Source organism: Arthrobacter sp. B0316-1-20, assembly GCF_059091865.1.
In genome coordinates this window covers 1-49,503 of record NZ_JBNHHC010000035.1, presented here as the reverse complement: position 1 = coordinate 49,503, position 49,503 = coordinate 1, and the positions used below count along the sequence as shown (strand labels likewise).

The 49,503-nt window shown below is 64.3% G+C and carries 47 protein-coding genes; 20 read left to right on the top strand and 27 right to left on the bottom strand.

The window, feature by feature from the left end; all coding sequences use genetic code 11:
- Positions 1-292: 292 nt before the first annotated feature.
- Positions 293-721 (bottom strand): hypothetical protein, encoded by a 429-nt coding sequence (locus AC5RW2_RS32870; RefSeq protein ID WP_493961858.1) that lies wholly within the window; start codon positions 719-721, stop codon positions 293-295.
- Between the two features lie 596 nt (positions 722-1,317).
- Between AC5RW2_RS32870 and AC5RW2_RS32865 the strand changes: the two genes are divergently transcribed.
- Positions 1,318-1,755 carry a hypothetical protein gene (locus tag AC5RW2_RS32865; protein ID WP_493961857.1) on the top strand — a complete coding sequence of 146 codons (438 nt, stop codon included), beginning with the start codon at positions 1,318-1,320 and terminating at the stop codon, positions 1,753-1,755.
- Between the two features lie 147 nt (positions 1,756-1,902).
- Entirely contained in the window at positions 1,903-2,118 is a 216-nt protein-coding gene (locus AC5RW2_RS32860; RefSeq protein ID WP_494074945.1) for a hypothetical protein, read from the top strand.
- 452 nt (positions 2,119-2,570) lie between these two features.
- On the opposite strand, the gene AC5RW2_RS32855 is transcribed toward AC5RW2_RS32860, so the two are convergent.
- The 4 genes from AC5RW2_RS32855 to AC5RW2_RS32840 all read right to left on the bottom strand — a co-directional run bounded on the left by AC5RW2_RS32855 (position 2,571) and on the right by AC5RW2_RS32840 (position 7,326).
- The gene (locus tag AC5RW2_RS32855; protein ID WP_493941351.1) at positions 2,571-2,723 is read right to left on the bottom strand and encodes a hypothetical protein; all 153 of its coding nucleotides are present in this window, start codon (positions 2,721-2,723) and stop codon (positions 2,571-2,573) included.
- Positions 2,724-2,926: 203 nt separating this feature from the next.
- Positions 2,927-3,931 carry a DUF4192 domain-containing protein gene (locus tag AC5RW2_RS32850; RefSeq protein ID WP_493961856.1) on the bottom strand — a complete coding sequence of 335 codons (1,005 nt, stop codon included), beginning with the start codon at positions 3,929-3,931 and terminating at the stop codon, positions 2,927-2,929.
- 349 nt (positions 3,932-4,280) lie between these two features.
- Positions 4,281-4,709: a hypothetical protein gene (locus AC5RW2_RS32845; protein ID WP_493961855.1), complete on the bottom strand. Its 429-nt coding sequence runs from the start codon at positions 4,707-4,709 to the stop codon at positions 4,281-4,283.
- A 1,408-nt stretch (positions 4,710-6,117) separates the two neighbouring features.
- Positions 6,118-7,326, bottom strand: coding sequence for an IS110 family RNA-guided transposase (locus tag AC5RW2_RS32840; RefSeq protein ID WP_493961854.1), 1,209 nt, complete (start codon positions 7,324-7,326; stop codon positions 6,118-6,120).
- Between the two features lie 814 nt (positions 7,327-8,140).
- Here AC5RW2_RS32840 and AC5RW2_RS32835 point away from each other — a divergent pair.
- From AC5RW2_RS32835 to AC5RW2_RS32825, 3 genes are all read left to right on the top strand, one after another.
- Complete coding sequence (locus AC5RW2_RS32835; RefSeq protein ID WP_493961853.1) at positions 8,141-8,596, top strand: hypothetical protein; 456 nt, start codon at positions 8,141-8,143, stop codon at positions 8,594-8,596.
- Positions 8,593-8,907, top strand: coding sequence for a winged helix-turn-helix domain-containing protein (locus tag AC5RW2_RS32830; protein ID WP_493961852.1), 315 nt, complete (start codon positions 8,593-8,595; stop codon positions 8,905-8,907). The genes AC5RW2_RS32835 and AC5RW2_RS32830 overlap by 4 nt, the downstream gene beginning before the upstream one ends.
- 1,093 nt (positions 8,908-10,000) lie before the next feature.
- Entirely contained in the window at positions 10,001-10,264 is a 264-nt protein-coding gene (locus AC5RW2_RS32825; RefSeq protein WP_493961851.1) for a hypothetical protein, read from the top strand.
- A gap of 364 nt (positions 10,265-10,628) precedes the next feature.
- Here AC5RW2_RS32825 and AC5RW2_RS32820 read toward each other — a convergent pair whose 3' ends face one another.
- The 5 genes from AC5RW2_RS32820 to AC5RW2_RS32800 all read right to left on the bottom strand — a co-directional run bounded on the left by AC5RW2_RS32820 (position 10,629) and on the right by AC5RW2_RS32800 (position 14,558).
- Positions 10,629-10,901, bottom strand: a complete 273-nt coding sequence (locus AC5RW2_RS32820) for a hypothetical protein (RefSeq protein WP_493961850.1) — start codon at positions 10,899-10,901, stop codon at positions 10,629-10,631.
- 27 nt (positions 10,902-10,928) lie between these two features.
- Positions 10,929-11,612 carry a response regulator gene (locus AC5RW2_RS32815; protein ID WP_493961849.1) on the bottom strand — a complete coding sequence of 228 codons (684 nt, stop codon included), beginning with the start codon at positions 11,610-11,612 and terminating at the stop codon, positions 10,929-10,931.
- Entirely contained in the window at positions 11,605-12,981 is a 1,377-nt protein-coding gene (locus AC5RW2_RS32810) for a sensor histidine kinase (RefSeq protein WP_493961848.1), read from the bottom strand. Before AC5RW2_RS32810 ends, AC5RW2_RS32815 begins: the two co-directional genes overlap by 8 nt.
- Positions 12,982-13,280: 299 nt before the next feature.
- On the bottom strand, positions 13,281-14,084 hold the full coding sequence (locus AC5RW2_RS32805; protein WP_494074944.1) for a hypothetical protein: 804 nt from the start codon (positions 14,082-14,084) through the stop codon (positions 13,281-13,283).
- 18 nt (positions 14,085-14,102) lie between these two features.
- Positions 14,103-14,558, bottom strand: coding sequence for a hypothetical protein (locus AC5RW2_RS32800; RefSeq protein WP_493961846.1), 456 nt, complete (start codon positions 14,556-14,558; stop codon positions 14,103-14,105).
- Between the two features lie 113 nt (positions 14,559-14,671).
- Here AC5RW2_RS32800 and AC5RW2_RS32795 point away from each other — a divergent pair, with 113 nt between their 5' ends.
- Together AC5RW2_RS32795 and AC5RW2_RS32790 are read left to right on the top strand one after the other, a co-directional pair.
- On the top strand, positions 14,672-14,980 hold the full coding sequence (locus AC5RW2_RS32795) for a PLDc N-terminal domain-containing protein (protein ID WP_493961845.1): 309 nt from the start codon (positions 14,672-14,674) through the stop codon (positions 14,978-14,980).
- A 172-nt stretch (positions 14,981-15,152) separates the two neighbouring features.
- Complete coding sequence (locus AC5RW2_RS32790; RefSeq protein WP_493961844.1) at positions 15,153-15,476, top strand: histone-like nucleoid-structuring protein Lsr2; 324 nt, start codon at positions 15,153-15,155, stop codon at positions 15,474-15,476.
- Positions 15,477-15,776: 300 nt separating this feature from the next.
- Here AC5RW2_RS32790 and AC5RW2_RS32785 read toward each other — a convergent pair whose 3' ends face one another.
- From AC5RW2_RS32785 to AC5RW2_RS32770, 4 genes are all read right to left on the bottom strand, one after another.
- Entirely contained in the window at positions 15,777-17,171 is a 1,395-nt protein-coding gene (locus AC5RW2_RS32785) for a DUF7793 family protein (RefSeq protein ID WP_494074943.1), read from the bottom strand.
- Between the two features lie 226 nt (positions 17,172-17,397).
- Positions 17,398-18,351 carry a DMT family transporter gene (locus AC5RW2_RS32780; RefSeq protein ID WP_493961843.1) on the bottom strand — a complete coding sequence of 318 codons (954 nt, stop codon included), beginning with the start codon at positions 18,349-18,351 and terminating at the stop codon, positions 17,398-17,400.
- 176 nt (positions 18,352-18,527) lie between these two features.
- A complete protein-coding gene (locus tag AC5RW2_RS32775) occupies positions 18,528-19,223 on the bottom strand; it encodes a ScbR family autoregulator-binding transcription factor (protein ID WP_493961842.1) in 696 nt (231 codons plus the stop codon).
- Positions 19,224-19,349: 126 nt separating this feature from the next.
- Positions 19,350-19,493, bottom strand: a complete 144-nt coding sequence (locus AC5RW2_RS32770; protein ID WP_493961841.1) for a hypothetical protein — start codon at positions 19,491-19,493, stop codon at positions 19,350-19,352.
- Positions 19,494-20,432: 939 nt separating this feature from the next.
- On the opposite strand from AC5RW2_RS32770, the gene AC5RW2_RS32765 reads away from it, so the two are divergent.
- Positions 20,433-21,605 carry a M23 family metallopeptidase gene (locus tag AC5RW2_RS32765; RefSeq protein ID WP_494074942.1) on the top strand — a complete coding sequence of 391 codons (1,173 nt, stop codon included), beginning with the start codon at positions 20,433-20,435 and terminating at the stop codon, positions 21,603-21,605.
- A 205-nt stretch (positions 21,606-21,810) separates the two neighbouring features.
- Positions 21,811-22,389 carry a mismatch-specific DNA-glycosylase gene (locus AC5RW2_RS32760; RefSeq protein WP_493961839.1) on the top strand — a complete coding sequence of 193 codons (579 nt, stop codon included), beginning with the start codon at positions 21,811-21,813 and terminating at the stop codon, positions 22,387-22,389.
- Positions 22,390-22,436: 47 nt separating this feature from the next.
- Here AC5RW2_RS32760 and AC5RW2_RS32755 read toward each other — a convergent pair whose 3' ends face one another.
- The 6 genes from AC5RW2_RS32755 to AC5RW2_RS32730 all read right to left on the bottom strand — a co-directional run bounded on the left by AC5RW2_RS32755 (position 22,437) and on the right by AC5RW2_RS32730 (position 32,133).
- Positions 22,437-22,997: a hypothetical protein gene (locus AC5RW2_RS32755; RefSeq protein WP_493961838.1), complete on the bottom strand. Its 561-nt coding sequence runs from the start codon at positions 22,995-22,997 to the stop codon at positions 22,437-22,439.
- Complete coding sequence (locus tag AC5RW2_RS32750) at positions 22,994-23,545, bottom strand: DUF402 domain-containing protein (RefSeq protein WP_493961837.1); 552 nt, start codon at positions 23,543-23,545, stop codon at positions 22,994-22,996. The genes AC5RW2_RS32755 and AC5RW2_RS32750 overlap by 4 nt, the downstream gene beginning before the upstream one ends.
- On the bottom strand, positions 23,542-25,518 hold the full coding sequence (gene dxs / locus AC5RW2_RS32745; RefSeq protein WP_493961836.1) for a 1-deoxy-D-xylulose-5-phosphate synthase: 1,977 nt from the start codon (positions 25,516-25,518) through the stop codon (positions 23,542-23,544). Before dxs ends, AC5RW2_RS32750 begins: the two co-directional genes overlap by 4 nt.
- Positions 25,519-25,708: 190 nt before the next feature.
- A complete protein-coding gene (locus tag AC5RW2_RS32740) occupies positions 25,709-28,570 on the bottom strand; it encodes an aconitate hydratase (RefSeq protein ID WP_493961835.1) in 2,862 nt (953 codons plus the stop codon).
- A 276-nt stretch (positions 28,571-28,846) separates the two neighbouring features.
- Positions 28,847-30,163, bottom strand: coding sequence for a class I SAM-dependent RNA methyltransferase (locus AC5RW2_RS32735; RefSeq protein WP_493961834.1), 1,317 nt, complete (start codon positions 30,161-30,163; stop codon positions 28,847-28,849).
- A complete protein-coding gene (locus AC5RW2_RS32730) occupies positions 30,160-32,133 on the bottom strand; it encodes an APC family permease (RefSeq protein WP_493961833.1) in 1,974 nt (657 codons plus the stop codon). The genes AC5RW2_RS32735 and AC5RW2_RS32730 overlap by 4 nt, the downstream gene beginning before the upstream one ends.
- 347 nt (positions 32,134-32,480) lie before the next feature.
- On the opposite strand from AC5RW2_RS32730, the gene AC5RW2_RS32725 reads away from it, so the two are divergent.
- From AC5RW2_RS32725 to AC5RW2_RS32695, 7 genes are all read left to right on the top strand, one after another.
- The gene (locus AC5RW2_RS32725) at positions 32,481-33,491 is read left to right on the top strand and encodes an NAD(P)-dependent alcohol dehydrogenase (RefSeq protein WP_493961832.1); all 1,011 of its coding nucleotides are present in this window, start codon (positions 32,481-32,483) and stop codon (positions 33,489-33,491) included.
- A 61-nt stretch (positions 33,492-33,552) separates the two neighbouring features.
- Positions 33,553-34,650 (top strand): ABC transporter substrate-binding protein, encoded by a 1,098-nt coding sequence (locus AC5RW2_RS32720; protein ID WP_493961831.1) that lies wholly within the window; start codon positions 33,553-33,555, stop codon positions 34,648-34,650.
- A gap of 73 nt (positions 34,651-34,723) precedes the next feature.
- Positions 34,724-35,662: an ATP-binding cassette domain-containing protein gene (locus tag AC5RW2_RS32715; RefSeq protein WP_493962279.1), complete on the top strand. Its 939-nt coding sequence runs from the start codon at positions 34,724-34,726 to the stop codon at positions 35,660-35,662.
- On the top strand, positions 35,659-36,936 hold the full coding sequence (locus tag AC5RW2_RS32710) for a sugar ABC transporter permease (RefSeq protein WP_493961830.1): 1,278 nt from the start codon (positions 35,659-35,661) through the stop codon (positions 36,934-36,936). The genes AC5RW2_RS32715 and AC5RW2_RS32710 overlap by 4 nt, the downstream gene beginning before the upstream one ends.
- 20 nt (positions 36,937-36,956) lie before the next feature.
- Positions 36,957-38,438: an FGGY-family carbohydrate kinase gene (locus tag AC5RW2_RS32705; RefSeq protein ID WP_493961829.1), complete on the top strand. Its 1,482-nt coding sequence runs from the start codon at positions 36,957-36,959 to the stop codon at positions 38,436-38,438.
- A gap of 14 nt (positions 38,439-38,452) precedes the next feature.
- Positions 38,453-39,175, top strand: coding sequence for an SDR family NAD(P)-dependent oxidoreductase (locus AC5RW2_RS32700; RefSeq protein ID WP_493961828.1), 723 nt, complete (start codon positions 38,453-38,455; stop codon positions 39,173-39,175).
- 149 nt (positions 39,176-39,324) lie between these two features.
- The gene (locus AC5RW2_RS32695; RefSeq protein WP_493961827.1) at positions 39,325-40,347 is read left to right on the top strand and encodes a DUF808 domain-containing protein; all 1,023 of its coding nucleotides are present in this window, start codon (positions 39,325-39,327) and stop codon (positions 40,345-40,347) included.
- Positions 40,348-41,171: 824 nt separating this feature from the next.
- On the opposite strand, the gene AC5RW2_RS32690 is transcribed toward AC5RW2_RS32695, so the two are convergent.
- On the bottom strand, positions 41,172-41,807 hold the full coding sequence (locus tag AC5RW2_RS32690; protein WP_493961826.1) for a hypothetical protein: 636 nt from the start codon (positions 41,805-41,807) through the stop codon (positions 41,172-41,174).
- 437 nt (positions 41,808-42,244) lie between these two features.
- Between AC5RW2_RS32690 and AC5RW2_RS32685 the strand changes: the two genes are divergently transcribed.
- Both AC5RW2_RS32685 and AC5RW2_RS32680 read left to right on the top strand, forming a co-directional pair.
- Positions 42,245-42,919 carry a potassium channel family protein gene (locus tag AC5RW2_RS32685; RefSeq protein WP_493950209.1) on the top strand — a complete coding sequence of 225 codons (675 nt, stop codon included), beginning with the start codon at positions 42,245-42,247 and terminating at the stop codon, positions 42,917-42,919.
- Positions 42,916-43,590 carry a potassium channel family protein gene (locus tag AC5RW2_RS32680; RefSeq protein WP_493950208.1) on the top strand — a complete coding sequence of 225 codons (675 nt, stop codon included), beginning with the start codon at positions 42,916-42,918 and terminating at the stop codon, positions 43,588-43,590. The genes AC5RW2_RS32685 and AC5RW2_RS32680 overlap by 4 nt, the downstream gene beginning before the upstream one ends.
- 1 nt (position 43,591) lies before the next feature.
- Here AC5RW2_RS32680 and AC5RW2_RS32675 read toward each other — a convergent pair whose 3' ends face one another.
- The 4 genes from AC5RW2_RS32675 to dut form a co-directional block, all read right to left on the bottom strand.
- Positions 43,592-44,377: a DUF3159 domain-containing protein gene (locus AC5RW2_RS32675; protein ID WP_493961825.1), complete on the bottom strand. Its 786-nt coding sequence runs from the start codon at positions 44,375-44,377 to the stop codon at positions 43,592-43,594.
- Between the two features lie 3 nt (positions 44,378-44,380).
- Entirely contained in the window at positions 44,381-44,683 is a 303-nt protein-coding gene (locus tag AC5RW2_RS32670) for a hypothetical protein (RefSeq protein ID WP_494074941.1), read from the bottom strand.
- A gap of 37 nt (positions 44,684-44,720) precedes the next feature.
- Positions 44,721-45,473, bottom strand: a complete 753-nt coding sequence (locus tag AC5RW2_RS32665; RefSeq protein WP_493961823.1) for a DUF3710 domain-containing protein — start codon at positions 45,471-45,473, stop codon at positions 44,721-44,723.
- A gap of 128 nt (positions 45,474-45,601) precedes the next feature.
- A complete protein-coding gene (gene dut / locus AC5RW2_RS32660; protein ID WP_493940376.1) occupies positions 45,602-46,066 on the bottom strand; it encodes a dUTP diphosphatase in 465 nt (154 codons plus the stop codon).
- Positions 46,067-46,254: 188 nt separating this feature from the next.
- Here dut and AC5RW2_RS32655 point away from each other — a divergent pair, with 188 nt between their 5' ends.
- A complete protein-coding gene (locus AC5RW2_RS32655; RefSeq protein ID WP_493961822.1) occupies positions 46,255-46,761 on the top strand; it encodes a DUF3093 domain-containing protein in 507 nt (168 codons plus the stop codon).
- A 91-nt stretch (positions 46,762-46,852) separates the two neighbouring features.
- On the opposite strand, the gene AC5RW2_RS32650 is transcribed toward AC5RW2_RS32655, so the two are convergent.
- Positions 46,853-47,155 (bottom strand): DUF4193 domain-containing protein, encoded by a 303-nt coding sequence (locus AC5RW2_RS32650; protein WP_493950203.1) that lies wholly within the window; start codon positions 47,153-47,155, stop codon positions 46,853-46,855.
- Between the two features lie 324 nt (positions 47,156-47,479).
- Here AC5RW2_RS32650 and sepH point away from each other — a divergent pair, with 324 nt between their 5' ends.
- Positions 47,480-48,910, top strand: coding sequence for a septation protein SepH (sepH, locus tag AC5RW2_RS32645; RefSeq protein ID WP_493961821.1), 1,431 nt, complete (start codon positions 47,480-47,482; stop codon positions 48,908-48,910).
- Between the two features lie 101 nt (positions 48,911-49,011).
- Here sepH and AC5RW2_RS32640 read toward each other — a convergent pair.
- On the bottom strand, positions 49,012-49,503 hold a 492-nt coding region (locus tag AC5RW2_RS32640; protein ID WP_494074940.1), incomplete at its 5' end, for an HNH endonuclease signature motif containing protein.

Below are 49,503 nucleotides of genomic sequence, written 5' to 3'. Positions count from 1 at the left end.
AGCTCTGCGGAGCCGGCACTGGACCCAACAGCCGGCCGCGCCAGCGGACGCCCGAATCAGTGCGAGCCCTGCGAGCACCCTCTTTGTCCAGCAGCCTGTTGGACTTTTCCGGTGCCGGCCAGGGACCCGGGGCGGGTCCGGGGCGGCAAGGTGATGAGCGTCGGACTTTTCGGGATTGGCGGGCCGCCGCCGGGGACCACGGCGGCAGCTGCACCGTGCGGCGGCCCGCCCGAACTGTCGCCGGGAGCAGTTGGTGGCCGAAGCTGAGCGGTCCGGCCACCATGGGTGCTGGTTAGGCGGCGTGGACGGTGCAGGGCATCCGGTACCGGCCGGGCAGTTCCGCTACCGTCTCGGGCAGGTCTGCCGGTCCGTGGGCCTGCCCGTTCTTCCAGTGGAAGAAGGCCTGCTCGGTGATGGCGTCCCACTGCCGGGCCTTGGTCCGGTAGTAGGTGGTTTCCACGTCGCCCTCGCAGTAGGTGGCGATGCCGAACAGGTTGCCGATGGCATCGGCGGTGCGGATCGCGGCGACCATGACGTAGGGCCACTGGCCAAGGTCCCAGCCCTCGCTCCCCCAGCTGGGAATCACGGTCCAGCCGTGTTCGGCGATGAGGTCCATCCACTCGTACCCGCCGTCGGCGTGGTAGTCGCGCAGGACCGGGGCGTCGGTGATGACCTCGCCGGTATCGGCGGTGGTTACCGTCTCGGTGGTGATGGCGTCCATGGTGTTGCTCCTTTTGCAGAGGAATGTGGTGGGTGGGGCGACCAATGGTGACCGGCCAGCTTCCCCGCTCCCCCGTTGTTTTTTGGTTGCTGGCAAGCTTGCTTGCTCGGCGGCCGACGGAGGCCCGTCTACCCGTAGGGCAAGGCCGGGAAAATCCTCGGAGGAAATAAGCGAGGAACGAGCGCCGGAGAGGAATTTCCGGGGCGCAGGCCCCGACGAAGGAGGGGCTAGACGGGGTGGAGCGGACGCCTAGAATCCGCAGGACAGCAACCAGAAAACGTCGTAGACACAACAGGGCCAGGGGCGGCGGAGCTCTCCGGAGCCGGCACTGGACCCAACAGCCGGCCGCGCCAGCGGACGCCCACCAGGGTGTAGCGCAGCGAAACCCCAGCGCGCCCCGCGCGCTGCTTCTGCGAAGGGTAGGCGCATGAATGACCCGGCAGCGCAGCATCCCAGCTCTCGTAGCGGCCGCCCGCGGACCGGGCCGGGCTATTCACGGATTCAGCGGATCCTGGCGCCAGCCCGTCCCCCTCTTGCGCCGTCTGCTGGCTCGCCGACCCTAGTCCGATTGGCGATCCAGCCCTTACGCTGAGCCCATGAATAGGATGCGGGCGCTTCTAGCAATTGCAGCTCTTGCAGCGCTTCTGGCCGGATGCGGAAGCTCCGCCAGCAGCGGAGCCTCAGGCAAAATCGTCACCGGGCAGAACGGCGAAATGCTGCTGGTGCACCCACGCAGCGCCCAGGCGAACTCCGTGATGGAAGCCGCTTTCGACGGAACACTTGTCATAGGCGAGGACGATTGCATTATCGGGAGGACCAGCGATGGGCGGGACTTTGGGCTGCTGTTCCCGGCAGGGGCACAGCTCGGAGCTGGTGACCCGCCGACCGTTGAAGTGGAAGGCCACTCCCTTCAGGTCGGAGATCTCGTCAGTTTCGGCGGCGGATACCTATCCCGTAGCGACATTGGAAAGATACTGGGTGGTACACCGGACCAGTGTCTCCGCGAGGAGACGTTCTACGTCCAGACTTTCTAGCATTCCGTTTCCTGAAGGCACGCGCCAGCGTGACCGACTCCAGCACCGCTTTGACCGTTGATGCGTGCCATGCCTTGCCCGTGGCTGTGGTGATGCCTTCGGCCCGGCTCCAGTCCCCTACACGATCAACCGCCTACACTTTCGGACATGAGACAGCGGCAGCAGACCCAGCCCCCACCGCTATGGGCAGTTATCTTCTGGGCAATTGCAGGAGCATGGTGGATCTTCGTTGCCGTTATTGATGCACTACCACGGTTGCGTTGGGTCGGCCTGTTGCTGGGATTGGTGTTACTCGGTGTTTTCATTGCCCAGTTTCTGGCATGGCGGAAGGCAAAACGATCCGCAGGCACTGAACACCGTTAGTCGCTCAGAGAGAGTGGTCCCGTCCCCTGGAGGGCACGCCGCAGCGTTGCCGACTCCAACACTGCCTTGCCGCTGGATGCGTGCCGCCCCTTGCCCGTCGCTGTGAACCGTACAGAGCCTCCTGCACCTGCCTCTCGTCCTACTCCAGACACAGAGAAGGGCGGGCGTCAGCCCGTTCCGTTCATGCGCGTCTAATGGGCAGGCGCTAGGCTTCCTCAATGGAGCCCGTAGCCGTATTTGGTGCCTGCTTAGTTCTCCAAGGGGCTATAGGACTGGCGGCAAGAAGATTCTTGGCTAGAGCCGGTGCAGGGATGTACTCCCTCGTATACCCCAGTAGAGACGCCAAACGATTCGAACGCCTACAGCTCCGCAACATCTTGATCTACGCAATCGCCCTGAATGGTATCGGCTTCGCCTGCATCATCTGGCCCTTAGCTGCCGGCTCTTGACCGTCACTGCTCGTCGAGTCGGTGGTCTTCGACGGGCCGGTCAACGGGTCCTACGATCGGCCCTGCGGTCAGCAGGCTCAGTTCCAGGATGTCTTCCAGCGGGCTCGCGTCCGGGGCAACGGTATCGTCTTCGGTCATGCGGAAGGGATCGACCACGTGCGGGGCTCCTTGACTGTCTGGGATGGCTCGTCCCTTCACAGTATCGGCTGTTCCTGCTGCCCGGCTGGAAGTCGCTGCGCCCGCGACAGCGTCCAACGCGGCCGGAGGAGCCCTGGCGGCGGAGGCCGCCGCGCACCTGGGAAACCCAAACAGGCAGGCCGAACCCCTGTGTGTGGGGTCCGGCCTACGGGTTTAGCGGCTCAGGTGTCGGTCATACGCCTTCTTCGGGTGCGGGTGCAGTCGGCGAGCAGGCCGCGGTTGACCAGTTCGCCAAGAAGTTCGGCGAGCCGGTAACCGGCCACGTCCTGAAGCGCGAGCTTGAAGTAGCGGGCGGCGAAGCTGGACTTTCCTTTGAGCCATTCCAGCCAGCCGATCAGGCAAAGCATCGGTGCGCGCTGACCCTCGGGGGTGGCTTTCATCAGTTCAAACGCGACTTCCTGGGCGGTGTCCACGCGGGCCCAATCAGGGCGGGCGGGGAACACCCCGAGCATGACGGAGGTGAACTGTTCGGGTGCGTGGGTGATGATGTCACCCATCATGTAGTCCCGGATGGTGCGATGCTGCAACGCTCCTGCCAGCTGGTGCGCGGTCTGGGTTGTCAGGCTCTTGGGATCAGCGAGCACCTTGGACCACGCTGCGCGGCTGGCTTCGACGTCTTCGGGCCAGCCGTCGGGCTTGTGCGCGGCGATCGTCTCGCGTGCTGCCTCGTCTCCGGTGAACGGTGCCGGTGTGGTGAACCCGGTAACGGCACTCCCCCGGTAGATCAGGGCGGCGTTGCCGTTGCTGGTGGTAATGGCATCCAGTGACTGGTTGGGGCAGCAGCCGGTGTCCGTGCAGTGGTAGTTCCGCCACAATTCGGAGGTCACCAGCCAGGCATCCTGCAAGGGCATCCCGGCGGTTGCCAGTTCGGTGCGCAGTGCCTGCACGTGCCCGGAGTAGGGGCGCGGATCCTCGGTGGCGTCCTCGTCGGTGTAGACCACCAGCAGGCTGCCGGTGGCGGCTTCGTCGGCGGTCAGGTAGCTGACGATCGTTTGGGCGTAGCCGACCGGGTCCTGCCCAAACGGGGCATCGACGCGCAAGGTCGCGCCGAGTTTGTTGCCCTGCATGGTCAGGGCGACGAAGGACTCCGTGGGGGCTTCTCCCAAGGTGTGCGGGATGAAGGCAAGGATGTCGGCAGGGCCGGTGAACTTGATGCGGTCGTTCATGGTGTTGCTCCTTTTGCAGAGGATTCCGGTGGGTGGGGCGACCAGTGGTGACCGGCCAGCTTCCCCGCTCCCCCCGTTGTTTTTTGGCTGCTGGCGGAGCTTTGCGGAGCTGTGCCTGACGCAGGCCCGTCTACCCGCAAGGGCAAAGGGGTGGGAAATTCCTGGAGGAAATAAGCGAGGCATGAGCGCCGGAAGGAAATTCCTGCCCCTGCAGGCCCCGACGAAGGAGGGGCTGGACGGGGTGGAGCGGGCACGTACGATCCGAAGGAATCTCAATGATGTTGTCAACCGCTCCGGGCCCGGGGTCGGCTGCCCGGCAGAAGAGCAGCCGGGCAGCCAAAACGAGGTCTTAGCGGGTCCAGCCGGGGTAGGGCATCCGGTAGGCGGCGGGCAGTTCGGCTGCGGTGGAGGGCAGGTCGGCGGGGCCGTCGGACTGGCCCATCTGCCAGTGGAAGAACACCTCGGTAGTGATCGCTTCGAAGCACGCGGCCTGGGAGCGGTACCAGCGGGCGCCGGTGTCGCCTTCCACGTAGGTTCCGTAGCCGAACAGTTCCCCCGTCTCGTCCCGCGTGCGGGCCACGGTCAGGATGATCAGAGGCCAGGCTCCGGCGTCCCAGCCCTCGGAGCCCCAGTTCGGCAGGGCGGCCCAGCCGCTGCCTTCGAGGGTTTCCATCCAGTCGTATCCGCCGCCGGTGCGGTCATCGGCGGGAAGTCCGGGGACGGCGATGGTCTCGCCGGTGTCGGCGGTGGTCGTGCGGGTCATCGTTGAAATGCTCATGCGTTGGCTCCTTGGTTCACAGGTGGGGCGGGAACCCGTTGGTGACCAGCAGTTCCGGTTCCCTCTCCCCCGTTGTTTTGCCTGCTGGCGGAGCTTGCGGAGCTGTGGCCGACGGAGACGGTGCAACCCGTGAGGGCAAACGGGCAGGAGTTTGGTGAGGAAATAAGCGACGCAGGAGCGCCGAGGCAAAGTCGTGGGAGTGTAGCCGGCCGAAGGCCGGTTGAACCGCCGGAGCGGGCACGTATGATCCAACGGACAGCAGCAAAAAGACAGAAGAGTTTTTTACTGTCCGAGCGGAGCGAGGTCCGCTTTCCGATGCGATCTACTGCCGAATCCCGATCCGTCATGGGACACTCAAATCCTCGCCGAAAGAAGAAACGATTGAACGCCCCAAAACTTGCAAGTCGAAATTCCAGCGCGGCGTACTCGTCTGCGTGCTTACTCTCGGAGTGCTGTCAGTTGTCTGGATCGGTGGAGTGCTCTGGGGCATCCTGGATGAGGGCAACGTTCCATCTGACTCAGCTTTTCCTCCTGTTCCTCCTCCCAGCGCAATCAAGTCAATCTCCACACAATGCGGCTCGGGCGGTTGTTGGAGGCAAATGACTATAGAAATCAGACCGCCACAATCTGCAGAATCAGTTGCTGCTGAGATGGGTGTCACGTCGGACCGCTGCGGGGCCTTGAACCTATGGACGTTGCGCAAAACCTGCGTAGGACCGACCGCTAGTAACGATGGGGAACTCAAAATCTACCTAGGCTTCTCCGAGTTGCTGTCGAAATACTAGGTTCGCTGGAGGTCTCCACTTCTGAAGCACCGGGATCCCGCAGCTGCGCTGCGGAATGAGCTCGAAGGATCGCCCTCCTGTATCGAGGTTGTGGTTGGCTGATCTTGTGACCGATTCGAGCAGGACCACACCTTCGTACCCAGCGCGTCGGCGTCTCATCATCGCTGTAGTGGTTTGGGTGCTAATCATCCGGACGCTCATCCTCGTGGCTGCCGACGCTGCGAAGGTGCCGGACGTATGGACCACGGCAGTCAGCATCGCGCTGTTACTCGCGATCCTCATCCCCATGTCGCTCGCCGCAGTGAGAGAACTCAATGAGGCTCGAATGCGAGGAGACGCGCCTCCTCCTCAAGTTCCTACGCGCCGTTCACTCGTCGCCTTCGGAATCTTCACGGTCCTTTTTTGGGCACTGGCCGTCTGGGCCGTTTCTTTCACTGGGGAGTTCGTTTTCCCTCTGCTCCCGATACTCTGCACCGTCTGGCTCGTAGTGCGCATTCGTAGGTACAACCATGCAGGAAAACCGATCGAGCCCAGAAGAGCACCCCATAACGAGTGAATGCATGATCGGCTTATGCGACGAGGCAACCGCCAGCCGAGCTGTAAAGCCGCACAACCGTGAGGTTTCAGGCAGCTTCTATCGGAGCTGGAACTCCTGGACGGGGCCCGTATGTTGTTCCGTCGCGCAGCATGGCCCATAGGACGTTGAGTCGGCGCCTGGCCAGGGACAGCATGGCCTGGATGTGGGTTTTGCCATCGGTGCGTTTGCGGTCGTAGTAGGTCCGTGAGACAGGGCAGCTTTTCAGGGCCGAGAGGCCGGAAAGGTAGAAGACGCGCAGCAGCCGCCGGTCATAGCGCCGGGGCCGGTGGTGGTTGCCGGTGATCCTGCCGGAGTCCCGCGGTGCAGGGGCGAGTCCGGCGACGCCGGCGAACCGGTCCGCGGTTTCAAAGACGGTGAGGTCCCCACCGGTGGCGCCGAGGAACTCCGCGGCGAGGACGGGTCCGAAACCGGGCATACTCAGCAGCACCTCTGTGTGCTGGTGTTGGATGACTTTCTCACTGATCAGCGCATCGAGTTCGGCCAGTTCCCGGTTCAAGGTAAGGATTTCCCCAGCGAGGGCGGCGACGATCCCCTCCCCCATGTGCTGCGCGGGAACGATGGTGTGCTGGGACTTGGCAGCCTCGGTTGCTGCTGCGGCGACGGCAGCCGAGGAGCGGGCACCGTGCTTCTTCAGCCAAGCATGGATCCTGGCTTCTCCAGCCCGGCGGATTCCGTCCGGGGTCCGGTGTTTGGTCAGCAACAACAGGGCTGCCTTGGAACGGCTGTAATCGAAGGCTCGTTCCAGCGCGGGAAAGTATTCCAGCAGCTGGGCCTGCAAGCGGTTGATCGCCCGGACCCGGTCCGCGGATTTGTCGGCGCGCCGTGCGGTGAGAATCCGCAGACCCGTGCTGATTTCGTCTCCAGCTTGCAGAGGTTGCAGGTCACGGCGCATTCTGGCCTGATCGGCGATGACGGCAGCGTCTTTGGCATCGGTCTTGCCCTCGCCCCGGTAGAGCTTGGACGCGTGGTAGACCGTCCGTCCCGGGATGTAGAGAATGTTCTGGCTGTGGGCGACGAGCAGGGCGATCAGCAGCGCCGATCCGCCGTGATTCAGGTCCGTCGCCCAGACCACCTCGTCCCCGTCGCCAAGTTTCAGGACGTTTGCGATGAGCTCGAGCAGGGCTTCTTCGTCGTTGGGGACTTTCTGCGACAGCAGCCGATTTCCGTCGGCGTCGACCACAACACAGTGATGGTTGGCTTTGCCGGCGTCAACGCCGGCCCAAAGTTTCACCAAGAACAGCCTCCAGTCTGTTGGATGGGTAGAGCCCAGCAGATAACCGCGCCGTCGTGTCCTTATCCGGCGATCGTGTCGCGTCTCTCAATCAGCGGTCGGGTCATCGCGGGGTGGCGGGCGGCCAATCCTTCGAAGCCGTCACGCGCGAGTCGTCCGGTACAGCAGCCAAAGCCATACCCGCCTCCCCTGGGTAGCCACGACCCTACAATGGCCGCGGAACTGAACCCGGTAACAACATAAGGACAGCAGCCATAAGGACAGCAGCCAAAAAACGTCGTAGACACAACAGGTTCAGGGACGGCGGAGCTCTGCGGAGCCGGCACTGGACCCAACAGCCGGCCGCGCCAGCGGACGCCCACCAGGGCGTAGCGCAGCGAAGACCCAAGGCTTTTAGGGGCCCGGGTTATGCCCATTGGCGGGTAGGTGGAGCCCTCCGCACAGCTCAAAGCTGTCCCCACTGGGTAAAACCCGGGCCTTCGTTGTCGTACCTCTCCCCCATGATGCGCCTCTGGCCGGGACACGCCCTCCCAGGTTCAGAAGCTCACGGGTAAGGCCGTGCGAGTCGAGTTCATAAAAGAAGGACTGGTCTTCACGGCCACGGCCGACTCGGCGGGCAGCCGCAACGTTCCCGCCACCCCGCCTCCGGCGGCCACAGGAATGCTGACGCGCTCACCAGTGGCGCTGGCGATCCGATTGCTTCTCGTGCAAAGCACTATTTATACACAGATCTTAGAAACAAGTAACCACTTGCCTTATGGAAAGTAGTTACTGTATCGTTGAGTTATCAGTTGCGTAGGCCAATAGAGGAGCTTCCATGACCGGCATTCCGTCCGACGAGTCACGCCACAGCCTGCATGAGCAGCTTCAGGCAGCCGAATCCGGCGGGAACGGCGGCGCACGAATCTCACGCTTCGCCGATTTGGCCGGGGGCCGCTACGCCTTCGCCATGGCGGCTCTGATTTCGCTGTACCTGCTGGTAGTTGTCTACGTCTATCCACAGGAAAATCTGTGGTTGGATATCACAACCACAGCGGCTTTCGTCGCCGGCATTGTCGGCACCTGCATCGGATACGGGCGACGGCGGCGCGCTTCCAGCCTCGGCTGGTCCAAGCGCTATTCGTCTGGCTTCGCGTTCAGCCTCGCCTTATTCGCGGTCGGCGTGGCATCGCTGGATTCTGCCGATGCACGGCCCGCCTGGCTCTGGATACCCTATGCCGCACTGACGGGGCTTCCCTTGCTGGCCGCCGGCCTTATCCGGAACAGCCGATGAGCACCGACAATGCCTCGACACATCCCAGGCTGCTGCTCGACGAATACCTGAGCCTTCCCGTCCGACTCAGTATTGCCGCTGCCCTGGCCCGGGTTGAAGATGCCGAGTTCGGAACCGTGCGCGACGCCATCGAGGTAAGTGATCCCGTCCTCAGTAAACAGGTAACAATTCTCGAGGCCGTCGGATACGTGGACGCGAGGAAGGGATACGTCGGCAAACGGCCCCGCACCTGGTTGAGCCTAACCGACACAGGGCGCGCGGCACTGCAAAGGCACCTGCAAGCCCTACACGCCCTGATCGCCGACCTGTAAACCCTCCCGCCCGACGACAGTCTTCCACCACCACTACTCCGATGAGCAGCTTCGGCCCGACACCAAAGTCAAACCGCCGATATCGGCGCTTCTGTCACTGGGCCCTCGGGCTCTGCCCTAAGCGGGCAGAGATGACGCAGACTGTTCGTGTGCCCGAGTTAAGCATCAAGCGCAGATCAAGCGTCGGCATTGTCGCCGCGGTCGCTGCGTTTCTTTCGGCAGCGTGCACACCTTACGTATGCCCGGCAATTGGCTGGTCAAGTAGCCTTTCCGTTGAATTGGAAGGTGACACGCACCTTGTCAGTGAGGTTCAGGCCTGTCATAAGGGCGAATGTTCCAGGCCGACGGATTTCCAAGCCGACCCCATCGATTCCTACAGGCCCTTTGATCCCGATAGGCCTGCCCGTTCGAGTTCCGTCCCTACTGCTACGTTCGAGCCGTCCCTTTACTACTCGACACGCATCGACGACAGCACCTGGGCCATCAGCTTCTTGTCAGCTCCCGACACCATCACGCTTCGTGCTCTCGCAGCGAACGGGACCGTTTTGGCTGAGGAACAAGTCGAGTTGAATTGGACCCGTGTCGGCGGGACGGAACGCTGCGGAGGGCCGTTGGAAGCCGACCCCATAGTGCTCGTGTTGTAGCCGCATCGGACCGCATCCTCCGTGCCTGCTCAAACGGCACAGCGTCTTACCGGCTTTGGACAGTGCCGCCTTGGACGGCTTGGAACTCTTCGCCATGTCGTTGCCTCCTTCCAGTGGTGAGCGCGGATTTGCCGCTACATGTCCCTGCAGTGACCGCACAGGGGGAAGCCCGCAGTGCCGGAGAGCCGGTTGTGTGGCGGGATCTGCTGACCGCGCATTTCCGCCTCCCTGTCTGGCATCACCGGTCGGTGATGGAGCACAAGCTATCGGCTGCCACCGACACTAAATGACGCCCGAGCCGTTCAACGTCGATTGCGACCCTAACCACGCGTTGTTCAGCTGAACATCTTCTGCCCCGCCGTCCGAGGCTCAATTTATGGACGGTCCGCACCCTGAGCCGGTGGTCAAAATGTCACGAGGATAAGAGAGCGAGACGCTACGGTGAGCTTATGGCTTCCATCGTTTCGGCCCCGGGAGACCTGATCATCGCCACGAGCGATGGCATCGACGTTCGCTTTGCCGGGATCCGGGTCGACATCGATCTTCCACCTCATGTCGACTCATCCAATGGCGGCTGCGGAATCCATATCAGTCTTGAGGGAGTTCGAGGACCTGAGACGCGGCAGCGCGACGTTCACTTTGATGCCGCCCGGCAAGCGTGGGTAGAACGACGGAAAACACACGGAGCGATGCTGCCGGCGATCCGCCAATGATGCCCGGGGTGCCCGTCTTGGATGGAGTGGGAGTTCGGGTGACAGATGACATCGGAACTGAATACCGATGGGCAGGGGGCCAAGCCGCGGGAGACGGAACCGATTGGGAAGCCTTCTCGTTCTACTCCCCTGCACCACCGCAGACAGCGCAAACCCTCCGGCTTTCGTTCACTCTCGACGGTAAGCCGACAGGTAAGGAATGCAGGGTCCGACTCCTGTGAATCAGCGCTGGACAGATTAGATGAGAGTGCCACCTCCGGTAGAGGCTTCTACACAGCACCGTACCCGCGCGCTGGAGGCAGCGGCGGTCTCCGCGATCCTGGTCATCACAGTGAACGGTTGCGGTCAAACCGCGGTCGGCGCCTCACTGGTTCGAGACAGATATTGTATTAGCCGGAGCAGGAACGCTCCTCACCGTCAGCCGGCCTTGAGGATTCTCGCCTACCTGTCGCCTACTCCAACGCGGGTAACTGAGGCGGTCCCGAAGTGCTGTGAACATCAGGGCCGCCAACCGGGCGGTGCCGGCCAGCATCAGCACGGTGGTGAAGATGAGAAGGTGGGCGAGGATAAACAGGAAACCGAGCCCGAGGGTCAGGAGAAAGGTCATGTGGAGGGCGACCGTTGAAAGGTCCATCATTTGTCCTTGAATTTTCCTTCCTTCTGTTTAGGTGCCCAGTAGACTGCGTTCGTGGGCGAAGGCGACCAACTGGAGACGGGTGCGCAGTTCGAGCTTGTCCAGCACGCTCCGCAGGTGGGTTTTGATGGTGGCCTCAGAGACGAACAGGCTCTCTGCCATCTCACCGTTGCTCAGGCCTTTGGCCGCGAGCAGGAAGACGTCCCGCTCCCGCACCGACAGCACATTTAGTACGGACAAGTCCGGACCGGTAGCGGGAACGGTGCGGGCTGCATGCTCAAAGAGCGAGTGGATGGATCCGGGGGCGATGACGGAGTAGCCGGAGTGAACGGTCCGGATCGCCGCCAGTAGAAATTCCGGTTCCGCGCTCTTGAGCAGATACCCGCTCGCCCCGGCCTGCACCGCCTGGACCACGGCCTGATCCCTGTTGAACGTGGTCAACGCAATGATCTTCGGCTTGTCGATTCCGGCCGCCGCGGCGTGCTGCACGATCCGCCGGGTGGCTTCGACGCCATCCATAACCGGCATGCGCAGGTCCATCAGCATCACGTCCGGACGCCGTTCGATGGCCAGGGCCACCGACGCTTCCCCGTCACCGGCCTCTCCCGAGAATTCCAGGTCCTCCTGGCTCTCTATCAGCATGCGAATACCTGACCGGAACAAGGGCTGGTCGTCCACCAGGGCCACGGTAATCCGCGTCGCGCCATCAGCCACGGTTGTCCGCTTCCCGTGCGGCTCCGGTCTGCCGGGGAAGGCCGGTGGCGGCGAGGGCCGGCTGGACTTCCGCAGCCGAAATTTCACCGAAAGTGTCCGTTGCTGCGTCGTCGGCTGTATCGTTCGTTGCCCTGGCTTCCCGGGCCCCGTAGGGGATAAAGGCTGTCACCCGGAAGTGTTCGCCGTCCGGTCCCGCCGTCAGCCAGCCGCCGGCCAAGTGGGCGCGTTCGCGCATGCCGGGAAGCCCCCTCCCGACACGGCTCGTGGCCGGATCCGCAGTGTCTGCTTTGCCGGTTGGGGGGACGGCCGAGGCCACGTGCAGAGTCAGGCCCGGCCCGCTCCAGTCAAAGTGGAGCTGCACATCTGTGCCGCGCCCGCCATGCTTGAGGGCGTTGGTCAGGCATTCCTGAACGATTCGGAAGACGGCCATCTCCTGCCCGGCAGAGAGTTCCACGGGCGTTCCGGACTCGGTCGGGTGGATCTTCAAACTGCCGTGCCGCATGCCTTCGATGAGTGCCGGGATGTCGCCCAGCGCCGGCTGGGGCGCCGCCATACCGTCGTCGTGGACTCCCTCGATTACCCGTTGGGCGTCCACCAGGGCGCTGCGGGCGGACCGGGCGATCGTGTCCAGGGCGTTGAGGACGGCTTGGGGCTGGTCCTTGCTCAGGTAGCGGGTTCCATCGGCCTGCGCGGCGACGACGGCCAGGGAATGAGCGAGGACGTCGTGCAGATCCCGGGCGATGCGGGTCCGTTCCTGTTCCACGATCAGGTCGATCTCGGTTTCCTGCAGACTGCTCTGCGCCAGTTCGCGGGCCCGGAACAAACCGCCCCGTTCCTGGTACAGCGCCGTCAGGCCGCCGACGGCGGCGCAGGCCCCGGCGATCAACATGAGGAGCGCAAACAGTTGCCAGCCATAGTTCTGGAGCATCCACCGGTCGCCGGCGTACGCAGGCGGGAACCAGCCGACGCCGTCGCCATATCTCCACGAGAGCATCAGGAACGCCATGACGGCGGCGGCGGCCACGTTTACGCCGGCAGCGATGTACCGCTGGCGCGGCGGGGCAACCCACATGATGAAGCCAAGAGCGACGAAGGAGCCCAGGTAAATGGCCCAGTGATTGGATTCCATCGGCGGCAGAATGTGGCTCATCTGTCCGGTGAGGAGTGCAACGGTGAACCCGAGGGAGATCAGCGGCTTCCAGGCGGCAGTGGCTACCGCCAGTGTCATCAGCACCAGCGGCCAGTTCCCTGGCCATGACTGCCAGGATCCTCCCATCCTTCCTGCCTCGGCAATGCACCACAGGGTGAAGAAAAGGACGGCCGCCACGGGGGCGCCCCAATGCCGCACGAACTTCAGAACCGGTTCCATGCCAGTCACCCTACCCACGGCAATCACACCGTTCCCGCCATTTCGCGGCAATCTCAACCAAAAAGCTGAATGATTCATTCTTTGAGCCAGCTTTTGGGTCTGCTGCCAATGATTCATCCTTTGAGCCAGCTTTTGGGTCTGCTGCCGGAGAACGGCCATCCACCGCAGGCCTTTCGTCGATAGCACGACGACAGGCAAGCATCGAGTGCCAACGTGCTTCGCCGGGTGATCTGGCCAAGAGTGAACATCATCAGGAAGTCGGTTCGCCCGCGCTACTTCGCTCCGTCGCGGCGTGCAGATCAGGGATAAACCAGCAGGTTCTTGTGCAGCTGGCGCCATCCGTCAGCCAGTTCCGTAGCGGCGTCATAGTCATCGACAACCAGCTTCGCTTTCACACCAGCGGCCTCCAGTTCAACACTGGGGAGGTCTCCGCAGGCGGCAGAAGCCGTGTCTGCTGTTAGGTTCTTCACGACCACACAGATATCGCCCTTGTCTGGATCGTTCGGCATTGCCGCGTAAAACGCGTGGGCGTCGTCCTTAGCCAGCAGCCGCGCGCTGTCTGCCTTGACGCCGAATAGATACTTGGCGTCGACGGTCAACGTGTCGACTGATTCTGCCGGAGCGTCGAGGGCAGCCAGCCGGGGTTGCGGATCAACAAGGCCGCGCACCAGCAGGTTGGGGTGCAGGTAGCGCCAGCCTTCGGCCAGGTCCTTGCCTGAGTTGTAGCCGCTGAATACCAGCTTCGCCTCCAGGAGATCGTCACTGTCACCAAATCCCAGGCCCACGTAGGGGTTGGTCTCGCCGCAGCCCATGGACTCGCTGCCTTCGTCAAACTGGATGATTACGCACAGGCGGCCGAATTCGCTTTCCGTGCTGCCTGACACTGGCACCAAAGAATAGAACTTGTAGCCGCCCTCTTCTGCCAGCAGCTGCTTGTTGGATGATTGGGCGGGCAGGTTCTTGGAACCGCCGGCAGCGGCGGCATCAGTCGAACTGGCGGGACCTTCAGGATCGGACGGCGCGGACTTCGGCCCACTCGTGCAGCCGGCCAGAGCCAGCAAAACAGCAGCACCGGCTGCCAGTTTGCTCAAAGTGCGCATCATGTTCCCTGTCTGTGAGTATTACTGCTTCACTGCGTACTTGGCGCCGAGATTCTCGGCGAGAACTTCCAGGTCCGCATTTCTTTCGGGATCCTCTACGCCAACCGCAACTTCCGCGAAATCGACGACAAACCAGTTGCGGCCTTCTACGAAATAGACAGATCCAGGGTTGCCAGCAGCAGTGGAGAAGAGTTTATGGACGTTGTCGTAGGCTTCCTGGCTGTCGAACCAGAAAACTTCAACTGTCTCAGTGCATCGGATCGCTTCCCCCGTAGGCCCAGGCGTGCCAATAAACAGTGGGTTACCAGCGTCATCCGCGCAGTTCAGCACCTCGTCGACTGCCTTATAGGCGTCCTCCAGTGTTGCGTACTCCGGCGATTCCTGGCCTGCACCACTTCCGGCACCGCAGGCGGTAATCGAGCCAAGAAGCCCGAGTACCGCCACCAAAGGCAAGTGCCGCTCCGCGCGCAGAACCACTCGTCTCCCCCATCCGTTTGTGCAACGTTTGTCCCACCCTAAGCGCGGAAGTGTGTGGAGAGCAGGGAATCGGACGTTGCGAAGCAATAACTTCCTAAAATTCGGAGCGAGGCGTGGCTGCCCCACCAGTTGCCCCGGGTAAGCGCCCTCGCTTCGTCTGGGCCACTGCAAAGAGGCCCTCCCCCCGCTCGGGTCCGACGGACTATTTCGTGCTTTCCACGACTACGTTTAGTCCGGCTCCGGCAAGTGTCGTCGCTTTCGTCATTGTGGCTCTCGCCCAGTTTGCTAAAGCCAACCAACTAAACGAAGTTGCCCGCGCTCTCTGGGTCCTGATTGTGATCGTGGCGCCGGTCGCGGGCGCGCTTGCCTGGTTCTGGATCGGCTCGCGTCAGCGGAGAAGTCCGATCAGCGGCCACAGCTAATGAGGGCCATCTGTAGAGTGTCAATGTTGAATTCGGGACCCGCGTGGGCTTGTGCCGTAGATTAGAGGTTGCAATCGTTTTAGCGGCGAGGCTGGGGACCCCGCCGGGTGGAACGATTGCAAGGAACACCTAGAGGCGTTGTTCCCTTTCCGATAACTAGAAAGTAATAAATTTGGCTCAGAAAGTCGTAGTGCAACTAATCGATGACCTGGATGGCTCTGAAGCGGATACCACGGTCAACTTTTCTTTGGACGGGGTCGCGTATGAGATCGACCTTACCGACGGAAATGCCCGTCAGCTTCGCGAAATCCTGAAGAAGTACATTGGCGGTGCCCGCAAAACCGGCAAGACCGGCAGGCCCCGCCAGCCCCAAATTACTAATGGCGGACCCGCACCCAAGGACGTACGCGACTGGGCTGCCGCGAACGGTGTTGCCGTAAACGCCCGCGGGCGGCTCAGCTCCGACGTCGTAGAGAAATATCTGGCAGCTAACTGAAATTGCACTATCAACAGCCCCGGCAGGTATTCGCCGGGGCTGTTCCAATGCTCCGCAAAATGCCACCGAGCACTTCAGCCAATGTCCACGAACAGGGGCAATCGCGGCCCCGTCAGCCGGGCCCGGCGATCATGCTGCCAGCGCAGACCTCGCCCTCCCCCGGCACGCCAACAAGTAAGGCGACGACCTGACCTCCACAACCCCTTATCCCCGGCGGCCGCGTGCATAGATACTCGACCGGAACCGAGCATCCCTGCCTTGCCTTTCCGGCCGCCTCGTCACGCTACGGAGTACAGGCAATTAGGGGTTCATCGCGCCAATCCTCCGGCCGGTTCTGTTGGCTCTTCTGGTCCTCTCCAGATACCTGAGGAACCTGGCGGATGAAGTCACCGCCCGCAGGAGCTTTTCTGGGGTGTCGTGTTTCCCGCCCTGTATGTATTCGCAGAGGAGCTCAGTTTTTTCCGGGTACTTCAAGATGAAGTCGATGATCCCGGTGCCTTCGTTAACGATGCTGTACCGGGCATCGTAGATGTCCGTATATTCGCGATAGCAGACAGCCAGCCCGTGGTGGTCGCCCTCGGTGACCAGCACCCGCGCCAGCGATGCTCCGACACTGATGATGTTCCTTTGTGCGCCGATGCCGACTTGTCCGGGCCAAGGAGAGTAAACAAGTCCGCTCACCAGGCTGATCGCGTCACGGCTTTCCTGACGGACGTTGTGTCCTGCACTGTCACGGTCGACGAGGCGCGCGGTTGTGATCTTTCCCGGGTTCAGCCGGGCACGCCGGATACCGCTGTTGGCGACGCGCAACCGTGCGTGAAAGTAGGTATGTTGGGCCGTGTTGATCCAAAGAGCCAGTTTGGCCGGAGAACGGCGGTAATGCCGGTAGAGGTGGCTTGCGATCAAGGAGCGTTCGGCGGCTGCACATCTGCCGATCAGATTTGCGAAGGCGGCAACGCCGCCGGCGTCCATGATTTCGGCGACACCGAGTGCCATGGAGAAAGCCTTGGGCTGGGTCTTGCCGCGGAAGGCCTTGGTGATGACGTCCAGCGTTTCCGCTGATACCTGCGCAGGTCGTTCCGGCGTCAACTCATCGGCGGCAGGCCTCTGGATGGGCGACGACGGCGCCTCGGGCTGTGCCTCCACGGCGTGATGGACCAGCTTGGCCAACGCTGCGCTGATGCGGAACCGTCGTGCGGGGATGATCGTCCCAACGACTGCGGCGAAGTCGGAATCGCCCTGCTGTTGAGTCTGTGGAAGTGCATCCGGGGTGCTCTTGTATCGCCCGTCTGTGAGCCAATGCCACGCTTCGGCGTCTTTGGTGAAATATGTAGCCGGGTAAGTGGGCCGGTGGAGCGTGCGGAAGAACTCCACGATCGTGTGCTCGACCGGGGAAGTTCCGACCAGCGCCATCCTGGTCGTGGGAAGGCATCGGGCAAATTTTGCCAGTGCTGCCGAACTGGCCGAATGCATTCCGTGCAGGTCGACCAGCATCGGCCTGGGCTCATCTCCGCAGAGCTCTTCGATGAGCGATATCGTCGCCAAAGCATCGGGCTCTTCGACCGTTGCGTGCGACGGCCAGCGAACGAATATGACGCCAGCAGAAAGGAACTCGACGTCGGGAATGCAAAGCCCATCGCGACCCCGCGCCGGCCGATCGTCGCTTCGGCTGATCAATGGGGATACAGAATGCATGGCGGCCTTCGGAAAGTTTTGGTAAAGGTTTCATCAAGAACCCCGCCAAATCATAAACCCGTGGAGTCGTTACTACAAGTTTCAACTATTCAGCAGACTTACCTTATTGAATGTGGTCTAGGTTCGCCTCTGGCTCTGAGTGTGAATCGAGAAGTATTCAGGCTTCTAGAAGCAATTTGCGAACAAAACTTGTCGGCCAGCAGCATCTCTCGATAAGAGCATTGAATTACCTCGAGCTACGGCCCGATACGCGCGAAGGCACCAAAGCGGCAAGGCGCCCGTGCGCTGCCATGATGCCGAGGATGACCAGAGAGGCGCCGAGTGGTTGGTGCCATCCGAGAGGTTCTCCAAGGAACACCGTCCCCAATACGACACCAACAACCGGAGACAAATAAGTGACCGCAGCAGCGTTGGCCGCACCCCATGCAGTGACGATGTTGTTGTTCCAGACGTAGGCCATGCCCGTGCCGAAAACTCCCAGGATAATCATGCTCACCGTCGTGGCACCGCTGAGTTCTTCGATCGGCGTACTGGCCAGCCAAGGCGTTGCGGCGATCATGAGCGCGGCACCCAGCAGAACTTGGACGAAGGCCAGAGCAGAGGCGCTCAAGCCTCGGCCGGCAACGAAGCGCCTCAAATATGTGAAGGCAAGGGCATAGCAGGTGGCGGCAGCGAGGCAGGCAAGTTGCCCGGCCAAACCCTTCCCGTCCCCGAGGCCGTTCCACGGGCCCATGATGATGACTACGCCGACGAATCCCAACCCCAAACCGAGGCTGCGGTGGCGGGTTAAGCGCTCGGCAGTCAAGGCCAGAGCCGCGACCAACATGGTGATCAGCGGAGTCGTGGCATTGAAGATACTGGCCAGGGCCGAGGAAATGAACTGCTCAGCCCAGGCAAACAGGGTGAACGGCACGACACACAGCAACATGGTCACGACCAACAAATGCCCCCACACCCGCAGATCAGATGGAATTGGGCGGCGAGTTACCAACATCAAAAACCCCAGGGCGACCGCGCCGATAACCATACGAGCCCATACCACCTGCGGCGGTGAAAGGTCACGCAGACCGAGCTTAATGAGCAGGAAACTGGACCCCCAAGCCAGCGCAAGCAACACAAACTGAGTTACGACACCTGCACGTGTTTGAGCGAACCCGCGTCCCATCGATTCCTCTTTCAATCAACTTCGTTGCCCTGGAGGCCTTGACCCTGCACCTCATCACTTGGCAGACGCCGGAACAACCCAAAATGTGAGATCGCCGCCGAATCCCGACGAAAAGACCCGCTGCAAGAAGATGGCTTGTGGTGTGCTGCGGCCGTTCCCACTGTTTCCTGTGGGGTGGGTCCGCACGTCTCCTAATCATCCGGCTCTTTTTCACCGTCGACGTGTGGTTCGGCGCCGGCCAGCGCCAGTAACCGTCCGATGCCCGTGCCGGCGGCTTCATGGATGATGCCCGGCAGCAGGATCTGCCACATATGCCCGATCCTTTCCATCACATCGGCCCTGTCCGTCATCACCGCAGATACCAGCTGGACTCCGGTGAAGCATGCCACCACCAGGCGCGCCAAGGCGTCAGGGTCGGTTCCGGGCCGGAGCTGGCCGGAGGCTGCTGCTTTCGCTGACAGGGTTTCCAGAACTTTGATCCAGTCGCTGTAGGGTTCCTGGACCCGGTGGCCGAACGCGGAGGCCTCGAAGGTGAGCCGGATCCCTCCCCTGACCTTCGGGTCACTGGCCAGGCGCCTGCCGAACTCCCGGCACATGATGATCATCGCCTCCAGTGGCGGGTGGCCCTGCTGCAGGACAGCGAGGGCGTCCTCGGTAACGATCCGGTGCTGGGCTGCCATGACCGCTGCTGCCAGCTCTTCCTTCGACCGGAACCGGCCCTCGATATCCATCACTGTCACCCCGGCCCGCCGGGCAATGTCCTTCAGTTCCGTGCGGGTATATCCGCGCTCCCCGAAAACGTCTGCGGCGGCGTCGATGAGCGAGGCCCGCAAGATTTGTTCGCATTCCTGAACCGACAAGTCTCCATCATCCCTTCGCACGGTCATCCGATCTCCTGTTCCGGCCCCGCCCCCGGAGTGGCCGGCGCATGGGCATGATTCTTTTTCCGTCCGCGCAGCAGCCTGCTGCGCAATGCAACATGCATGACTCCATGGCCGGCCCTGGCTTCGTCTTTAGGACAGGCGCCGGATGCATCCCGGGCGGTGCTGGACATAGATCGGCAGGGCCAGCTGGATGTGGACCGTCCCGACCGGCTCGTCCAGCAAGTCGTTGATCGAGGTCTGCCCTTCCAGCTCGACGATGCGACTCTTCTCCATGAACCGACCCTACGTGCCGCAGGAGCAGCCGAATCCAAGACACGCAATGATCCCTCTGATTCCGTGCAAAGTGACGGCGTCTACCTGAGCGTGTAAGCAACCGGGGACCCTGACACGGCGAACGCCCCGCACCTGCGGTCCACAATTCGTTGGAATCCGGCGCCCGGGGGCCTTCTGAGCCGGCTGAGGAAGCGCCGGAGAGGAAAGCGGAGGGCCCGCCTTCCCATCTCCGGCTCCCCGTTCGCGTGACTCCCCGCCGTGGCAGCACCTGTCTGGGACGAGTAGTGGGATTTGGGGTGTGATTAGTTTGCAACGGCACCGGATAGTGCGCCCGCTGGGTTTGAGCGGTTGCTGCGGAAGGCGGGGGCCGGCCTGCAGCGTGCCGCGCTGGACATAGTCGCCACCGCCGCCGTGGGTCTTCTGGCCTTGCTGGCGTTGGTGGCTGCAATATGGTCAATGTTGGGGTTGGTGCCCGTGAGGGATGCCCCCGATCCTGTCCCCCAGCACACCTCACCCGACCTACCGGCCTGAGGGTCATGGCACCCGGGGTGGTGTTACGTCCTCTCCGCACCCCCTGGCCAACGTGGGAGCGCAGCCTCTGAACGGGAGCGGCGGCAGGAAGTGGGGACCTGGGCCTATGGCCCTCATCCGGGGCCCGCCGTAGACTGGGCGGAAGGCTTGACTCCGGCGGAAAATTGGACGGATGGCAGTGCTGTGGATCAGTTCAGGCGGATGCGGATAATCCGCAGGCATCCAGTTCGCCAGGAGCAACGGACCATGCAAATCACACACCGGACGGTTGCATTTATCGCCGTTGCACTTCTCCTGGCGGGCTGCACCTCCGGACCTAACACTGCTGACCAGAGCACAACAGCCGAAAAGACCGGGACCGCTGTCGCCACGACGGACGTCAGCGGTGGGCCCGGGACAGGAACTGCCGTGGCGCTGCCGCCGGACTACACCGCCGTGGCCATTGTGCAGCTCGGGGAAGCCACCATGCCCTTCAAGGGAACAGACGGCAAGTTTCACGTCGTATACGACCTGCTGCTGACGAACGCCAGCGTGGCCCCGGCAACGCTGGAGCGGGTCGACGTCGTCGATGAGGCCAGCCGGGCCACCGTTATTCAGTCGTTCTCGGGAAAGCAATTGGTTGATCCGGACTGTGACTACGGGGACTGCAACAGACTGCGGACGCTACCCTCCAGCCCGGCCCCAGACACCAAGATAGACGCGCAGGAATCCCGGGCATTGTTGGTCCACCTGTCCTTCGACAGCCTGGCCGACGCCCCGAAAATGGTCCTGCACCACGCCTACCTGCGGGCGGCCGCCAATCCAGGCACCGTGGAACCCTCGGACGTCGATTACCTGGTGACGCCCGTAAACATCTCGGCCGGAACGGCCCGGGTGATTTCCCCGCCGGTCAGGGGCACCAACTGGGTGGCTCAAAACGGTTGCTGCGACGTCGGATTCCCCCACGTCCCGTCCCTCTCGCCCCTGAGCGGCAAGCTTTCCAACAGCCAACGCCTGGCCATCGACTGGATGCGCACCAACGACGACGGCGAGTTCGTCTCCGGAGACAAAACAAAGAACGAAAGCTACGTTAGCTATGGTCAGGAAATCCATGCCGTGGCAGATGGCACCATCTCATCAACGCTTGACACGCTTAAAGCCAACACACCCGGTGTCCTGCCAGCCAGTGACCCCGAATTACGCAAACAAATCACCGTGGAAACCGTTGACGGAAACCATATTGTGCAGGACCTAGGCGGCGGTGTCTGGGCCATGTATGCCCACCTGCAGAAAGGGTCGCTGCTGGTCAAACCCGGCGACCAGGTCAAGGCAGGGCAGGTCATCGCCAAGCTGGGCAACACAGGAAATTCCAACGCAGCCCATCTGCATTTTCAGCTCATGAACGACCCTAGCCTGATTGGGGCCGACGCCGTTCCCTACGTCCTTGACAGCTTCTCCTACGCGGGTTTTCTCAATCCGGAGTTGATGCTGGCCGCTGATGACTACATCACTGGAAAGTTCTTCGCTGACCATTTGGCAACCGTGCAACCACGCACCGACGAACTGCCCATGAGCGGAAACATCATCAACTTCGCTGGGTGAGTAATTTCAAAATGCGCGGCGTGTCGTAGCGACCAGCCAATCCTCCATTAGACACTAAAAGCCAATCTTTCAGAGCCTATCCGCTTGTCTTTCATGACACCTGCAAAGATCAGCCGATAGTCAACCCCCCCGCGGCAACGAGGCGGCATCCAGCTGAATTCATTCGTTCCCTGAGCGTCCTGCGGCCGTATGAAAGAGTGGTTGGGTGGCCTTCACCCGGACCGAACTGCTCAGCTTCCAGGACGCGCTCGTCCCGGACCTTGTTGGCCCGGGCGTGCGCCTGCTGTTCGTTGGCATAAATCCCGGCCTGTGGTCGGCTGCCACCGGCTCGCATTTCGCCCGGCCCGGCAACCGGTTCTATCCAGCCCTGGCCGCTGCCGGCATCACCGAATATGTGATCCGCGCCGGTGACGGGATGGCGGAGCAGGACCGCGAACATCTGGTCGCCCGCGGCGTCGGCATCACCAATATCGTTCCGCGGGCCACGGCCGCCGCGGCCGAATTGGCGGCGGAGGAGCTGCGGGCCGGCGCCCGGCGGCTTGAGGCGAAGATCGAAGAGCTGGAACCGCGGGTGGTGGCCGTGGCGGGGGTGACTGCCTACCGTGTGGGCTTCCAGCGGCCGAAGGCGCAGTTGGGCCGCCAGCCGGAGCGGATCGCCGGAGCCGAGCTCTGGGCGGTGCCGAATCCCAGCGGCCTCAATGCCCACCACAACGTGGCTAGCCTGGCCGCGGTTTACCGTGAGGCGGCCCTAGCTGCAGGCATCATTCCCGCAGAGCCGGAGTAGCGCCGCTCTGCAAGGTCCCAGCGCCAGCGTCGGTACCGGGATTAGTGTCAGTCCAGGCTGAAGGCTGCCTTGGCCGGCACGGGATGCTTCTGCTTCACGGCGGCCAGGTTGTCGTGCGGCGCAACGCCGATGCTGAGCTTCGTGTAGTCGAGCTTGGCTTCGCGGAGGCAGACTTTCAGGCCCGCCACGGCCTTGGCCGCGTCCGGCGCCATCACGTAGATGTTGAGCTTGTGCGGGACAAACTCGGTCTTCTCCACGGTGCCCAGCCCGCGCCAGGCAAAGTACTCGGTGATGGTGCGTTTGGCTTTATCCTCCAGGTAACGATCGCGGTCGCTGCCGGCCGCCGTCTTCAACGCATACTGGGCCACCACCCAGGACTGCTCCCCCGGCGCCAGCTCCGCGTAGCCGTCCTCGGCGCATTGGGCGGCAAAAGCGTCCATCAGCGACTCGGCGGCCTCCGCCGTGACATTCTTGCTGTCCTGTGTGGAGCTCTGGTGTCCGACCGTTCCGTGGTTCACCACGAACTGGCCGTACTCTTCGTCGAACCACGCCTCGCGGAAGACCAGCGCGCCGTCGTCGTTCTTCTTGTAGACCCGAAGAAAGCTCATGTCCGTCCTTTGTTTAACCACGTCAGGGCCGTTCCATCGAACGGCGCAGCCTGTGCCAGCACTTGCTGGTAGAGCACGCGACAGCTGTCCTGCATCCGGACGGCCAGCGCTTCCGGGTAGTCCATCGTCACGCGGTGTTCGGTGAACTCGTCCTCGTCGTCGATGTACACGCGGCCGCTGGCGGTCCGGATCACGTCCAGGTCCATGTCCGTGACCTGGACTTCCCAGCCGGCCGGAAGCAGCGGATCCACCCGGATGCCGGTGGCCAGGTCAACGTAGATGCGGAAGTCGCCGGGATAAATCTCGTCGTAGAACGTCGCCACATAGTCGCCCTCGCGGGGAAGGAGCTGCACGGCGTCGGATCCAGCGAAGAAGGCAACTCCGGGCCGGGCCACCAGCGAGCCCCCGGGCTGGAAGATCCAGTCACCGAACGAGTCCGCACCCAGGTAAGTGCCGGGCACCAGCCAGTGCGCACCGCCGTCGTACTTCCAATTGCGGAACACCACCATGTCGCCAGGCTGTGCCTGGGCAGGGATGCGCCCGGTCACTGGATCTTGGGAATCTGGCCGGTCGGCAGTTCCTGGCCGGGCAGCGGGCGGGCGAACGGCACCTTGGTGCCCAGCACCTGCGCCACGGTGTCTTGGGCCACCTGCTGCGCGGTCAGGCCAACGCGTTCCAGCACTTCGGCACGTGTGCCGTGGGCCAGGAACTCCACCGGGAGTCCCACTTCGTTCAGCGCCGTATCCACGCCGGCCGCCCGCATTTCCTGCCGGATGCGGGACCCTACCCCGCCGGCGCGCACACCATCTTCGATCACCACGACAATCCGGTGCCGGGCCGCCAGGCCGATCAGCGACGGCGCCACCGGCAGCACCCACCGGGGGTCCACCACGGTGGAGCTGATGCCCTGCGCGCCCAAACGGCCGGAGACATCCAGCGCCAGCTCACTCATGGCACCCACGCTGACGATCAGCACGTCGTTTTCGGTGGAGCCGGAGGGCCGCCGGGCGAGGACGTCCACGCCGTCCTTGAGCCGCTCGATGGCCTCGACGTCCGGTCCCACGGATCCCTTGGAGAACCGGACCACAGTGGGCGCGTCGCTGACGGCTACAGCCTCGCGCAGTTCCTCCTTCAGCCGCGCGGCGTCCCGCGGCGCGGCCAGATGCAGGCCCGGCACAACCTGCAGCAGCGCCATGTCCCACATGCCGTGGTGGCTGGGGCCGTCCGGCCCGGTGACCCCGGCGCGGTCCAGCACCACGGTGACGCCGGCCTTGTGCAGCGCCACGTCCATCAGCAGCTGGTCGAAGGCGCGGTTCAGGAAGGTGGCGTAGAGGGCCACCACCGGATGCAGCCCGCCGTATGCCATCCCGGCCGCGCTGGTCAGCGCGTGCTGCTCCGCGATGCCGACGTCGAAGACCCGCTCCGGATGCTTGGACGCGAACTTCTGCAGGCCCACCGGAATCAGCATGGCCCCGGTAATGCCGACGATGTCGCGGCGTTCGTCGGCGAGGTCGGCGATCTCGTCCGCGAAGACGGAGGTCCACGACTTCCGGCCGCCGGATTCAACCGGCTCGCCGGTCTCCGGGTCGATCACGCCCACGGCGTGGAACTGATCCGCCTCATGGGCGCGGGCCGGCGCGTAGCCTCGGCCCTTCTCTGTCATGACGTGCACAATCACGGGTCCGCTGTACTTCTTGGCCTGGGACAGCGCCGCCTCGACAGCTTCCAGGTCATGCCCGTCGATCGGGCCGATGTACTTCATGCCGAGGTCTTCGAACAGGCCCTGCGGCGCCCACCAGTCCTTGATGCCCTTCTTGGTGGCGTGCAGGCTTTTGTACGCGAACTGACCCAGCGGGCCGCCGGACTGCAGCTTTTCTTTCCACCAGTTGAGCGTGCCCTCGTAGGCGCGGTGGGTGCGGACCTTGTCGATGGTGGTCCGGCGCAGCGCGGCCAGCTGGTCGGCCAGTCCGCCGATGGTCGGGGCGTAGGAGCGCCCGTTGTCGTTGACCACGATCACCACGCGCCGGTCCCGGTCCGCGGCGATGTTGTTGACCGCTTCCCAGGCCATGCCGCCGGTGAGGGCGCCGTCGCCCACCACTGCGACCACGTAGCGGTCGCCTTCGCCGGTCAGCTGGCGGGCACGGGAAATGCCGTCTGCCCAGGACAACGACGACGACGCGTGAGAGCTTTCCACGATGTCATGAGCCGATTCGGCCCGGTCCGGATAGCCTGCAAGGCCGCCCTGCTGCCGCAGGGTCCCGAAGTCCTGCCGCCCGGTGACCAACTTGTGCACATAGGACTGGTGGCCGGTATCAAAAACAATGCTGTCGTGCGGGGAATCAAACACGCGGTGGATGCCCAGGGTCAGCTCGACAACGCCGAGGTTCGGACCCAGATGGCCGCCGGTCTGTGCGACGTTGGTGATCAGGAACTGGCGGATCTCCTGGGCCAGGTCCTGCATCTGGACCATGTCGATCCGGCGCAGGTCGCGCGGCTCGCGGATGGTCTCGAGCAATCCCACAGAGCAGGTCCTTTCCTTCACAAAGCGTCGGTTAATCCTACCGCCATCCATCCTCCACCTCGTGTTCCGCTGATGCGAGGGTGCACACACCGCTGCCGGCTGCACATCTACCCGTGCAAACGTGCCCAGATGCAGCAGGGCGGGCGTCCGGTTGTCCGGACGCCCGCCCCTGTGACTCGCTATGCAGTGGTTAGCTGGCCGAGATCTGGCGCAGCACGTACTGCAGGATGCCGCCGTTGCGGTAGTAGTCGGCTTCGCCCGGCGTGTCGATGCGCACCACGGCGTCAAAGCTCTTGCTGGAGCCGTCCTCGCCGGTGGCGGTGACCTTCAGCGTCTTCGGCGTGGTGCCCTCGTTCAGGGCGGTCACACCCGAGATGGAGAAGGTCTCCGTGCCGGTCAGGCCCAGCGAGGCAGCGGATTCGCCGGCCGGGAACTGCAGCGGGAGCACGCCCATGCCGATCAGGTTCGAGCGGTGGATGCGCTCGAAGCTTTCGGCAATGACCGCCTTGACACCCAGCAGGGCGGTGCCCTTGGCGGCCCAGTCGCGGGACGAACCGGAGCCGTATTCCTTGCCTGCCAGCACCACCAACGGAGTGCCGGCGGTCTGGTAGTTCATCGCCGCGTCGTAAATGTAGGCCTGCGGACCACCGGTCTGGGTGAAGTCGCGGGTGAAGCCACCCTCAACGTTGTCCAGCAGCTGGTTGCGCAGACGGATGTTCGCGAAGGTACCGCGGATCATCACTTCGTGGTTGCCGCGGCGGGAACCGTAGGAGTTGAAGTCCTTACGCTCCACGCCGTTCTCCAGCAGGTAGCGGCCTGCAGGGCTGTCCGACTTGAAGGAACCGGCCGGGGAGATGTGGTCGGTAGTGACCGAGTCGCCCAGCTTGGCCAGCACGCGGGCGCCGCTGATGTCCTGGACGGGCTCCGGCTGCGCGCTCATGCCGTCGAAGTACGGTGGCTTCCGCACGTAAGTGGAGTTCGGATCCCAAGCAAAGGTGTCGCCTTCGGGGGTTTCAAGCGCCTTCCAACGCTCGTCGCCCTCGAACACGCCTTCGTAACCCTTGGCGAACATCTCCTTGTTGATCGAGGCGTCGATGACATCCTGGACCTCAACCGGGTTCGGCCAAATGTCCTTCAGGAACACATCGTTGCCCTCCGGGTCCTGACCCAGCGGCTGCTTCTCGAAGTCGAAGTCCATGGTGCCGGCCAGGGCGTAAGCGACCACCAGAGGCGGGGACGCCAGGTAGTTCATCTTGACGTCCGGGTTGATCCGGCCTTCGAAGTTGCGGTTGCCGGACAGGACGGAGGTGATGGAGAGGTCGTTGTCCTGAACGGCCTGCGAGATTTCGGGCTCCAGCGGGCCGGAGTTGCCGATGCAGGTGGCGCAGCCGTAGCCGACCACGAAGAAGCCGAGCTTCTCCAGGTACGGGATCAGGCCGGACTCTTCGTAGTAGTCGGTGACGACCTTGGACCCGGGGGCGATGGAGGTCTTGACCCACGGCTTGGAGGCCAGGCCCTTTTCCACCGCGTTGCGGGCCAGCACGGCCGCCGCCAGCATCACCGAGGGGTTGGAGGTGTTAGTGCAGGACGTGATCGAGGCGATCGAGACCGCACCGTGGTCCAGCTCAAACTCACGTCCGTCTTCCATAGTGACCTGCACCCGCTTGGAGGGTCGGCCGTCACTGGGCAGGGCAACGTGGCGTCCCTGCGCGGCCGAGCCGCCAGACGGTCGTTCGTTAGCCTGGGCAGCGCTGGCTTGCGCAGCGGCAGCGTGGCGGACCGTCGAGGTCATCGCCGGGACGTCCGACGCCGGGAAGGACTCGTCAAGCGCCTCGTCCAGGGCATCTTCGTTGCCGGTAGCAACGTAGTTCTGCAGGTCCTTGCGGAACTGGTCCTTGGCGGAAGTCAAGGAAATGCGGTCCTGCGGGCGCTTCGGTCCGGCGATGGACGGCACCACGGTGGACAGGTCCAGCTCAAGGTATTCGGAGAAATTCAGTTCGCGGGACGGGTCGTGCCAGAGGCCCTGTTCCTTGGTGTAGGCCTCGACCAGGGCAATGTTCTCCTCGGGACGGCCGGTCAGGCGCAGGTAATCGAGGGTCACGTCGTCGATCGGGAACATGGCGGCAGTGGAACCGAATTCCGGGCTCATGTTGCCGATGGTGGCGCGGTTGGCCAGCGGCACAGCCGCCACGCCTTCGCCGTAGAACTCGACGAACTTGCCCACCACGCCGTGCTTGCGCAGCATCTCGGTAATGGTCAGCACCACGTCCGTAGCGGTGGCACCGGCCGGGATCTCGCCGGTGAGCTTGAAGCCGACCACGCGCGGGATCAGCATGGAGACCGGCTGGCCCAGCATCGCTGCCTCGGCCTCGATGCCGCCGACGCCCCAGCCGAGCACGCCCAGGCCGTTGACCATGGTGGTGTGCGAGTCGGTGCCCACCAGGGTGTCCGGGTAGGCGCGCACCTTGCCGTCGACCTCGCGGGTCATCACGGTGCGGGCTAGGTACTCGATGTTGACCTGGTGCACGATGCCGGTTCCCGGCGGGACAACCTTGAAGTCCTCAAACGCGGTCTGGCCCCAGCGCAGGAACTGGTAGCGCTCACCGTTGCGCTGGTATTCGATCTCCATGTTGCGTTCCAGGGCACCGGCATTGCCGAACACATCGATCTGCACCGAGTGGTCAATGACCAACTCGGCCGGAGCCAGCGGGTTCACGCGCTTCGGATCGCCGCCGAGGTCCTTGACGGCCTCGCGCATGGTGGCCAGGTCCACGATGCAGGGAACGCCGGTGAAGTCCTGCATGATCACGCGAGCGGGGGTGAACTGGATTTCGGTGTCAGGCTGCGCGTCGGGATCCCAACCGGCCAGGGCGCGAACGTGGTCCGCGGTGATGTTCGCACCATCTTCGGTGCGGAGCAGGTTCTCCAGCAGGACCTTGAGGCTGAACGGAAGGCTCTCGGCACCTTCAACTGAACTCAGCCGGAAAATTTCGTATTCGGCACCGGCGACGTTCAAGACGCCTTTGGAACCGAAGCTGTCCACATTACTCATAACAGGACTCCTCTCGCCACACTTTATCTTTGTCCGGGCGGAAACCACCCGCTAGTTAGGCATCCCTAAGTGTGAAGGGACCGCTGCGGGTTCGGCCTCTGGGCCGTTTGCACGCCGAAGCCCGCAGAATCGACAGGACAGAGACAGGATGCTTCGCCCGGAACCGCTGCCTCCATCCTAGCCGCTAGCCCGTTGGCGGGCGGCGGAACGCCACCTGAGGCCTGGATCACATCCGGAATCGGCGGTCCGCACCCCTTAGGCGCCGGTCGGCCGGCGTCAGTCGGCGCCCGGAGTCAGCACGGCGAACGACTCCATGTGGTGCGTGTGCGGGTACAGGTCGAAGGCCCGTAGCGACTCGAGGTTCCAGCCCAGTTGCAGGAAGTAGCCCAGGTCGCGGGCGAAGGACGCCGGATCACAGGCAACGTAGCCGACCGTGCGGGGTCGCCGGGAAGCCACTGCCTGCACCACCGCTTTGCCTGCACCGGCGCGGGGCGGATCAAGCACGACGGCGTCCAACACCTTGGCCTGCGAGCGCAGCACCCGCTCCACCTTGCCTTGGACGATCTCGATCTGGCCGAAGCCGTGCAGGTTTTTCCGCGCATCCTTGCTGGCCGCCGGCGATCCCTCCACGGAGAGCACGTTGCCAGTGATGCCTACGGCGTCGGCCAGTGGCGCGGTGAACAGCCCGGCACCCGCGTACAGATCGGCCACCCGCTCCCCCGCCCGCGGCGCCAAGCCGCCCATCACCGCGGACGTCAGGGTGGCAGGTGCCAGCCGGTGGATCTGCCAGAAGCCGTCGCCGGTTACCCGGTACCGGTGGGGACCGCTGGTTTCGGCTACCCAGGTGCGTCCCCGCAGCCGGGTGAGCCGGCCGGGCTCTGGCTCCCAGGCCGCCACCGAGACGCCTGGCTCGATCCGTTCGGCCAGCTTGGCCAGCCGCTTCGGTGAGGTCCCGGCGGCGGGCACCAACAGCACCAGCGGGGTGTCGCCGCCGGCCGGTGCCGCGACTTCCACCCGCTCCAGCCCGGTCAGGTCGAGGCCCCACAGCCGCAGGTCATTGACGGCGTCCACGGCCAGCGGCATGTCCTGAACCGGAATCAACTCGTCCGAGCGGTGCGCATGCATGGCCAACCGGCCATCCGGCCCCACGCCAAAGGCGGCACGCGTACGCCAGCCGAGTCCGTCGTCGTACTCCCCCTCCGGAGCTTCCACGGTCACCTCGCGTTCCAGCTTGGCCAGCCGTTGCAGCTGCTCCGCGAAGATCTGGCCTTTCAGCCGGCGCTGGGCAGCCAGCGCAATGTGGCCGAACTCGGCGCCGCCCACGGGCGGCCGTCCGGCTTTCGAGGCGGCCAGGGCATCGGCCGGCGCCCACGGATGCGCCACCCGGTCGGCGGACGCTTCCAGTACCTCCACCGTGTCCGCACGCCAGAAACCCGCGCCCGCTCCGCCGTCAGTCACCCGTGCCAGCACCCGTTCGCCGGGAAGTGCGTGCCGGACGAAGACCACCCGGCCCTCGTGCCGGGCGACGAAGTGCCCTCCGTGCGCGGGAGCACCGACGGTCAGTTCGATCAGCTGCGGCGCGGGTTCGGTCATGGAAGCTCCTGGTATCGGCGGGCGGAAGCGGAGGATGACAGCTGCCACGGCACGCTGGCCACCATGACCCCCGGTTCAAAGTGCAGGCGGGTCTTGATCCTCAGCGCGGTCTGGTTGTGCACAAGCTGTTCCCACCAGCGTCCCACGACGTACTCCGGGATGTAGACCACCACCAGTTCGCGCGGGGAATCCCTGCGGATGCTTTTGATGTAGTCGAGGATCGGCGTGGTGGTTTCACGGTACGGCGAGGCCAGCACCGTGATCGGGACCGGGATGTTGAGTTTCTCCCAGTCGCTCAGGGTTCGCTCGGTCTGCTCGGGGTCCAGATCCACCACCACCGCGTCCAGTCGCGACGGCCGCGACGCCCGGGCGAAGGCGAGCGCCCGGAGCACCGGCTTGCGCACATGAGAGACCAGAATCACGGCGTGCACCCGCGACGGCAGCGCGGTGGTCGGCTGGTCTGGATCGAGCGCCAGTTCCTGGGCCACCTGGACGTAGTGGCGGTTAATACTGTGCATGATCAGCCAGAGCACCACGATGCCCAGCACGGCCAGCCACGCCCCAAAGATGAACTTGCTGACCAGCACCACCACCAGCACCGTGACGGTGAGGATGAAACCCACCAGGTTGATCAGCCGCGAACGCACCATCCGGCGCCGCACCGGCCGGTGCGGGGTGGCGCGGATTTCGCGCGACCAGTGCCGGATCATGCCCAGCTGGCTGCAGGTGAAGGAAACGATGACACCAATGACGTAGAGCGGGATCAGCCGGGTGACGTCCGCACTGAAGATCAGCACCAGCACCACGGCCGCGGCCGCCAGCGCCAGCACGCCGTTGCTGTAGCTGAGCCGGTCCCCGCGGGTGCGCAGCTGGCGCGGCAGGAAGCCGTCGGTGGCGAGGATCGAGGCCAGCTGCGGGAAGGCGTTGAACGCCGAGTGGCTGGCCAGCACCAGGATGGCCGCGGTGGCCGCGACCGTCAGGTAAAACAGCAGGGCGCCGCTGCCGAAGACCGTTTCGGCCAATTGGCTGAGCACCGGGGACTGGAAATAGCCGGCCGGCAGTGGCTCTCCGTTCAACCGCAGTTGTTCGGCGGGAAGCTGCACCACCCGCACCTGGGTGGCGCGGGCCAGGTACATCACCGCCATGGTGATCACCGTGGCGGAAATGCCCAGCATCAGCAGCGCAAACCCGGCATTCTTCGCCCGCGGTTTCTCGAAGGCGGGCACATTGCTGGCCGGCGTCTCCACACCCGTCAGCGCCGCGGCACCGGTGGAAAAGGCCCGCAGAACCAGCAGCGCGCCGGCCACACCCATCAGGCCGGCCTCCATGCCGGGTTCGGGCACGACGTCGAACGCGGCGCTGGGTGCCTCACCGAGGCTTCCAGCGAGGTCAAGGACAAACCCCACCAGGCACATCAGCAGCACGGTGCCCACAAAGACGTAGGTGGCAATCGCCACGGTACGCCTCCCGCGGGCCAGCCCGCGCAGATGCAGCAGGGCCAGCGCCGCAATGCCGGCCACGGCCGCCCCCGGCTGCCAGCCGTTCAGTGCCGGGATGGCAGACACCAGATACTGCGCGGCGGAGGACATGGACACCGCCACGGTCAGCACATAATCCAGCATCAGGGCAGAGCCCACCGTGATGCCCGCCGGCTTGCCCAGGTTCTTGGTGGCGATCTCGTAGTCGCCGCCGACCGGATACGCATGGATGCTCTGGCGATAGGAGGCCACCAACACCAGCAGCACCACCATGACCGCCAGGCCCACCCAGGGGGCAAGCACGATGGCGGCCACGCCGGCCAAGGCCAGTGTGAGCAGGATTTCGTCCGGGGCGTAGGCCACCGAGGAGAGCGCGTTCGCGGAGAAGACCGGCACCGCAAACCGACGCGGCAGCGCCTCCTGCTTCAGCCGATCGGTGCGGAATGGCTTGCCCACTAGGACCCGCTTGAGGGCATCGAAAAATGTCAACACGCTTCGCTCGATGCGACAGCCAACACCATGAGCCAATTCTTCACGGCTCTGAGTCTATGCCAGCGCAGGGACGCGGGCCTGCGCGGCAAGACGGACCGTTGGTGCGGGCTTCGGGCGCCCGGGATTCAAACCGCAACCGGGCACGGCTCGCGGGCTTGCAAAGGCCGACAATCCCTTGCACCACTTGAGCTTGCCAGGTCGGAACCCGCAGACGCTAGAGAAACTCCGCCCTGCGATTTGATAGCCACGGCACCTCCGCCGGGGTTAGCATGTGCGTGTCAATGTGCACTGGCTCACACCAGCGTCCGGGGCCGTTGGGCCTCGGACTGCTTGCAAAAGGAGTCTTGATGGGCAACGCAGCCGCCGTGATGACCGGCCTGAACAGCATCGAGATTCAGGAGCGCCCGATGCCCGAGCCGGGCCCGGGCCAAGCGGTCATCCGGGTGGAAGCCGTGGGGGTCTGCGGTTCCGACGTCGCCTATTTTCGCTACGGCAAGATCGGTCCGTTCGTGGTCGACGGCCCATTCATCCTGGGCCACGAGGTCTCCGGCGAAGTGGTCGCCATCGGCGACGGGGTAGACAATATCGGCGTCGGCGACCGGGTGGCCGTCGAGCCGGGCACGCCGGACCGCAGCTGCGCAGAATGCCGGGCGGGACGCTACCATCTCTGCCCGAACTTGGAGTTTTTGGCCACCCCGCCCTATGACGGCGCACTGCTGCAGTACCTGGCCATGGACGCCCGATGCTATTTCCGGATCCCGGATTCGATGAGCTACGAGGACGGCGCGCTGCTCGAGCCTCTGTCCGTAGGGCTGTGGGGTTGCCAACGGGCGAACCTTCAGGCCGGCGACGACGTACTGATCACCGGTGCCGGGCCGGTTGGCCTGCTGGCAGCCGAAGCGGCGCGGGCCCTCGGCGCGGGAAGCGTCACGCTCACGGACATTTCCGACTACCGGCTCGGCGTCGCCCGCGCCCACGGGTTCGCGGTGGAGAAAAGCGATGCGCCCACCGCGCGGACCTTTGACGTGCTGCTGGAATGTTCGGGTGCCAACGGCGTTCTTGCTGCCGGGCTCGGCCGGTTGCACGAGGCTGGTCGGGCCGCCGTCATCGGGTTGGCCAAAACCGAAGAAGTGCCGCTGCCTCTGTCCACGCTCAATTGGAAAGAGATCACCATCTCGATGGTGAACCGGTACAAGGACACCTGGCCGCTTGGCATCGCTTTGGTGTCCTCTGGCCGGATCAACCTGGAGGGACTGGTGACGCACAGCTTTTCATTGCCGCAGACCGCGGCCGCACTGGAAAACACCTCCACCGAACCCCAATCGCTCAAGGCGATGATCTACCCCCAGCGGCTCTGACCGGGGGCGCCGGACAACGCAAGAGCGGCAACGCGGCACACCACCAGTACAAGGAGTTCCGATGAAGAAGTACACGCGGGGAATCCTGGGCTTCACCACCGCCCTGTTTCTGGCAGTCGGCATGACCGCTTGCGGCGGAGGCGGCGGAGGCGGGGGCGGCGGTGGAGCGAGCGGGGGTGCCAGCGGCGGCGAGGCGGGCAAGATCGCGTTCCTGATGCCGGACCGGGCCTCCACCCGCTACGAGCAGCAGGACAGCCCGCTGTTCAAGGCCAAGGTCCAAGAGCTGTGCAGCGGCTGCGAAGTGCTCTACCAGAACGCCGACGGCAACGCGGACAAGCAGCAGCAGCAAGCCAACTCCATGATCACCCAGGGCGTCAAGGTTCTGGTGCTGGACGCGGTGGACAGCACCGCCGCTGCCTCACTGGTCAGCACTGCCAAGGGCCAAGGGATCAAGGTCGTCACCTACGACCGGCCGGTCCCGGACACGCCGGCAGACTTCTATGTCTCCTTCGACAACAAGAAGATCGGCAACCTGATTGCCACAGACCTGGTCAAGAAACTCGATTCCGACGGCGACAAGACCGGCGGTGTGCTGATGGTCAACGGCTCCCCCACCGACCGGGCCGCGCAGCTGATCAAGGAGGGCGCGAAGGAAGCCGTCGATGCCAGCGACCATAAGGTACTGGCCTCCTATGACACGCCGGAGTGGCAGCCGTCGAAGGCGCAGGACTGGGTCGCAGGCCAGATCACCCAGTTCGGTGACAAGATCACCGGCATCGTCGCCGCCAACGACGGCACGGCCGGGGGCTCCATTGCTGCCCTGAAGGCTGCCGGTGTCTCCCCCATGCCGCCGGTCACCGGCAACGACGCCGAAATCGCCGCGATCCAGCGCATTATCAGCGGCGATCAGTACAACACGATCTCCAAGCCCATCAAGATCGTTGCGGAGAAGGCGGCCGAGGTGGCTGTCCAGCTGTTGAACGGCGAGACGCCGAAACCCGACGCGACGCTTTTCAACACCCCGGCCGCGCTGTTCGTGCCGACGGTGGTCACCAAGGAGAACGTCAAGAAAGTGATTTTCGACGGCGGCATCTACAAGCCTGCGGAAATCTGCACCGGCGAATACAAGAAGGGCTGCGACGAACTCGACATCAAGTAGTGCAGCCGCGGACGGCGGTGCCGCGATCCCGCGGTGCCGCCGCCCCTAAGGAAAGGGGAAGGCAGTGTCCACTGTGTCAGCGGAACGGCCGGAGGCAGCAGCTCCGGTGCTGTCCATGCGGGGCGTGAGCAAGCACTTCGGTGCCGTCGCCGCCTTGACGGACATCGCCTTGGACGTCCACGCCGGCGAAGTCGTTGCCCTGGTCGGCGACAACGGCGCCGGAAAGTCCACCCTGGTCAAGATCCTCGCAGGCGTTCATCCGCAGGACGCCGGCACCGTGAACTTCGACGGCAAGGACGTGACCATCCACACGCCGGTGGATTCTATTGCGCTGGGCATCGCTACGGTGTTCCAGGACCTCGCCCTCTGCGACAACCTCACCGTGGTCGACAACCTCTTCCTCGGCCGGGAGCTGGGGCCGTGGCGGCTGAACGAAGTGGAGATGGAGGTCCAGTCCTGGAAGCTGTTGCGCCAGTTGTCGGCGAAGATCCCCTCAGTGCGCATCGCCGTCGCCTCCCTCTCGGGTGGCCAGCGGCAGACCGTCGCCATCGCCCGTTCTTTGCTCGGCAGCCCGAAGCTCATCATCCTCGACGAGCCCACGGCCGCCCTCGGCGTGGCCCAAACGGCCGAGGTGCTGAATCTGGTGGAGCGGCTGCGCGAAAACGGCCTCGCGGTGATCATGGTCAGCCACAACATGCAGGACGTCCAAGCCGTCGCCGACCGCGTGGCGGTGCTGCGGCTGGGGAAGAACAACGGCACGTTCCAGACGAAGGACGTCTCAACCGACGACCTGATCGCCGCCATCACCGGCGCCACCGACAACGTGGTGACCCAGCGCGCCGCGCAAACCGGTGCCGCGGCCGCGGCGGGCGCGGAAGGAACGGCAGCCGGGGTGGACTCGCCGGGCGGTGGGCTGGGCGGACCAGGCAGCGGCTCGCTGCCCCCCGGCCAGGCCGCCAACGCTGACCAACCGGGATCCGGGGCAGTACCGGAAGAAGGGACCGTATCATGACCACGAACCCAGCCACCCCAACAACGGATCCAGACACCCCGGTTGTCCCGATGGCCACCGATCTGCAGGACGAACGGCTGATCCGCACCGAGGGCTTCAAGGGAGCCGTCAAAGTCGGGGTCAACCGGGTCCGCGGCGGCGACTTGGGCGTGCTGCCCATCATCGTCGGGCTGCTGGTCATCTGGACCATTTTCCAGGCCCTCAACCCGTTCTTCCTCTCCAGCGCCAACCTGGTCAACCTGCTGCTGGAAAGCGCCGCCGTCGGCGTCATCGCGCTGGGCATCGTCTGTGTCCTGCTGGTCGGCGAGATTGATCTGTCCGTTGGCTCGGTCAGCGGCCTGTCGGCTGCGATCGTCGCCGTCACCTTCATCAAGCTGGACTGGCCGGTCGTCCTGGCGATCCTGACGGCGCTGGCCACGGGTGCCGTCATCGGGCTGGTCTATTCGCTGGTGTACACCAAGTTCGGGGTGCCGTCCTTCGTGATCACGCTGGCCGGTCTGCTCGGTTTTCTCGGCCTGCAACTGTGGGTGCTCGGGGTCGAGGGCACCATCAACCTGCCGTTCGATTCCTTCCTGGTCTGGTTCGGGCAGACGGCGTTCGTACCGGCCTGGCTGTCCTACGTGCTGGCCATCATCGGCGTGCTCGGCTTCTTCCTCAGCCAGCTCACGCTCTCCCGCCAGCGGGTTAGCGCCGGCCTGTCCGGGCGGCCGATGCGACTGGTTCTGGTGCAAACGGTCGTGCTGGCCGTGATCTTGCTTTTCGCCGTGTGGTACCTCAACCAGGCCCGAGGCGTTGGTTGGATGTTCGTTTTCTTCGCAGCCCTCGTGCTCGTCATGCACTACGCCTTCACCCGGACCCAGTGGGGTCGCTCCGTCTACGCCGTGGGCGGCAACCGGGAAGCGGCGCGGCGGGCGGGAATCAGCGTCAACCGCATCTACGTGTCCATCTTCGTCCTGTGCTCGACCTTTGCGGCCGTTGGCGGCATGCTGGCTGCCGGCAGGCTGGCCGCCTCGGCGCAGAGCAGCGGCACCGGCGACGTGAACCTGAACGCCATCGCCGCCGCGGTGATCGGCGGGACCAGCCTGTTCGGCGGCCGCGGCTCGGCGTTCTCCGCCCTGCTGGGCATCCTGGTCATCCAGTCCATCTCCAGCGGCCTCACCCTGCTCAACCTTGAGTCCTCGTTCCGTTACATGATCACCGGCCTTGTGCTGCTGCTGGCCGTGATCCTCGACGCGGTTTCGCGCAAGTCCCGGACCTCGCACGGCCGCGCCTAGTGGCCGGCCGGCTGAGCGCTATGTTCTTGGGCATCGATATCGGCACAGGCAGCAGCAAGGCGGTGCTGGCGGACGCCGGAGGCGAGGTCCTGGACAGTGCGACCGTCACGCACGACGTCGCTTACCCGCGGCCGGGCTGGGCGGAGTTCGACGCCGAGGCGGCGTGGGCGGACGTGATCCGGCTCTGCCGGGAGCTTTTCTCCCGCAACGACGCCGGGGCTGTCGCTGGTGTCTGCGTCAGTGCTATGGGTCCCTGCCTGGTCGTCACGGACCAGAACCTGACCCCGCTGCGGCCGGCGATCCTGTACGGAATCGACGCGCGCGCCGTCGTCGAAATCCGCGACCTCACGGAGGAGTTCGGTGCCGAGGCGATCTTCCGCGATGCGGGAAAAGTCCTGTCCTCCCAGGCCGTGGGCCCGAAGCTCCGCTGGCTGCACAACCGGGAACCCGAAATCTTCGCCCGCGCCCGGAACTGGCACAGCCTGAACTCCTTCATCCTGGCCAAGCTGACCGGCGAGCTGGTCATGGACCACCACACCGCCAGCCAATGCGATCCGCTCTATGACCTCCGCGGCAACCGGTGGCATCCGGAGCGGTACGACGCCGTCGCCGGCCACCTGCCGAAGCCCCGATTGGCGTGGCCGGCTGAAGTAGGCGGCCACGTTCACCGCCAAGCCGCCGAGGCGACGGGGCTGCCGGAAGGCGTGCCGGTCTGCGCGGGCACCGTGGACGCCTGGGCCGAGGCTTTCAGCGCCGGCGTCCGGCAGCCGGGCGACCTCATGCTGATGTACGGCTCCACCATGTTCTTCGTCCAGGTCCTCGGTGAGTTCCGTGCCGAACCCAAGCTCTGGACCACCGCCGGGGTGGACCCCGGGTCCCTGACGCTGGCCGCGGGGATGTCCACGTCCGGAAGCCTGACCACCTGGCTGCAACGGCTCTTCGGCGACGTCCCCTTCGAGCAGCTCATCGACGAGGCCGCCGCGGTGCCGCCGGGATCCGACGGACTGCTGCTGCTCCCCTACTTTGCCGGCGAGCGCACGCCGGTCTTCGATCCCGATGCCCGCGGCCTGATCACCGGCCTGTCGCTGCGCCACGGACGCGGCCACCTGTTTCGAGCTGCGTACGAGGGCATCGGCTTCGGCATCCGGCAGATCCTCGAATACCTCGAGAACTCCGGCGAACCGATCCGACGCGTCGCAGCCGTCGGCGGCGGCACCAAGGCCCGGCTCTGGACGGAGATCGTCAGCAACATCACCGGCCGCGAACAGCTGGTCCCGGAACAGACCATCGGTGCCAGCTATGGGGACGCGCTGCTCGCCGCCATCGGGACCGGGGCCGTGCCCGCCGGGACCGACTGGGCCCGGACTGCTGCGACCGTGAAGCCCGATCCGGCGACCGCACCGCTCTACGAAAAGCTCTACAGCACCTACGGGCTCCTGTACCCGTCAAACCGTGAGCACATGCACGTGCTCGCCGCCCTGCAGGAACCGGTGGAGGAGTAAGGGGCCGGAAGAGCATGAGAATCTTGGTCACCGGCTCCGCGGACGGCCTGGGACGTGCTGCAGCGGATGCCCTGCTGTCCGCCGGGCACGACGTCGTCGTGCATGCCCGTAACCAGGACCGAGCGGCCGTTCTCGACCCACTGGTTGACCGCGGCGCAGACCTCGTGGTGGGCGACTTCGGCGACCGTGACGCGGTGCGCCGGATAGCCGCGGAACTGAACAACCGTGACCCGCTCGACGTCGTGATCCACAATGCAGGCGTCTGGAGCGGTCGAGCGGTGATACCGGTCAACATCATCGCCCCTTACCTCCTCACGGCGATCCTCGCAGGACCACAGCGACACGTGTATGTGAGCAGCGGTTCGCACTTCGCGGGGCGTCCATCGCTTGCCAAGGTTGACTGGCAGGGCAGGACGCCGGGTTCTTATGCGGACAGCAAGCTCTTCGTCACCACACTGGCGGCAGCGCTCGCCCGCCTGCACCCCGAGCTGCTCAGCAATGCCGTGGACCCCGGCTGGGTCCCGACCAAGATGGGCGGACCCGGAGCTCCCGACGACCTGGACCTTGGTCACCAGACCCAGGAATGGCTCGCGACCAGCGACGAGCCCGAGGCGCTCACCAGCGGCGGGTACTGGTACCACCGACAGCGGCAGCAACCGCACCGCGCCGTCAGCAACCATGCCTTCCAAGACCAACTCCTGGAAGCGCTCGCCGAGGAAACCGGCACCGTGCTCTGACGAGCGGGCTGGGCCTCCGCCTTCTGGCCTGAGGCTCGGCTGCCGGGGCCGGATCGGCCGCCCCCGTATACTCGAAGCATGCTTATCACTCGACTCAACCGTGGCCTCGAGGTCCAGCAATCCGCCGTCGAGAACTGCGGGGGCGACCAGTGAGCGGCGGTCTCGTTGCCCTGCTGGACGACGTCGCCGCCCTCGCCCGGATAGCGGCCGCCTCGCTCGACGACGTCGCTGCCGGGGCTGCCAAGGCGGGGACCAAGGCCGCCGGCGTGGTGATCGACGACGCGGCTGTCACTCCGCAGTACGTGTCCGGAGCAGACCCCTCCCGCGAACTGCCGATGATCAAGCGGATCTTCTGGGGCTCGCTCCGGAACAAGCTGTTGATCATCCTGCCTGCGCTGCTGCTCATCAGCGCCTTCATCCCCTGGGTCATCCCGTTCATCCTCATGCTGGGCGGCACCTACCTCTGCTACGAGGGTGCCGAGAAGGTCTGGCACAAACTCCGGGGCCACCACGCGGCAGAGAAGGCCCCGGCAGTTGAGCGCGGACCGGAGGCCGAGGCCAAGGTCACCAAGGGTGCCATCACCACCGACTTCATCCTGTCCTGCGAGATCATGGTCATCGCAATGAACGAGGTGGCCGACGAGTCCCTGTGGGTCCGGGCGCTCATCCTGGTCGTCGTGGCGATCGCAATCACGGTGCTCGTATACGGCGCCGTCGCACTCATCGTCAAGATGGACGACATCGGCCTGCACCTGACCACCAAGGACTCCGCGGGCTCGCAGCGCTTCGGCGAACTGCTCGTCAAGGGCATGCCCGCTGTGCTGGCCGCCATCACCCTCGTTGGGACGATCGCGATGCTCTGGGTTGGCGGTCACATCATGCTCCAGGGGGCGCACGACCTCGGCTGGCACGCACCCTATGACCTGGTCCACGTCCTTGAGGCCCCGTTCGCCGGGATCGCGGTGGTCGGCGGCTTCCTGGCCTGGCTTGTGAACACCCTGTGCTCGGCCGTCCTCGGACTCGCCTGGGGCCTCGTTGTCATGGCCATCTTGCACCCGCTCCTCAAAGTCCTCCCGTTCGGCAAGAAGAAGGACGCGCACGAAGAGGGCGACGCCCGCGCCGCCGCCGCCGGCCATCGGCCCACGGATCACGACGCCGGTCCCGCCGCCTAGTTCCTCCGTCCCGCACTCTCCGCCGGTTGTTGGATTGGGAAATTATGGCGTATCCCAGACCTTGATGGACGAGGGATCTGAAGTCCTCGAACTTTGACGAGTTAAAGCGACGAAGGAAGTCACGGAAACGGCCAAACCACCGCAGAATCCACTGTTACTGGTTCAAGCCGTGCGGTTTCCTCGGCATACGATCGTCGCACTCTTGTGTAGTTGGTCCAGTGGTCCCGCGACTTCTACTTTCCCTGCGTCGGTTTCTAGTTCCATGATCCAGTAGGTGGGCCGGACTCTGAAGATGGCGTCTGCCAGAGACGGCTCTCGCATCGAGCCAGTGACCCCGGTGACGGATAAAAGGATGACATCCCCGTAGTCCTGTCGTGAGTTCTTCCATCGCGGTTGAAACGCAAGATGGTTCTCGGACGGGGTGGCGAGGCCGAACCGCCATTTGCTGGGAACGGACGTCGGTGCAGCGTCGGGAAAACGCAAGAATCCCAGATATTGGTTCCGTGCCACATACCGCTGGCGTGGGTGGTGTCGCCACCGGATGCGTATAGCACCACCGATGGCACTGCCGATAATTGCTCCCACGGCTGCCCAAACACTCTCAAGCAGGTAGCCCAGGTAGAGAAGTGCACCGCAGTAGAGGACCATAAAGCCGCCGCGAAGTGTCAATGCTATGAGTGCGACTCGGCTCCACATCGTGTCAGCCAATCGGATCTTGCTTGGAATATGCCTGCAACCTCTATCTCCTGGTCAGGCGACGAAGTCCTCGATTGCTCCTCCCAAGCGATTGATGATGTCCACCCGAGGCCCGGCTATCGCACTCCTCATGGCTGATTAGCAGTGCGCGCTAGGAAGTGACCCGAGCGGCGGAAATCTCGTATGAGGAATACGCACGCGATCAAGAAGAGGAATACCAAGCCTACAAAGAGCCAGCCGAATGGATCATTCCGTCCCGCGCCGCTGAGAGCTTGAGGAATGAAGACCAAGGGATAGAACGGCATTATCAGCAACTGCGTTGCAAGAGCCTTTCGCATTTGCACAGCCGCACCGCGGGTTACCGTGAGATGCTCGGGAACGACCGCCGCCTTTCCTGCTACCTGTCGGTGGACATGTTTTCGTTCCTCGCCCGTCAGCGAAAGAGTCACGTCGACGTTTCCATATACAACTGCCGGCACGACCCTCTTCGAGTTGAAGATCAGTCCTCCGACCATGGTGCCTAGCCCAGCGAGCATGAAGCCGAACGTTAGGTACGATGGCCAGTCGCCATACGAGGCCCCAAATGCTAGAGCAGCCGCCACCGAACCAACCGCGACTAGCACGATGACGCCCGCTAGCCAGAATTGCGTGTAGTAAACCTTCACGGCGGCGCCCAGTCCGTTGTCTGCCAACCCCTCAGCTCTCTTGGCCGCTTGCGTCCAACGTGCATTGGACTCCGCCCTAAGTTCGTCGATTCCGCCCATGTTCCATTCCTAGGCATGAGGCCCACAACACCAGTGAAATCCGCTAACGATGCTGCTCACATCCTGAACTATTCGGCTTGTTAAGCCAATAATTCCAGCCCGGCAAAGAGGAAAGCGAGCGCCACTTGTCGCGCACAGACAACCGCACTCTCATCTGGCCGAAGGTCAGCCCGGTGGTGCTTCGCGCCGACAGAATAGCGGGAGAGGTCTTGGCCTTGGCGGGACCAGATAGAAGTCTCGTCTCGTCGCGTCTGACGACTGCCGGTAGCCGCCCCATTTCGTCAGATAGCCCGGCCCAGGGAGGCGGGAAGTCCTCGACCTCGTCACTGCCGGACATGTTCAAGGCCGCCTGTCACTGCGGGGTGACGGCCTGTTCGGCGTTATGGTTGCAGTAGATTTGTATCCCGCTGTTTCAGGTTGGTGCCGGAAGGACGTTGATGGCGCATTTTGTGATCATGGGCTGCGGACGCGTGGGCGTCACACTGGCCCACACCCTGGTTGATTCCGGGCACAGCGTAGCCATCATCGATCAGGACGACCGGGCCTTCCGCCGCCTGCGTTCGGGTTTCACAGGACGCAAAGTCACCGGTGTTGGCTTCGACCGGGACACCCTGCGGCAGGCCGACATCGAGAACGCGTACGCCTTCGCAGCGGTCTCCAGCGGCGACAACTCCAACATCCTGGCGACCCGGGTGGCACGCGAGACCTTCCACGTGCCGCACGTCGTGGCGCGGATCTACGATCCCGGACGCGCGGAAATTTACCAGCGGCTAGGCATCCCCACAGTGGCGGCGGTGCGCTGGAGCGCGGACCAGGTGCTGCGGCGGATCCTGCCCGAGCAGAGCATTAAGGGAGACTTCCGTGAGGCTTCCGGACGCCTGATCTTGGGCGAAGTGCAACTGGACGACGGCTGGGTAGGCCGGCAACTGACCGAGATCGAAGCCGCCTCCAGCGCCCGGGTGGCCTACCTGACGCGTTTCGGCGAAGGAATCCTGCCCGGCCCGGGCACCCGTTACCAGAAGGGCGACATAGTGCACGCCATGATGAGCGTAGATTCAACCTTCGAAATCGACCGGATTCTGTCCAGGCCGCCGGTGGAGGAGTCCGAATGAGAGTCGTGATTGCCGGTGCAGGCAGCGTCGGCTCGTCGATCGCGCGTGAGTTGCTCTCGAACAACCACGACATCCTGCTGATCGACCCGAAGCCCGAAGTGATCGGCCGCAGCGGGCTGAAGGGGGCACGCTGGCTGATCGGCGACGCTTGTGAGATCACCACACTGCGCGAAGCCCGGCTCGAGGATGCCGACGTGGTGGTCTCGGCTACCGGCGACGACAAGGTGAACCTGGTGGTCTCCCTGCTGGCCAAGAGCGAGTTCGGCGTGGGCCGCACGGTGGGACGGGTGAACAATCCAAAAAACGACTGGATGTTCGACGATTCCTGGGGCGTGGACGTGGCCGTGAACACCCCGCGCCTGATGACGGCGTTGGTAGAAGAAGCGGTGGAAATCGGTGATCTGGTCCGCCTGCTGACACTTCAGACCGGCATCGCTTCGATGGTCGAGTTTACTGTTCCCACCGAGTCTGCGTTGATCGGCCGCAGGATTGGCTCCATCGACTGGCCGCAGGACGCCACGGTGGTCGCTATTCTGCGCGACGACGTTCCGATCACGCCAAGCCCGGACGACGTGATTGAAGCCAGCGACGAGCTTTTCTTCATCAGCACCATCGCCGCGGAGGACGATCTGCGGGCGGTCCTGACGGGGCGGCCTGCCGCCGGAGACTGATTCAGTCCGCCCGGCTTGCCTCCACGGCGGCCGGACGGGAGACCAGCCAGGCCAACCACAGTCCCAGCGCATACAGCGGAACGCCCATGAGCAGGCGGGAGGTGCCCAGCGCCACCAGCCCGTCATCACCCACCAAGTAGAGCGGAACCTGCACTGCGAGGCGCAGGAACAGCACCGCCGTGAGGATCCACGTGGCGATGGTGTACGCCTTGAGCCGCTGCGGCTGCTTGCGCCAGGCGGTCCCCTCGTTGCGGATCAGCCCGAAAATGAGTCCCAGCGCCGGCCATTTGACGGCAATGGTCACCAGCATGGCCAGAATGTAGGCCGCATTAGTGAAAAAGCCCCAGACGTAAAAGTCCTCGGCGCGGCCGGTGGTGTTGGCGACAAACGCACAAATCGCAACCCCAACCAGGCCGGAGAATGCCTGCGTGACGGCGCCCCGCTGCACGAGGCGCAGTACGGTGAAGATGGCGGCAACCGCCAGCGCCCCGATCAGGGCGGGGCCGAGCTCCTGGCCGATGGTGAAGACCACCAGGAAGATCACACCGGGCAGAATGCTCTCCGCCAGCCCGCGGATACCGCCCACCGTCTTCAAAACGTCAATCTGTCCATCGGCGCCGCGTTGGACCCCTGCACGTGCGGCATAGCTGCCGGCGAGTGCTTCGGCAGCGGCCGACCTCTCCGTGGCTGGCTTTTCGGCGGGCGCAGGGCTCGCTCCGGGCTGCTGCCCGGCGTCGTTCGGGCGACCGCCCTGCTGCGGGCCGCTGTCCGGCTGCTGATCTGTCATAGCTCAATTCTCCAACGGACTGAGGATCTCGTAGCGCGGATTGTAAATAGTGGCCAGCCCGTTCACACGGAACAGCATGCCCTCGAATGAGAGCCGGATACCAGCGACGATCCCTGGGACGCGGTGCTGTCCCAGCCAGACCAGCCTGACCCGCGGGTGCCCGCCGTCACGGGATTTTCCGGGATGCTGCTGGCCCGCATCGGTAACGACAGCGGCAAAACGCGGCGGCCGGCCGGGCGGCTCGATGGTAATAGCCTCCACCAGACCGCTGCCGGCAACATGGCCGCGCTCCGGCAGTTGCGCCATGGGACTGGCCCCGGCCCCGGACGGAAGCTCGGGCAAGTCAGCGAATCTCGGTGATTTCCGGGCCCCGCTCTGGGGCGGACAGTCCGGGTCGCCGCTGCTCGGCAGCCTGCTGCTCAGCAGCCTGCTGCGCGGCGGCATGCTGTTCGGCGGCGCCCTTGGGCATCTTCAGCGGCAGCAGGTCCCTGGGCGGCAGCGGCTGTGTGCCGCGGACCACTATGGTGGACCGGAACAATTCCTCAAGGTCGGCTGCTTTGGCACGATCCAGCGCTGCGGGGCCACCGATGACGCCGCGCAGGAACCAGCGTGGCCCATCCACGCCGAGGAACCGGGCTACCCGGTAGCCCTTCTGGCCGTCGGAAGACTGCGCCGGCAGCTTGGCCACGACTTCGGTACCCATCGGCCCGTCAAGCTCCTGGACGGTGCCGCCCTGGGATCCGACCGAGCTGGCGATCTGGGTGCGGATTTCATCCCACAACCCCTCGGACTTGGGCGCGGCGAACGCTTGCAGCTGCAGATTGGATCCGGCCAAATCCAGCGTCACGGCTACGACCCGCTGAGACTTTTCCTCGATCTCCAGCCGCAGCTGCAGCCCCTCGCGGGGGCGGATCTTTAGCGCGCCCAGATCCAGGTAGTCATCCCCTGCGTCCTGCTCGGAGTCGTCAAAGGGGCCGTTGCGGCGGGGACCGCTCTCCGGCGCCTGCTGCGTTGCTTGCTCACCAAGTACGTCCGCCTCGGTTGCAGGCAGTTCGCCGTCGTTCTTGTTCTTCTTTTTGGAACGCCCAAATGCCATAGCTTGAGTTTCCTCTTCCTCCGGTGCTGCACCGGGTTGCTCTGAAGTCTGCGTGGCGTTATTGCCGCCTGCGGCAGGATGGCCGCCGCCCGTGCTGGCGGGCCCGGCCGCCACATGCGCCCGCATCACTACTGCGCGCCGAACCCTCCGGTGGACCCGAATCCGCCGGCACCCCGGGCGGAGTCCGGAAGCTCTGCGACAAGCTCGAAGGCTGCTGTTTCCACCTTCTGGATGACCAGCTGTGCGATCCTGTCGCCCCGCTTGAATGTGAGCGTCTCGCTGGCGTCGGTATTGAGCAGGGTGACGGCGATCTCGCCCCGGTACCCGGCATCAACGGTGCCAGGGGCGTTCACGATGGTCAGTCCGTGCTTCGTGGCCAGACCGGACCGAGGATGCACCAAGGCAACATAACCGTGCGGCAGCGCCATCGCCACGCCCGTCGGCACCAGGATCCGCTCCCCCGGAGCAATCCGAAAATCGATCCGGGTCCGCAGGTCCGCACCGGCATCTCCCGGGTGGGCATAGGACGGCGCTTCCAGACCGTCGTCGAGCATTTTCAGCTGAACGGTCAGCGTTTCAATTGTCTGCTGCACTCGTGATCGTCTGTCCTTGAGAGGGGCGAAGGTGCGGGCTGTTTTCCGGCGTTCCAAGGCTCGCCCGCTGAGATATTCCGCACAACACTCTAGCGCGTTTTCAGCCCTCCCGCCCGCGTGCGGGGCTGGTTCCGCGATGGCGACGGCAGCGAGGTGAAATGGCCGCCAAAAGGTGAAAAGCTGAGTTCATGACACAACCAGCGACCCCTGCAGGCAGCTCCGGTCCCGCCGGCGGTCCTTCTTCCGTGCCCCACTACGAGGAACGGCTTTGGCCCAATTTCTGGGTCTGGCTGATTGCCGCCGGCACCGCCGGGGCCGTCGTCGTGATGCTGGCACCCATCAGCATGGCCGCCGGCATCATTGGCGCCGTCGTTGCCGCCATCTTGCTGGCCGTGCTGCTGATCGCATCCACACCGCGGATCGTAGTCACCGACACCATGCTCCAGGTAGGCCGCGCCCAAATCGAGCGCCGCTACGTGGGCCACGTGGAGGTCTTCACCGGGGAGGCCGCCACTGAGCAGCGCGGTCGCAAGCTGAACGGCACCGCTTATATGTGCATGCGCGGCTGGATTGATCCGGTGGTCACCATCGAGATCACCGACGAAACAGACCTGACACCGTACTGGATCGCCTCGACGCGCCGCCCGCAGCAGCTCGCCGCGGCCTTGAATCGCCCCGCGCAGAACGAGAATTAGCCCGGCGGAACCTCAGCTGTGCCGGCCGCAGCGGCGCAGCTGAGGGCGGGCCGCACGAGGGAGCTGTGCAGATAGCCCGCACAGCTCGCAGCTACCCCTCACAGTCCGTGCAATAGAGCAGTCCGTCCTTCTCCTTGGCCACCTGTGACCGGTGGCGTACCAGGAAACAGGAAGCGCAGGTGAATTCATCCTGCTGCGCGGGCAGCACGCGCACCAGCAACTCCTCGCCGGACAAGTCGGCCCCGGGCAGTTCAAATCCTTCCGCTGCCTCGGCTTCATCCTCGTCGACGACGGCAGACTGCTTGTCGGTCCGCCGATGCGACTTCAGCTCCTCAATGGATTCCTCGCTGGTCTCTTCGTCGGGCTTCCGAGGGGCATCGTAGTCAGTGGCCATTGTTGTCCGTTCACTCCCTTCCGTTCCAGGTTCATCAAGGCAGGATCCCCCCCGCTCCGGGACCGGTGTCCCGTGCCTGACGAGCCGCTCACAGGTCAACGTATCCGTTGTCGATTTTGTGCCCGTGACGCGAAGATTCTTGCCTAGTTACTGTTCGCATGACAAACTCCGCCGCTGCCAGGCGCTCGTTGCCTGCTCAGGCCCATCGACTCAGGACGGCGACCTTGGCCACAAACTCCACGCCACACCTGCAAAAACAATAGGAAAAGCACGGTATCAATGGCAGAGTTTCAGGCAGAAAGTGTCGTCTGGTGGAGGGTTTTCATGCAGGATCTACGGCTGGTGGGTGTCCATGAGGATGGCGAACATCTGCTGTTGAGCGCAGGTGGAGACGACTACCGTCTGGCGATAGACGAGGCCCTGCGAACAGCGGTTTTTCGCCCTACAACCACACGCGCACCCGGTGCCGGCGAGCCATCGGAAGCTGGTCTGTCCCCGCGCGAAATCCAGGCGCGCATTCGAGCAGGCGCCACCGCAGAGGAGGTTGCGGCCGAATCCGGACTCGACCTCGAACGCATCCGGCGCTACGAGAGCCCGGTGCTGGCAGAGCGGCACTACATTGTTGAGCAGGCCCGCAAGGTAGAAGTCGCCGGTCCGCTGCCCGGGCACGACGGCTACCGATCGGCCTTTGGCGATGAGCCGGCCACCCTGGGTGGAATGGTGGACCACCGCATCCATGCCTTTGGCATCGAACCGGACTCGATGAATTGGGATTCCTGGCGGCGCAGCGACGGCACGTGGGAGATCGTGGCTTCGTTCACCGTCCCGGCAGCGCCGGCCACCGAGTCGATCGGCGAAGAACCACCGGCCAGGTGGATTTTCCACGCTGCCCGCCGCACCATCCAGAATGCCAACCGGTGGGCACAGCAGTTGAGCGAACTCGAGACGGTGGAGGGCCCGGTACCCGGGCGCCGCTTGAAGGCCGTCACCGACCACGTATTCGACTTTGAGGCCGACGCCGAGACAGAGCTCGACTCAACGGACGCTCAGGACGACGAACAGTCCGCTGAGTCCGAAGAACTGCTGGAAGTGCTGCGCGCGCGCCGCGGACAGCGACTGGGCGTCGATGAAGACGCCGACGACGCGCTGGCCCTGATGCTCACCCAAGGCCCGGTGCCCGCTGCGCATCCGCGCGACTCGTTTGAACATGACTCGTTTGACGAAGCAGATGACTACGACGACGATGTCCCCGCCGTTCGTCCGCGGGCCGGGTTCCCGCTGACGCTGGCCCCCGCCTATGATGACGGATCCGTCTCCTCCTTGGAGTTGGAGCACGGTGTCAGCACCATCACGCACGAAATCACGCTTTCCGGGGCGCCCGAATTCCTCAGGGACGAACCTAGCGAGGACAGTCACGGCGACGATCAGGACCCGCAAGGTTACGTAGCCAAAGAGGACGACGTCGAAACGAGCGACGTCACACAAACCGCCCACTCCCCTGCCGCCCAGCCGGCAGAAGAAGTTCGCCCTTCCACTGCACCGGTAAAAACCGTGGCGCGGGACAACGCTTTTGTCTGGGGCAGGAACCGGCCGGAACAGGCGGGGTCGAAGACCGCCGTTGACGCCTCAACCACCGACGAGAACGGCGCCGACGAAGCGGACTCTGCACCGGAACCGCCCAAGCGGACCATCAAACCCAAGCGGTCCAGCGTCCCTAGTTGGGACGAGATTGTCTTCGGAACGAAGCACGACTAACGGCTGTTCGCCGGGCAACTGGCGCCTCGAACTGCCTACGGGCCTGTAATCGGGGGTGCGCGGCGTCGCCGCGCACCCCAAAAGCAATAGGGCAAATCCCTCTAAAACGGCGGCGGGTCCTGCTGCTGGTTGAATGCCTGCGGTTCGTTTTGTTTGTCCACTGCACGGTTCTTGCGCGCGGGGTGCCAGGACGGCAGCCAACCGTCACCGCTGGAGCTGTCCGCTGGCCCAAATCCCGTCGACGGTTGAACCACCAGCGTTTCGATTCGTTGCCTGTGGTCTTTCGGAAGCGCTGCGGCGACGGCGGGCGGGTAGGCCGGTTGGCCGGGAGGGTCGTTGTCTTCGCCGGGACGCTCAGTGTAGGTCCGGCCGGCCGGGGTGGTCACTTCGAACACCCCGGGTGCGGGCTGTTTCATGGTCCAGCCCGCGTTGGTTTTCAGCCGGTGGTGGGTCTCGCACGGCGGGCCGAGGTTCCCGGCGTCGGTTGCGCCCCTCCCGCCGTCGGCGCGGAAGGCCTGGGTGTGGTCGATCTGGCAGGCCTTGCCGTGTTTGCGGCAGCCGGCGAACGGACACACCTCGTCCCGTTTCTGCAC

What these genes read in the sequence shown, in the direction of transcription:
- AC5RW2_RS32665 (WP_493961823.1), bottom strand. Translation starts at nt 45,473, where the DNA reads ATGGCATTTGGGCGTTCCAAAAAGAAGAACAAGAACGACGGCGAACTG.
- AC5RW2_RS32810 (WP_493961848.1), bottom strand. Translation starts at nt 12,981, where the DNA reads ATGGAACCGGTTCTGAAGTTCGTGCGGCATTGGGGCGCCCCCGTGGCG.
- AC5RW2_RS32785 (WP_494074943.1), bottom strand. Translation starts at nt 17,171, where the DNA reads ATGCATTCTGTATCCCCATTGATCAGCCGAAGCGACGATCGGCCGGCG.
- AC5RW2_RS32825 (WP_493961851.1), top strand. Translation starts at nt 10,001, where the DNA reads ATGGCTTCCATCGTTTCGGCCCCGGGAGACCTGATCATCGCCACGAGC.
- sepH (WP_493961821.1), top strand. Translation starts at nt 47,480, where the DNA reads ATGCAGGATCTACGGCTGGTGGGTGTCCATGAGGATGGCGAACATCTG.
- AC5RW2_RS32755 (WP_493961838.1), bottom strand. Translation starts at nt 22,997, where the DNA reads ATGAGCTTTCTTCGGGTCTACAAGAAGAACGACGACGGCGCGCTGGTC.
- AC5RW2_RS32690 (WP_493961826.1), bottom strand. Translation starts at nt 41,807, where the DNA reads ATGGGCGGAATCGACGAACTTAGGGCGGAGTCCAATGCACGTTGGACG.
- AC5RW2_RS32685 (WP_493950209.1), top strand. Translation starts at nt 42,245, where the DNA reads ATGGCGCATTTTGTGATCATGGGCTGCGGACGCGTGGGCGTCACACTG.
- AC5RW2_RS32850 (WP_493961856.1), bottom strand. Translation starts at nt 3,931, where the DNA reads ATGAACGACCGCATCAAGTTCACCGGCCCTGCCGACATCCTTGCCTTC.
- AC5RW2_RS32865 (WP_493961857.1), top strand. Translation starts at nt 1,318, where the DNA reads ATGAATAGGATGCGGGCGCTTCTAGCAATTGCAGCTCTTGCAGCGCTT.
- AC5RW2_RS32830 (WP_493961852.1), top strand. Translation starts at nt 8,593, where the DNA reads ATGAGCACCGACAATGCCTCGACACATCCCAGGCTGCTGCTCGACGAA.
- AC5RW2_RS32705 (WP_493961829.1), top strand. Translation starts at nt 36,957, where the DNA reads ATGTTCTTGGGCATCGATATCGGCACAGGCAGCAGCAAGGCGGTGCTG.
- AC5RW2_RS32870 (WP_493961858.1), bottom strand. Translation starts at nt 721, where the DNA reads ATGGACGCCATCACCACCGAGACGGTAACCACCGCCGATACCGGCGAG.
- AC5RW2_RS32650 (WP_493950203.1), bottom strand. Translation starts at nt 47,155, where the DNA reads ATGGCCACTGACTACGATGCCCCTCGGAAGCCCGACGAAGAGACCAGC.
- AC5RW2_RS32805 (WP_494074944.1), bottom strand. Translation starts at nt 14,084, where the DNA reads ATGATGCGCACTTTGAGCAAACTGGCAGCCGGTGCTGCTGTTTTGCTG.
- AC5RW2_RS32670 (WP_494074941.1), bottom strand. Translation starts at nt 44,683, where the DNA reads ATGGCGCAACTGCCGGAGCGCGGCCATGTTGCCGGCAGCGGTCTGGTG.
- AC5RW2_RS32740 (WP_493961835.1), bottom strand. Translation starts at nt 28,570, where the DNA reads ATGAGTAATGTGGACAGCTTCGGTTCCAAAGGCGTCTTGAACGTCGCC.
- AC5RW2_RS32845 (WP_493961855.1), bottom strand. Translation starts at nt 4,709, where the DNA reads ATGAGCATTTCAACGATGACCCGCACGACCACCGCCGACACCGGCGAG.
- AC5RW2_RS32770 (WP_493961841.1), bottom strand. Translation starts at nt 19,493, where the DNA reads ATGGAGAAGAGTCGCATCGTCGAGCTGGAAGGGCAGACCTCGATCAAC.
- AC5RW2_RS32680 (WP_493950208.1), top strand. Translation starts at nt 42,916, where the DNA reads ATGAGAGTCGTGATTGCCGGTGCAGGCAGCGTCGGCTCGTCGATCGCG.
- AC5RW2_RS32820 (WP_493961850.1), bottom strand. Translation starts at nt 10,901, where the DNA reads ATGATGGACCTTTCAACGGTCGCCCTCCACATGACCTTTCTCCTGACC.
- AC5RW2_RS32720 (WP_493961831.1), top strand. Translation starts at nt 33,553, where the DNA reads ATGAAGAAGTACACGCGGGGAATCCTGGGCTTCACCACCGCCCTGTTT.
- AC5RW2_RS32655 (WP_493961822.1), top strand. Translation starts at nt 46,255, where the DNA reads ATGACACAACCAGCGACCCCTGCAGGCAGCTCCGGTCCCGCCGGCGGT.
- AC5RW2_RS32775 (WP_493961842.1), bottom strand. Translation starts at nt 19,223, where the DNA reads ATGACCGTGCGAAGGGATGATGGAGACTTGTCGGTTCAGGAATGCGAA.
- AC5RW2_RS32725 (WP_493961832.1), top strand. Translation starts at nt 32,481, where the DNA reads ATGGGCAACGCAGCCGCCGTGATGACCGGCCTGAACAGCATCGAGATT.
- AC5RW2_RS32735 (WP_493961834.1), bottom strand. Translation starts at nt 30,163, where the DNA reads ATGACCGAACCCGCGCCGCAGCTGATCGAACTGACCGTCGGTGCTCCC.
- AC5RW2_RS32675 (WP_493961825.1), bottom strand. Translation starts at nt 44,377, where the DNA reads ATGACAGATCAGCAGCCGGACAGCGGCCCGCAGCAGGGCGGTCGCCCG.
- AC5RW2_RS32835 (WP_493961853.1), top strand. Translation starts at nt 8,141, where the DNA reads ATGACCGGCATTCCGTCCGACGAGTCACGCCACAGCCTGCATGAGCAG.
- AC5RW2_RS32860 (WP_494074945.1), top strand. Translation starts at nt 1,903, where the DNA reads ATGAGACAGCGGCAGCAGACCCAGCCCCCACCGCTATGGGCAGTTATC.
- AC5RW2_RS32710 (WP_493961830.1), top strand. Translation starts at nt 35,659, where the DNA reads ATGACCACGAACCCAGCCACCCCAACAACGGATCCAGACACCCCGGTT.
- AC5RW2_RS32700 (WP_493961828.1), top strand. Translation starts at nt 38,453, where the DNA reads ATGAGAATCTTGGTCACCGGCTCCGCGGACGGCCTGGGACGTGCTGCA.